Annotated in this window: 54 protein-coding genes, 1 other RNA gene and 3 pseudogenes (1 of these 58 only partly in view); 20 read left to right on the forward strand and 38 right to left on the reverse strand. The window is 75.1% G+C overall.

Going from position 1 to position 56,124, the window contains the following annotated elements; genetic code table 11:
• Window positions 1-18: 18 nt before the first annotated feature.
• The 7 genes and pseudogenes from ssrA to ACFUVW_RS01615 all read right to left on the reverse strand — a co-directional run bounded on the left by ssrA (window position 19) and on the right by ACFUVW_RS01615 (window position 6,392).
• Window positions 19-386, reverse strand: a transfer-messenger RNA (tmRNA) gene (gene ssrA, locus ACFUVW_RS01585).
• Window positions 387-623: 237 nt separating this feature from the next.
• Window positions 624-1,124, reverse strand: a complete 501-nt coding sequence (smpB, locus tag ACFUVW_RS01590; RefSeq protein WP_429728243.1) for an SsrA-binding protein SmpB — start codon at window positions 1,122-1,124, stop codon at window positions 624-626.
• A gap of 101 nt (window positions 1,125-1,225) precedes the next feature.
• Entirely contained in the window at window positions 1,226-2,689 is a 1,464-nt protein-coding gene (locus ACFUVW_RS01595; protein ID WP_430569595.1) for a peptidoglycan DD-metalloendopeptidase family protein, read from the reverse strand.
• A gap of 8 nt (window positions 2,690-2,697) precedes the next feature.
• Complete coding sequence (gene ftsX / locus ACFUVW_RS01600) at window positions 2,698-3,609, reverse strand: permease-like cell division protein FtsX (RefSeq protein WP_430569596.1); 912 nt, start codon at window positions 3,607-3,609, stop codon at window positions 2,698-2,700.
• Between the two features lie 305 nt (window positions 3,610-3,914).
• Window positions 3,915-4,592: pseudogene (gene ftsE, locus ACFUVW_RS01605) on the reverse strand (cell division ATP-binding protein FtsE); the annotation flags it as partial.
• A gap of 218 nt (window positions 4,593-4,810) precedes the next feature.
• On the reverse strand, window positions 4,811-5,926 hold the full coding sequence (gene prfB / locus ACFUVW_RS01610) for a peptide chain release factor 2 (RefSeq protein WP_430569597.1): 1,116 nt from the start codon (window positions 5,924-5,926) through the stop codon (window positions 4,811-4,813).
• Between the two features lie 82 nt (window positions 5,927-6,008).
• Entirely contained in the window at window positions 6,009-6,392 is a 384-nt protein-coding gene (locus tag ACFUVW_RS01615) for an ankyrin repeat domain-containing protein (protein WP_430569598.1), read from the reverse strand.
• A 72-nt stretch (window positions 6,393-6,464) separates the two neighbouring features.
• On the opposite strand from ACFUVW_RS01615, the gene ACFUVW_RS01620 reads away from it, so the two are divergent.
• Window positions 6,465-7,001 carry a putative glycolipid-binding domain-containing protein gene (locus ACFUVW_RS01620; RefSeq protein WP_430569599.1) on the forward strand — a complete coding sequence of 179 codons (537 nt, stop codon included), beginning with the start codon at window positions 6,465-6,467 and terminating at the stop codon, window positions 6,999-7,001.
• 22 nt (window positions 7,002-7,023) lie between these two features.
• Here the strand turns inward: ACFUVW_RS01620 and ACFUVW_RS01625 are convergent, their stop codons facing one another.
• From ACFUVW_RS01625 to ACFUVW_RS01680, 12 genes are all read right to left on the reverse strand, one after another.
• Window positions 7,024-8,238 (reverse strand): globin domain-containing protein, encoded by a 1,215-nt coding sequence (locus ACFUVW_RS01625; protein WP_430569600.1) that lies wholly within the window; start codon window positions 8,236-8,238, stop codon window positions 7,024-7,026.
• A 74-nt stretch (window positions 8,239-8,312) separates the two neighbouring features.
• Window positions 8,313-8,756, reverse strand: coding sequence for an RrF2 family transcriptional regulator (locus tag ACFUVW_RS01630; RefSeq protein ID WP_430569601.1), 444 nt, complete (start codon window positions 8,754-8,756; stop codon window positions 8,313-8,315).
• A gap of 107 nt (window positions 8,757-8,863) precedes the next feature.
• Window positions 8,864-9,286 (reverse strand): hypothetical protein, encoded by a 423-nt coding sequence (locus ACFUVW_RS01635; RefSeq protein WP_430569602.1) that lies wholly within the window; start codon window positions 9,284-9,286, stop codon window positions 8,864-8,866.
• Between the two features lie 71 nt (window positions 9,287-9,357).
• Window positions 9,358-9,855: a pilus assembly protein gene (locus ACFUVW_RS01640; RefSeq protein WP_430569603.1), complete on the reverse strand. Its 498-nt coding sequence runs from the start codon at window positions 9,853-9,855 to the stop codon at window positions 9,358-9,360.
• Window positions 9,852-10,292 carry a TadE/TadG family type IV pilus assembly protein gene (locus tag ACFUVW_RS01645; protein ID WP_430569604.1) on the reverse strand — a complete coding sequence of 147 codons (441 nt, stop codon included), beginning with the start codon at window positions 10,290-10,292 and terminating at the stop codon, window positions 9,852-9,854. Before ACFUVW_RS01645 ends, ACFUVW_RS01640 begins: the two co-directional genes overlap by 4 nt.
• Window positions 10,289-10,693 carry a VOC family protein gene (locus ACFUVW_RS01650; RefSeq protein WP_430569605.1) on the reverse strand — a complete coding sequence of 135 codons (405 nt, stop codon included), beginning with the start codon at window positions 10,691-10,693 and terminating at the stop codon, window positions 10,289-10,291. The genes ACFUVW_RS01645 and ACFUVW_RS01650 overlap by 4 nt, the downstream gene beginning before the upstream one ends.
• Before the next feature lies 1 nt (window position 10,694).
• A complete protein-coding gene (locus ACFUVW_RS01655) occupies window positions 10,695-10,913 on the reverse strand; it encodes a hypothetical protein (RefSeq protein ID WP_430569606.1) in 219 nt (72 codons plus the stop codon).
• Window positions 10,914-10,972: 59 nt separating this feature from the next.
• The gene (locus ACFUVW_RS01660; RefSeq protein ID WP_430569607.1) at window positions 10,973-11,914 is read right to left on the reverse strand and encodes a type II secretion system F family protein; all 942 of its coding nucleotides are present in this window, start codon (window positions 11,912-11,914) and stop codon (window positions 10,973-10,975) included.
• On the reverse strand, window positions 11,911-12,768 hold the full coding sequence (locus ACFUVW_RS01665; protein ID WP_430569608.1) for a type II secretion system F family protein: 858 nt from the start codon (window positions 12,766-12,768) through the stop codon (window positions 11,911-11,913). The genes ACFUVW_RS01660 and ACFUVW_RS01665 overlap by 4 nt, the downstream gene beginning before the upstream one ends.
• Complete coding sequence (locus ACFUVW_RS01670) at window positions 12,768-14,030, reverse strand: CpaF family protein (RefSeq protein ID WP_430569609.1); 1,263 nt, start codon at window positions 14,028-14,030, stop codon at window positions 12,768-12,770. Before ACFUVW_RS01670 ends, ACFUVW_RS01665 begins: the two co-directional genes overlap by 1 nt.
• A gap of 114 nt (window positions 14,031-14,144) precedes the next feature.
• Window positions 14,145-15,047 (reverse strand): alpha/beta fold hydrolase, encoded by a 903-nt coding sequence (locus ACFUVW_RS01675; RefSeq protein ID WP_430569610.1) that lies wholly within the window; start codon window positions 15,045-15,047, stop codon window positions 14,145-14,147.
• Complete coding sequence (locus tag ACFUVW_RS01680; protein ID WP_430569611.1) at window positions 15,044-15,730, reverse strand: TetR/AcrR family transcriptional regulator; 687 nt, start codon at window positions 15,728-15,730, stop codon at window positions 15,044-15,046. The genes ACFUVW_RS01675 and ACFUVW_RS01680 overlap by 4 nt, the downstream gene beginning before the upstream one ends.
• 92 nt (window positions 15,731-15,822) lie before the next feature.
• Between ACFUVW_RS01680 and ACFUVW_RS01685 the strand changes: the two are divergent.
• Window positions 15,823-17,045: pseudogene (locus tag ACFUVW_RS01685) on the forward strand (aminotransferase class I/II-fold pyridoxal phosphate-dependent enzyme).
• 92 nt (window positions 17,046-17,137) lie between these two features.
• On the opposite strand, the gene ACFUVW_RS01690 reads toward ACFUVW_RS01685, so the two are convergent.
• Complete coding sequence (locus ACFUVW_RS01690; protein ID WP_430569612.1) at window positions 17,138-17,767, reverse strand: LysE/ArgO family amino acid transporter; 630 nt, start codon at window positions 17,765-17,767, stop codon at window positions 17,138-17,140.
• Window positions 17,768-17,852: 85 nt separating this feature from the next.
• Here ACFUVW_RS01690 and ACFUVW_RS01695 point away from each other — a divergent pair, with 85 nt between their 5' ends.
• Window positions 17,853-18,803, forward strand: coding sequence for a LysR family transcriptional regulator ArgP (locus ACFUVW_RS01695; protein ID WP_430569613.1), 951 nt, complete (start codon window positions 17,853-17,855; stop codon window positions 18,801-18,803).
• Between the two features lie 93 nt (window positions 18,804-18,896).
• Here ACFUVW_RS01695 and ACFUVW_RS01700 read toward each other — a convergent pair whose 3' ends face one another.
• The 3 genes and pseudogenes from ACFUVW_RS01700 to ACFUVW_RS01710 all read right to left on the reverse strand — a co-directional run.
• On the reverse strand, window positions 18,897-20,219 hold the full coding sequence (locus ACFUVW_RS01700; protein WP_430569614.1) for an LCP family protein: 1,323 nt from the start codon (window positions 20,217-20,219) through the stop codon (window positions 18,897-18,899).
• A gap of 80 nt (window positions 20,220-20,299) precedes the next feature.
• Complete coding sequence (locus ACFUVW_RS01705) at window positions 20,300-21,337, reverse strand: glycerophosphodiester phosphodiesterase (protein WP_430569651.1); 1,038 nt, start codon at window positions 21,335-21,337, stop codon at window positions 20,300-20,302.
• A gap of 105 nt (window positions 21,338-21,442) precedes the next feature.
• A pseudogene (locus ACFUVW_RS01710) lies at window positions 21,443-22,695 on the reverse strand (esterase-like activity of phytase family protein); the annotation flags it as partial.
• Window positions 22,696-22,706: 11 nt separating this feature from the next.
• On the opposite strand from ACFUVW_RS01710, the gene ACFUVW_RS01715 reads away from it, so the two are divergent.
• From ACFUVW_RS01715 to ACFUVW_RS01725, 3 genes are all read left to right on the forward strand, one after another.
• A complete protein-coding gene (locus ACFUVW_RS01715) occupies window positions 22,707-23,087 on the forward strand; it encodes a PadR family transcriptional regulator (RefSeq protein WP_430569615.1) in 381 nt (126 codons plus the stop codon).
• On the forward strand, window positions 23,087-24,448 hold the full coding sequence (locus tag ACFUVW_RS01720; protein WP_430569616.1) for a permease prefix domain 1-containing protein: 1,362 nt from the start codon (window positions 23,087-23,089) through the stop codon (window positions 24,446-24,448). The genes ACFUVW_RS01715 and ACFUVW_RS01720 overlap by 1 nt, the downstream gene beginning before the upstream one ends.
• A 93-nt stretch (window positions 24,449-24,541) precedes the next feature.
• The gene (locus ACFUVW_RS01725) at window positions 24,542-25,432 is read left to right on the forward strand and encodes a phosphotransferase enzyme family protein (protein ID WP_430569617.1); all 891 of its coding nucleotides are present in this window, start codon (window positions 24,542-24,544) and stop codon (window positions 25,430-25,432) included.
• 7 nt (window positions 25,433-25,439) lie between these two features.
• Here ACFUVW_RS01725 and ACFUVW_RS01730 read toward each other — a convergent pair whose 3' ends face one another.
• Complete coding sequence (locus tag ACFUVW_RS01730) at window positions 25,440-26,669, reverse strand: multidrug effflux MFS transporter (RefSeq protein ID WP_430569618.1); 1,230 nt, start codon at window positions 26,667-26,669, stop codon at window positions 25,440-25,442.
• A gap of 92 nt (window positions 26,670-26,761) precedes the next feature.
• Here ACFUVW_RS01730 and ACFUVW_RS01735 point away from each other — a divergent pair, with 92 nt between their 5' ends.
• On the forward strand, window positions 26,762-27,550 hold the full coding sequence (locus ACFUVW_RS01735) for an SOS response-associated peptidase (RefSeq protein WP_430569619.1): 789 nt from the start codon (window positions 26,762-26,764) through the stop codon (window positions 27,548-27,550).
• A gap of 6 nt (window positions 27,551-27,556) precedes the next feature.
• On the opposite strand, the gene ACFUVW_RS01740 is transcribed toward ACFUVW_RS01735, so the two are convergent.
• Window positions 27,557-28,312, reverse strand: coding sequence for an SDR family NAD(P)-dependent oxidoreductase (locus tag ACFUVW_RS01740; RefSeq protein WP_430569620.1), 756 nt, complete (start codon window positions 28,310-28,312; stop codon window positions 27,557-27,559).
• A gap of 152 nt (window positions 28,313-28,464) precedes the next feature.
• On the opposite strand from ACFUVW_RS01740, the gene ACFUVW_RS01745 reads away from it, so the two are divergent.
• The gene (locus tag ACFUVW_RS01745) at window positions 28,465-29,322 is read left to right on the forward strand and encodes a helix-turn-helix transcriptional regulator (RefSeq protein WP_430569621.1); all 858 of its coding nucleotides are present in this window, start codon (window positions 28,465-28,467) and stop codon (window positions 29,320-29,322) included.
• Between the two features lie 13 nt (window positions 29,323-29,335).
• Here ACFUVW_RS01745 and ACFUVW_RS01750 read toward each other — a convergent pair whose 3' ends face one another.
• Together ACFUVW_RS01750 and ACFUVW_RS01755 are read right to left on the reverse strand one after the other, a co-directional pair.
• On the reverse strand, window positions 29,336-30,397 hold the full coding sequence (locus tag ACFUVW_RS01750; protein WP_430569622.1) for an adenylate/guanylate cyclase domain-containing protein: 1,062 nt from the start codon (window positions 30,395-30,397) through the stop codon (window positions 29,336-29,338).
• Between the two features lie 13 nt (window positions 30,398-30,410).
• Window positions 30,411-31,316 (reverse strand): biotin--[acetyl-CoA-carboxylase] ligase, encoded by a 906-nt coding sequence (locus tag ACFUVW_RS01755; RefSeq protein ID WP_430569623.1) that lies wholly within the window; start codon window positions 31,314-31,316, stop codon window positions 30,411-30,413.
• Between the two features lie 120 nt (window positions 31,317-31,436).
• Here ACFUVW_RS01755 and ACFUVW_RS01760 point away from each other — a divergent pair, with 120 nt between their 5' ends.
• From ACFUVW_RS01760 to ACFUVW_RS01775, 4 genes are read left to right on the forward strand one after another with little or no spacing between them, the layout of a single operon-like run.
• Window positions 31,437-33,047 carry an acyl-CoA carboxylase subunit beta gene (locus ACFUVW_RS01760; protein WP_430569624.1) on the forward strand — a complete coding sequence of 537 codons (1,611 nt, stop codon included), beginning with the start codon at window positions 31,437-31,439 and terminating at the stop codon, window positions 33,045-33,047.
• A gap of 45 nt (window positions 33,048-33,092) precedes the next feature.
• Entirely contained in the window at window positions 33,093-33,689 is a 597-nt protein-coding gene (locus tag ACFUVW_RS01765; RefSeq protein WP_430569625.1) for a hypothetical protein, read from the forward strand.
• Entirely contained in the window at window positions 33,686-33,928 is a 243-nt protein-coding gene (locus tag ACFUVW_RS01770; protein WP_430569626.1) for an acyl-CoA carboxylase epsilon subunit, read from the forward strand. The genes ACFUVW_RS01765 and ACFUVW_RS01770 overlap by 4 nt, the downstream gene beginning before the upstream one ends.
• The gene (locus ACFUVW_RS01775; protein WP_430569627.1) at window positions 33,925-34,497 is read left to right on the forward strand and encodes a hypothetical protein; all 573 of its coding nucleotides are present in this window, start codon (window positions 33,925-33,927) and stop codon (window positions 34,495-34,497) included. The genes ACFUVW_RS01770 and ACFUVW_RS01775 overlap by 4 nt, the downstream gene beginning before the upstream one ends.
• 4 nt (window positions 34,498-34,501) lie before the next feature.
• On the opposite strand, the gene ACFUVW_RS01780 is transcribed toward ACFUVW_RS01775, so the two are convergent.
• The gene (locus ACFUVW_RS01780) at window positions 34,502-35,689 is read right to left on the reverse strand and encodes a glycerate kinase (protein ID WP_430569628.1); all 1,188 of its coding nucleotides are present in this window, start codon (window positions 35,687-35,689) and stop codon (window positions 34,502-34,504) included.
• Between the two features lie 71 nt (window positions 35,690-35,760).
• On the opposite strand from ACFUVW_RS01780, the gene ACFUVW_RS01785 reads away from it, so the two are divergent.
• From ACFUVW_RS01785 to ACFUVW_RS01800, 4 genes are all read left to right on the forward strand, one after another.
• Window positions 35,761-37,503 carry a DUF885 domain-containing protein gene (locus ACFUVW_RS01785; RefSeq protein WP_430569629.1) on the forward strand — a complete coding sequence of 581 codons (1,743 nt, stop codon included), beginning with the start codon at window positions 35,761-35,763 and terminating at the stop codon, window positions 37,501-37,503.
• Window positions 37,504-37,533: 30 nt separating this feature from the next.
• Entirely contained in the window at window positions 37,534-38,460 is a 927-nt protein-coding gene (locus ACFUVW_RS01790; RefSeq protein ID WP_430569630.1) for an AEC family transporter, read from the forward strand.
• A gap of 17 nt (window positions 38,461-38,477) precedes the next feature.
• Window positions 38,478-39,155: a Maf family protein gene (locus ACFUVW_RS01795; protein WP_430569631.1), complete on the forward strand. Its 678-nt coding sequence runs from the start codon at window positions 38,478-38,480 to the stop codon at window positions 39,153-39,155.
• A gap of 186 nt (window positions 39,156-39,341) precedes the next feature.
• Window positions 39,342-41,138: a biotin carboxylase N-terminal domain-containing protein gene (locus tag ACFUVW_RS01800; RefSeq protein ID WP_430569632.1), complete on the forward strand. Its 1,797-nt coding sequence runs from the start codon at window positions 39,342-39,344 to the stop codon at window positions 41,136-41,138.
• Window positions 41,139-41,213: 75 nt separating this feature from the next.
• Here ACFUVW_RS01800 and ACFUVW_RS01805 read toward each other — a convergent pair whose 3' ends face one another.
• Entirely contained in the window at window positions 41,214-42,578 is a 1,365-nt protein-coding gene (locus tag ACFUVW_RS01805) for an MFS transporter (RefSeq protein WP_430569633.1), read from the reverse strand.
• Window positions 42,579-42,607: 29 nt separating this feature from the next.
• Between ACFUVW_RS01805 and ACFUVW_RS01810 the strand changes: the two genes are divergently transcribed.
• Both ACFUVW_RS01810 and ACFUVW_RS01815 read left to right on the forward strand, forming a co-directional pair.
• A complete protein-coding gene (locus ACFUVW_RS01810; RefSeq protein ID WP_430569634.1) occupies window positions 42,608-43,123 on the forward strand; it encodes an NUDIX domain-containing protein in 516 nt (171 codons plus the stop codon).
• 31 nt (window positions 43,124-43,154) lie between these two features.
• Complete coding sequence (locus ACFUVW_RS01815; RefSeq protein WP_430569635.1) at window positions 43,155-44,345, forward strand: epoxide hydrolase; 1,191 nt, start codon at window positions 43,155-43,157, stop codon at window positions 44,343-44,345.
• Between the two features lie 8 nt (window positions 44,346-44,353).
• Here ACFUVW_RS01815 and ACFUVW_RS01820 read toward each other — a convergent pair whose 3' ends face one another.
• Window positions 44,354-45,862, reverse strand: a complete 1,509-nt coding sequence (locus ACFUVW_RS01820; RefSeq protein ID WP_430569636.1) for an NAD(P)H-quinone dehydrogenase — start codon at window positions 45,860-45,862, stop codon at window positions 44,354-44,356.
• Window positions 45,863-45,930: 68 nt separating this feature from the next.
• On the opposite strand from ACFUVW_RS01820, the gene ACFUVW_RS01825 reads away from it, so the two are divergent.
• Window positions 45,931-46,782 (forward strand): purine-nucleoside phosphorylase, encoded by an 852-nt coding sequence (locus ACFUVW_RS01825; RefSeq protein ID WP_430569637.1) that lies wholly within the window; start codon window positions 45,931-45,933, stop codon window positions 46,780-46,782.
• Window positions 46,783-46,810: 28 nt separating this feature from the next.
• A complete protein-coding gene (locus ACFUVW_RS01830) occupies window positions 46,811-48,670 on the forward strand; it encodes a phospho-sugar mutase (protein WP_430569638.1) in 1,860 nt (619 codons plus the stop codon).
• Window positions 48,671-48,674: 4 nt separating this feature from the next.
• Here the strand turns inward: ACFUVW_RS01830 and ACFUVW_RS01835 are convergent, their stop codons facing one another.
• The 8 genes from ACFUVW_RS01835 to ACFUVW_RS01870 form a co-directional block, all read right to left on the reverse strand.
• The gene (locus ACFUVW_RS01835; protein WP_430569639.1) at window positions 48,675-49,526 is read right to left on the reverse strand and encodes a siderophore-interacting protein; all 852 of its coding nucleotides are present in this window, start codon (window positions 49,524-49,526) and stop codon (window positions 48,675-48,677) included.
• A 70-nt stretch (window positions 49,527-49,596) separates the two neighbouring features.
• Window positions 49,597-51,153: a hypothetical protein gene (locus ACFUVW_RS01840; RefSeq protein ID WP_430569640.1), complete on the reverse strand. Its 1,557-nt coding sequence runs from the start codon at window positions 51,151-51,153 to the stop codon at window positions 49,597-49,599.
• Window positions 51,154-51,169: 16 nt separating this feature from the next.
• Complete coding sequence (locus ACFUVW_RS01845; RefSeq protein WP_430569641.1) at window positions 51,170-51,820, reverse strand: ATP-binding cassette domain-containing protein; 651 nt, start codon at window positions 51,818-51,820, stop codon at window positions 51,170-51,172.
• An 11-nt stretch (window positions 51,821-51,831) separates the two neighbouring features.
• On the reverse strand, window positions 51,832-52,575 hold the full coding sequence (gene deoC / locus ACFUVW_RS01850) for a deoxyribose-phosphate aldolase (RefSeq protein WP_430569642.1): 744 nt from the start codon (window positions 52,573-52,575) through the stop codon (window positions 51,832-51,834).
• Window positions 52,572-53,687 carry an adenosine deaminase gene (locus tag ACFUVW_RS01855; RefSeq protein ID WP_430569643.1) on the reverse strand — a complete coding sequence of 372 codons (1,116 nt, stop codon included), beginning with the start codon at window positions 53,685-53,687 and terminating at the stop codon, window positions 52,572-52,574. The genes deoC and ACFUVW_RS01855 overlap by 4 nt, the downstream gene beginning before the upstream one ends.
• 19 nt (window positions 53,688-53,706) lie before the next feature.
• Complete coding sequence (locus ACFUVW_RS01860; RefSeq protein ID WP_430569644.1) at window positions 53,707-53,961, reverse strand: hypothetical protein; 255 nt, start codon at window positions 53,959-53,961, stop codon at window positions 53,707-53,709.
• Between the two features lie 74 nt (window positions 53,962-54,035).
• A complete protein-coding gene (locus ACFUVW_RS01865) occupies window positions 54,036-54,887 on the reverse strand; it encodes a hypothetical protein (protein WP_430569645.1) in 852 nt (283 codons plus the stop codon).
• 21 nt (window positions 54,888-54,908) lie between these two features.
• A protein-coding gene (locus ACFUVW_RS01870; protein WP_430569646.1) for a thymidine phosphorylase crosses the window boundary here: on the reverse strand, window positions 54,909-56,124 show its 3' portion. Its footprint extends 92 nt past the window's final position; only the last 1,216 of its 1,308 coding nucleotides appear in the window; its start codon lies beyond the right edge, outside the window; the stop codon is at window positions 54,909-54,911.

Consider the following 56,124-nt stretch of genomic DNA (forward strand, 5'->3'; position numbering starts at 1 on the left):
GTGGCCCGCCTGTCGCAGGGGTGGAGCTGCCGGGAATCGAACCCGGGTCCGGTGGCGCTTTTCGAGGACTTCTCCGGGCGCAGTCTGCTGTGATTTTCTCGGCCCCCGCACTCACGCAGACAAGGTGCGGACGGGCCCAGTCACCTAGGTGTCCCCGCCGCCCCGGTGACGAGGGCGACGAGCAGTGGCTCTCTAGATGACGTGAGCTACCGGGTCGAGAGCAATCCCGGGCTCACGGACTTCGGAGCTCGCTCAGGCGGCGAGGGCGAAGTCGGTGCGCTTGTTATCGGCACCTATAGGTTCGCAGGCAAGCGTTCACGAGATGAGCCTGCATCCTCGGCCCGCTTCTCCTCGAAGCACGACCACCGTCGAAACCGATCAGCCCCTATGCATTTTTCAAACCGGGTCTGCCGACCCCCGCCGGCCGCGATCGGCCGACGTCGTCCAGTCTAGTGGATCAACCACCGCCGGTGCGTCCTTATTTCCGCAGGCCGCGACACGACGGGCCGGAGCGGGGCAGGGCGGAGGCCCTGCTCAGCCGTGCCGTCTTTCGGCCGAGTCTGCGGTTCCGCTCCGGGCGAGTGCCTCGTCCCTCGGCCCTCACCCTCCGCTGCACCTCCGCCTCAGCCCAGCAGCTCCTGGTGCCGGATGGCGCGCTGCGCCTCGCGCATGTCCTGCTTCTCGCGCAGCGTCTGCCGCTTGTCGTACTCCTTCTTGCCGCGCGCCAGCGCAATCTCCACCTTGGCGCGACCGTCGAGGAAGTACAGGCTCAGCGGGACGAGGGTGTGCCCCTTCTCCCGGGACTTCACGCCCAGCCGGTCGATCTCCTCGCGGTGCAGCAGCAGCTTGCGCTTGCGCCGCGGTGCGTGGTTGTTCCAGGTGCCCTGGAAGTACTCGGGGATGTGCACGTTCTCGAGCCACGCCTCGCCGTTGTCGATCGCGGCGTACCCGTCGAGCAGCGACGCGCGCCCCATGCGCAACGCCTTGACCTCGGTGCCGGACAGCACGATCCCGGCCTCGACCACGTCCTCGATCACGTAGTCGTGGCGGGCCTTCTTGTTGTTCGCCACGATCGTGCGCGGATCGCCCTGCTTCTTCTTGGCGCCCTTGGCCTTGTTGGACACGGTCTCCTCCTCCCGGGTTCGCGGACCTGCGACGACCCAGGATACGGGAGCCTCGCGTCGCGGCCAGGGCTTTTCCGCGCCCTGCGAACGCCCACCGGGCGTCAGTTCAGCCAGCCGCCCATCGGGTCCGTGGTGCTGCCGTTGACGTACACCTCGAAGTGCAGGTGGCACGCCGCGGAGGTCCCCGTGGAGCCGGAGTAGCCGATGATCTCGCCCTTGCTGACCTTCTCCCCCACGCTCACGGTGTCGTAGCTGAGGTGCAGGTACCGGGACATCACGTTGTCGCCCCGGTGCGTGCCGTGGTTGATCAGCACGTTGTTCCCCGGCCCGTCGCCGTAGTAGGCCTGCTCGACGTAGCCGCTCTGCGCCGCGTAGATCGGCGTGCCGCAGTAGGTGCGGATGTCGGTGCCCGCGTGCAGCCGCCAGTAGTGCAGCGTCGGGTGGAACCGCATCCCGTACGAGCTGGTCACCACGTGATAGTTCGTCGGCCAGCCGAGGAACGGCCCGGAGGACGACGAACCACCGCCGCCGCCACCACCGCCGCCACCGCCGGAGCCGCCGCCGTTGTCGGAGCCACCACCGCCGCCGCCACCGCCGCTGCGGCGCTCGGCGGCCGCTCGCTTGCGCTCCGCCTCCTCGGCCTTGCGGCGCTCCTCGGCGAGCCGGGCGTCCCGCGCCTTCTGCTTGGCGATGATCTCCTTGAGCTGCGACTCGAGGTTCGCCTGCGCCTGCTCGTTGGCCTTGAGCTCCTCGAGCGCGTTGGCCTTCTGCGACTCGATCGACGCCTTGAGCGCGCGCTGCTGGGAGATGAGCCGCTCGACCTCGGCCTTGCGGTCCGCGGCCTGCCTCTGCGCCCTCTCGGCGGCGACGACGTTGGCGTCGGCCTCGCGCTTGAGCTCCGCGATCGCCGACCGGATGGCGTCGAGGCGCGCCTGCTGGTTGCGGGCCACCGCCTCGGCGTCCTGCAGGTCCGTCAGCGTGCGCGCCTGGCTGCGCGCCGCCGACGACGAGACGGCGAACTCCTCGAGGAAGTCCTCCGTGGACTGGGCGCCGGTGACGATGCCGAGCGTGCTCGTGTCGTCGCCGTTGCGGTACGCCTGGCGCGCCATCTGCACGACGTCGGCGCGCGCCGCCTCGACCTTGCCCTTGCCGGCCTCGATCTGGCCGGCGACGGCGGCCTCCTCGGCCTCGGCGTCCGACAGCCGCTGCGCGAGGATCGCAGCCTTGCGCCGCGCCTCCTCGAGCGCGGCCTCGGCGGCCGCGAGCTCGGCCTGCGCCACCGGGAGCCGGCCCTCGACCTCGTTGAGGTCCAGCACCGCCTGGCGGTACTTGGCGTTGGTGTCCTCGAGCTCCTCCTGCAGGCTGTCGCGCTCGCGCTCCTTCGCGCGCTGCTTCGCCTCCGCGGCGGCCCGCTGGTCGTCGATGTCGTCCGCCGCCGCGGTGCGTGCCGACACGCTCGCGGTCACGGTCGCCGACGTCGTCGCCCCGCCCAGCACCAGGACGGCGGCCACGAGCCCTCCCAGGGCGCGCCGGACCGTGCCTGGGGACGTCCTCAGGGTCGTCATCTGCGATCTCACACCCTCGTGTACCGGTTGAGCGTCACCACGGACGACACCACCGCCAGGAGCACGGCGATGCCGATGAGCAGCGGCGCGACGATCAGGACGTCGCCCACGTCCACGTAGGCCACCCAGTCGACGGAGTCCTGCAGCCAGTCCGTCACCAGGTACTGCACGGCGAGCCAGAGCCCGCCCACGGCGAGCAGCGCGCCCACCAGCGCGGCGATCGCGCCCTCCAGCATGAACGGCAGCTGCACGAACAGGTTCGACGCGCCGACCAGGCGCATGATGCCGGTCTCCCGGCGCCGGGAGACGGCGGAGAGCCGGATCGTCGTCGTGATGAGCAGCACGGCCGCGAGCAGCATCACGCCCGCGAGCCCCGCCGCCAGCAGCGACGCGCGCCCGAGCGCGAGGAACAACGGCTCGAAGACCTCGCGCTGGTCCTCCACGACCTCGACGCCCGCGCGGCCCTCGAGGACGTCGTCGACCACCTGGTACTGCTCGGGGTCGACGAGCTTGAGCCGGAACGACGCCTGCATGTCGTCCTCGGTGAGCTGGGTGCCCTGGTAGCCGTCCGGGTAGAGCTGCGTGAACGCCTCGAACGCGTCCGCCTTGCTCTCGAAGTAGGTGGTGGCGACGACGTCGGACAGCTCGGTGTCGATGACCTCCTCGAGCCCGGCGATCTGCTCCTCGGTGGCCTCGCCGTCGGCGCACGTCGGCGCGGTGGAGCCGTCCGGACAGAGGAACACGGAGACCTCGACGAGGTCGTACCAGTCCCCCTTGAGCTTGGTGACCTGCGTCTGCAGCAGCGCCGCCGCGCCGACGAAGGTCAGGGACACGAACGTCACGAGGACGACCGAGACCACCATCGACAGGTTGCGCCGCAGGCCCTGGAGGACCTCGGTGAGGACGAACTGGAGCCGCACCCTCAGGCCTCCCGTCCCGCGCGCACGCGCTCGTGCTCGCGCAGCACCTGCTGCACCACCTCGTCCGCGGACGCGACCGCCGGCTCCGCGACGACGGGCTCCTTGACGACGGGCTCCGCCGTCGGCGGCTCAGAGGTCGCAGGCTCCTGAGCCGCCGCCCGCGCGGCCGCCTCCTCGGCGGCCCGCTCGGCCTCGAGGTCCGCCGGCTCGGGCGAGACCTGGACCCGCTGCACCGCGCGCGTGCCGCGGCCGGGGGCGTCGAGCACCGGCGTCTGGCCCACCTGCGGCAGGATCGACTCCCGCTCGCCGTACACGGCGTCGACCTCGTCGCGCACCACCGAGCCCGTCGACAGCTCGACGACGCGCTTGCGCATCTCGTTGACGATCTCGTCGTCGTGCGTGGCCATGACCACCGTCGTGCCGGTGCGGTTGATCCGGTCGAGCAGCCGCATGATGCCGAGCGACGTGGTGGGGTCGAGGTTGCCCGTCGGCTCGTCGGCCAGCAGGATCTGCGGCCGGTTGACGAACGCCCGAGCGATCGCGACGCGCTGCTGCTCGCCACCGGACAGCTCGTGCGGCAGCCGCTTCTCCTTGCCGTCCAGGCCCACCATCTCCAGCACCTCGGGCACCGTGGTGCGGATCGTGTGCCGCGGCTTGCCGATCACCTGGAGGGCGAAGGCCACGTTCTCGTAGACCGTCTTGCCGGGCAGCAGCCGGAAGTCCTGGAAGACGACGCCGATGCTGCGACGCAGCGAGGGCACCTTCCAGCTCGACAGCCGGGACAGGTCGCGCCCCGCGACGTACACGGTGCCGCCCGTGGGCCGCTCCTCGCGCAGCACGAGCCGCAGGAACGTGCTCTTGCCCGAGCCGGACGCCCCCACGAGGAAGACGAACTCCCCGCGCGAGACGTCGACGGAGACGTCGTCGAGCGCGGGTCGCGCCCCCCGGGCGTAGACCTTCGAGACGTTCTCGAACCGGATCACGACGTGCCTCTCCCCTGCCAGTCGACCGTGCGGCACCGGGGCCGGGCGCGATGTCGCTTCGTGGTCACACCGCACCTGGGCCGGGGCCGCCCGATTCCCGAGAGTCGCACCCGGCGGGGAGGGTGACGCGAAGGACACGCCGGTGTGTCGCGGGTCAGGGAGGTCGCCCGAGGCACCCGTTCGGGCGCCCGGGGCGGTGACGGCCGGCGCGGAGCCCGTCAGGCGGCGTCGGCGCCGCCCGAGCGGCGCCAGCGGATCCCGGCCTCGATGAAGTCGTCGATGGCGCCGTCGAACACGGCCTGCGTGTTGCCCGACTCGTGCTCCGTGCGCAGGTCCTTGACCATCTGGTACGGCTGCAGCACGTAGGAGCGCATCTGGTCGCCCCAGCTCGCCTTGATGTCGCCGGCGAGCTCCTTCTTCTTCGCCGCCTCCTCCTGCTGCCGGATGAGCAGCAGGCGGGACTGCATGACACGCAGCGCCGCGGCGCGGTTCTGGATCTGCGACTTCTCGTTCTGCATCGACACGACCGTGCCGGTGGGGAGGTGCGTCATGCGGACGGCGGAGTCGGTGGTGTTCACGGACTGCCCGCCCGGGCCGGACGACCGGAAGACGTCGATCTTCAGGTCGGACTCGGGGATCTCGATGGAGTCGGTCTGCTCGATGAGCGGCACCACCTCGACCGCGGCGAACGACGTCTGGCGGCGGCCCTGGTTGTCGAACGGCGAGATGCGCACCAGGCGGTGCGTGCCGGCCTCGACGGACAGGTTGCCGAACGCGTAGGGCGCGTTCACCTCGAACGTGGCCGACTTCAGCCCGGCCTCCTCCGCGTAGGAGGTGTCCATGACCTTCGTGGGATAGCCGTGCCGCTCGGCCCAGCGCAGGTACATCCGCATGAGCATCTCGGCGAAGTCCGCGGCGTCGACGCCGCCGGCGCCCGCGCGGATCGTGACGACGGCCTCGCGGGCGTCGTACTCGCCGGACAGCAGGGTGCGCACCTCGAGCGCGTCGAGGTCCTTGCGGATCGCGGCGACCTCGCCCTCCGCCTCCGTGAGCGAGTCCTCGTCGTCCATCTCCTGGCCGAGCTCGACGAGCGTCTCGACGTCGTCGATGCGGGCGCCGAGGCGCTCGACGCGCTGCAGCTCGTTCTGCGCGGTGGACAGCGCGGAGGTGACCTGCTGGGCCTTCTCCGGGTCGTCCCAGAGGTCGGGGGCGGACGCCTGCTGCGTGAGGTCGTCGATCTTCGCCTGCAGCGCGGTGGGGTCGCTCACGGCCTCGATGGACTCGAGGGTGGCGCGCAGCGCCTTGATCTCTGCGGGGAAGTCGATGGTGGCCACGATCCTCAAGGTTACCCGCCATGCGAGGCTCCCCCGCCCGACGATGACCGTCGGCCGCCCGTCGGCACCCCGTCGGCCGGCGTCAGCCCCGCTCGGGCAGGGTGCGGCCGAACATCTGCGCGGTGTCGCGTGCGCTGGGCGTGCCGGCGTCGGGGTCGGCGCCCGCGGCGACGAGCGCCGCGACCACGTCGTCGGAGCCCTTGAAGACCGCGCCGGCCAGCGGCGACTGGCCGCGCGCGTTGACCCGGTCGACGTCGGCACCCCGCTCGGCGAGGCCGCGCACCAGGTCGGCGTGCCCGTGGTAGGCCGCGAGCATGAGCAGCGTGTTGCCCGCCGCGTCGGCGTGGTCGGCCGGGACGCCGGCGTCGACGAACTCCAGGAGCAGGTCGGCGCCCGCGCGGGCGAGGTCGAACATCTGGTCCAGGTCCACCGGCAGCTTGTCTCCGGCCGGGTTGTCGTCCCTCATGCCGGCGAATCTACCGGGCGGCGTCGACCGTCCGGGTCGATGCTGGGAGGAGGGCCGAGGAGGAGGTCGACCATGACGACGTACCGGTGGCGCGGGCTCGGGTCCGGCGGCGTCGAGCACCTCGACCTGCTCCCCCGCGACGGCCGCCTCCGCGCCCGGTCCGTCGTCGACCTCGGGCCCGTGCGGCTCGAGTACGCCATGGAGCTCGGCACCGACTGGACGTTCCGGGCGCTGCGGCTGCGGTCGTCGGACGGGCACCAGCTCGACCTGAGCCGGGACGACGACGGCGCCTGGTGGGTGGACGGCGCGGCCCGGCCCGACCTCGCCGACGCCGCGGACGTGGACCTGTCGTTCAGCCCGTTCACGAACACGCTGCCGATCCGCCGCCTCGACCTGGCGGTCGGGGCGGCGGCCGACATCGTCACGGCGTACGTCGACGGCGACACCTTCGAGGTCTCGCCCGACCCGCAGCGGTACACCCGGCTGGACACCGGCCGCTACGTCTACGAGTCCCGCGACGGCGACTTCCACCGCGAGATCTCGGTGGACGACGACGGGATGGTGGTGGACTACCCCGGGCTGTTCTCCCGCATCGTGGACGAGGGGTGAGGCGCCCGGGGCGCACGCACCGTCAGGCGGCGGCGATCTCCCGGCCGGGGCCGAACACCTCGTGGTGGATGCGGTCGGCGGTGACGCCGCGGCCGAGCAGCGCCGACTGCACCACGGTCATGAAGGGCGCGGGGCCGCAGAGGTAGGCGTCCGCGTCGTGCGGGACGTCCACGCCGTCCAGGTCGATGTACCCGCTGCGCAGCCGCTCCTGCACCGGGCGGGTGCCGAGGTCCTCGTACCAGCGGTGCAGCTCGGCCGTCGGGAGGGCGTCGACGAGCCCGCGGAGCTCCGCCCGGTGCGCGTGCCGCGCGGGCGACCGGTCGGCGTGCAGCACCACGACCCGGCGCGTGGTGCCGACGTCGCGCAGGTGGTGCAGGAAGCCGATCATCGGCGTGATGCCGATGCCCGCCGAGACCAGCACGAGCGGGTTCTCCCCCTCGACCAGGGTGAGCTCGCCGAAGGGGGACGAGACCTCGAGGGCGTCGCCCTCGAACACGTTGTCGTGCAGGTGGTTGGAGACCTCGCCCGCGGGGGCGACGCCGGCCGGGTCGAGGCCGGGGAGGATGGCCTTGACCGAGACGGCCCACGCGCCGGCCGCGCCGGCGCCCGTGAGGCTGTACTGCCGGATCTGCCGCGCGCCGTCGGGCAGGGTGACGGCCACCGAGACGTACTGCCCGGGCCGCGCGGCGGGGAGCGGGGTGCCGTCCCCCGAGACGAGCTCGAGCGAGATCGTGTCGGGGGACTCCTGCACGCGCCGGCGCACGTAGACGGTGCGCCACACGTCGCCGGGCGCCACGCCCGCCTCCGCGTACAGGCCGAGCTCGATCTCGACGAGCGCGTCGGCCATGTCCCAGTAGACCTCGTCCCACGCCGCCGCGACCTCGGGCGTGACCGCGTCGCCGAGCACCTCGACGATGGCGGCGAACAGGTGCTCGTGCACGATCGGGTACTGCTCCGGGAGGATCCCCAGCGACGCGTGCTTGTGCGCGATGCGGGCCAGGACGGCCCGCGGGTCCGGGCCGTCGTCGACGAGGAGGGTCGCGTAGGCGGCGATGGCCCCGGCGAGGGCCCGCTGCTGGTCGCCCCGGGCCTGGTTGCCCCGGTTGAACAGGTCGCGCTCGAGCTCGGGGTGCGCGGCGAACATGCGCCGGTAGAAGATCGGCGTGATGTCGCCGATCGCGCCGCCGATCACGGGCAGCGTGGCGCGGACGACGGCGGCGGACTCGGGGGTGAGCATGGATGACTCCTGTCTCTTCCTTCGGGGGACCCGCGCCCGGGCGGGTGCGCGCGGGCGCGGACGTCGGGCGGACGTCAGCCGGGCGGGCGCGTGCCGATGGTGAGCAGCAGGTCCCGGGTGGGTGCGGCGGAGACGTCGGCGATCGTCACCGGGTCCAGGGCGGCGAAGAACGCCTCGCGGGCGCGGGCCAGCGCGCCGCGCAACCGGCAGCCGCCGCGCAGCGGGCACGGGTTCGCCCCCTCGCACTCGACGACCTCGCCGTCGCCCTCGAGGGCGCGGGCCACGAACCCGACGGACAGGTCGCGGGCGCCGTCGGCGAGGCGCAGCCCGCCCGCGCGGCCGCGGCGGGCCTCGACGACGCCGAGGTGACCCAGCCTCGTGACCACCTTCGCCGCGTGCGAGGCCGGCACGTTCAGCTGCTCGGCGAGCGTGCGCGTCGTCGCGGTCTGCTCGGCGTCGAGGACGCCGAGACGCATGACGATCCGCAGGCCGAGGTCGGTGAACGCGGTGAGCTGCACACCCGCAGGCTAGCCAAATCGGCATCGTGGATGCGCCTTTAGCGATGTGGGAAGTTCCACACCCGCCCGGCGTGCGCCCGCGTGGCTTCCGTGCGCGCCCGTGACCCTCAGCCCGCGCGGGCGGACGACGTCGCGGCGACGGTGAACCCGCCGCCGAACGCGTCCGTGAACCACCGCAGCAGCGGCGGGCGCGACGTGGCCGCCAGCCCCACCTGCGCCGTCCGGCCGTCCGGGGAGGTCGCCTCCACGAGCCGCAGGTCCTCGAGCCCCTCCGCCTCCCCCGGGTGCGCGGCGAGGTAGTCGCGCACCGACTCCTCGACGTCGGCGTCCGTGAGCGTGAGCACGGCCTCCCCGTGCGAGGACGCGGTGCCGTCGTAGAACCGCTCCGGCGGCATCGCGTCCGCCGCGTCGGCCGCGACGGCGTCCGCGAGGTCGTACAGATGCTTGCGGTCGAGGTGCACGGCCGTCGCCGACGCCACCATGCCGACCAGCATCAGCGCCAGCGCCACCACGCCGGCCGTGAGCAGCATGATCCGCCCGTCCTCCGGTCCGGGCCTGTCCTCGGCTCCGGCCTCGACGCCGTCCTGCCTGTGCCGCCGCCTCACGACCGCGCCGTCCCGTACTCGTCCACCGTCGCGACGTGCGTCGCGGTGACCGGGACCTCCAGCGGCAGCCAGCCGCGCAGCGCCTCGGGCACGAACGGCAGCGGCACCTCCAGCCGGGTCCGCACCCCGACCGTCGCGCCGGGCGTGAGGCATGGGTCAGCCGAGCACTCCAGGGACACGGAGCCGTCGCCGACGGCGAACCCCTGGTCCTCGAACGCGATGCCGGCCGCCGCGCGGGCCCGCTGCGCGCCCGCCTCGGAGGAGTCGGCCGTCACCATCGCCCGGCCCGCCTCCCGCGCCGCGCCCTCGACGGCGAACGCCCCGGCCTGCACCTGCGCCACCGTGAGCACGAGGTACACCAGCGGCACCAGCAGCAGCACCGCCGTGCCGAGGAACTCCACCAGGGCGGCGCCGGCCTCGGGATCGGGTGTCTCGGGTGCCGGTCCCGGTTCCGCCCGTGGCCCGTGCGCCGGGTGGGGCGCCCGCGCGCTCACGCCTCCTCCAGCGCATGCCCCTGGAGCGTGAGCGCCCCGGACGGCCCGATCAGGCCGACCACCGGCAACGGCACCTGCACCGTCACCTCCACCACGTCGAGCCCGTCCTGCACGGTGCGGCGCACCGAGACGTCGTCGGCGTACCGGGAGCCGAGCGCGGCGGTCAGGAGCTCCTGCGTCCGGGTGGCACCGCTCGCCAGGTCCCGGTCGGCACGGGCGGCCACGCGGGCGCCCTCCGCGGCCGCGTCGATCGCGAGCGCGCGCACGTGCATCGCCAGCGCGACCTGCACCACCGCGAGGAACAGGGCGAGCACCAGCGCGGACACCATGACGAACTCCGCGACCGCGGACCCTCGCTCGCCGTCCCGCCGTGCGCTCGCGGTGGGCGGGACGGGCGTGACAGGTACGGCCGGGGCAGGCGCGGGCTGCGCCGTCACGTGCGGACCTCCTCGACCGGCGGCGCCCAGCCGGGCCGTGGGACCAGGCAGAACGGGTGGCCGGCGGGGTCGGCGTACACGTCGCCGTCTCCCGCACCCGGCGCGGCCGTGGTCAGCCGGTGCGCACCGAGCGCCAGCACGCGCGCGTGAGCGTCCGCCACGTCGTCGACCATGACGTCCAGGTGCATCTGCTGCGGCCGTGCCGGGTCGCCCCAGAGCGGCGCCTGAAGCCCGGGGGCGCGCTGGAACGCGAGACCGGAGTGCCGGTCGCTGCGGGCCACCACGACGAAGTCGTCGTCCGCGTACGTCACGTCCTGGCCGAGCACGGCCGACCAGAACTCCGCGAGGCCTCTGGGGTCCGGGCAGTCGATCACCAGGTGGTGCGGCCGGCCGATCACCACGTCAGGGACCCGTGACGCTCGTGATCGCCCGCGTGAACGTGTCCTCGAGCAGCGGGCCCGCGATCGCCCACAGCGCGACGACCAGGCCGGCCGTCATCAGCGTCACGAGCACCCAGCCCGGCACGTCCCCACGTTCCGGGTCGTCCACGTCGGGGCGCGCCGGCAGGTTCTCGGTCGCGTCGCGCGTCTCGTCGAGCGTCTCGTGCATCTCGTCGTGCATGGTCGGTCCTTTCGGTGGCACCGCGCGAGGGCGGCGGGTTCGGAGGCGGGAAGGCACGCTCACCACCCGATCTGCAGGGTGGCGAGGGACGGGAAGACGGCGAAGACGACGGTGATCGGCAGGATGAGGAAGACCACGGGCACGAGCATCGCGACCTCCTTCTTGCCGCCGGCCTCCATGAGGGCCCGGCGCCCCGACTCGCGCACGTCCTGCGCCTGCGCGCGCAGCACGTCGGCGAGCGGGGTGCCGCGCTCCAGCGCGACGGCGACGCCCTCGGCGAAGCGGGTCAGCGACGGCAGACCGGTCCGGTCGGCCATGGCCGTGAGGGCGGTCGCGATCGGCGCTCCGGCGCGGACGTCGGCGAGCATGACGGAGATCTCGCCCGACAGCTCGCCGCGGGCGGTGGCAGCGACCCGCTCCAGCGCGGGCACCGGCCCCTCCCCGGCCGTGACGGCGAGGGCGAGCAGCTCGGCGACGGTCGGGAACTCGGCGAGCATCCGCTCCTCGCGGCGGCGCACGGCGCGGCTCAGCCACTGGTCGCACAGGACGAACCCGCCGGCGCCGCACAGCAGCACGAGCGCCGCCAGCGGGACCGGCGCGGACCCGCGCGTCGCGGCGAGCAGCAGGGCGAGCAGGAGCCCGGCCGCCAGCCCCAGCGCCGTGGAGACGACCTGCCGTGCCCGGAAGGCCTCGACGGTCTCGTGCCAGCCCGCACGGCCGAGCCGCCGCCGCACGTCCGCGCGGGACGACCCGAGCCGATCGAACCAGTGCGCCGCGTCCGCGACCCAGGGGGCGAGCAGCCGCTCGATCACCGGGAACGGGGTGTGGGTGGGCTGCTCGCGCAGCAGGCCGGACGTGGCGTCGCGGGGGCGGAGCGCCGGCGCCAGCCGCTGGTCGAGCGTCGCACGGCGCGCCCGCACGCGGGAGATCACGAGCAGCAGACCGAGGCCGCCGAGCAGCCCCACCGCGGCGCCGACTCCGGAGACGCCGGGGATCGTCATCGCAGCACCCGGCCTTCCTCGGGCAGCCGCCCGATCCGACGCATCAGCCAGTACGCGAGCGCCGACGTCGCCGCCCCCGCCGCGAGGACCGCGACTCCGGCCGCCGAGTTGTACGCCTGCGCCGTCTCCGGCCGGGTCGCGAGGAACGCCAGGACCACCCACGGCCCGGCGGCCGCGAGCCGGGCGCCGTTCACGGTCCACGACTGCCGCGCCTCGAGCTCGCCCCGCGTGCGCGCGTCCTCGCGCAGGAACGACGACAGGGTGCGCAGCAGGCGCCCCAGGTCGGTGCCGCCGACCTCGCGCGTCAGCCGCAGGGCCTCGATGATCCGGTCGGCCACGGGGTCCGCGAGGCGCGCCTTGAGCAGGTCGAGACACTCCCCGAAGCGGCCGGTCGCGCGGTAGTCCGCCGCGAACCGGGCGAAGGGCTCGCGGAGCTCTGCCGGGCCCCGCTCGCTCAGCTGTGCCACCGCCTCCGGCAGCGAGAGCCCGGCCCGCACGCCCGACGCGAGGTGGTCGACCACCTCGGGCCAGACCTCGCGCAGGTCCCGCCGGCGCTTCCTGGCCCGCACCCGGACCAGCAGCTCGGGCGCGGCCGCCGCCATCAGCGCGAAGCACGCGGCGATGGCGGGCGAGCGGGTCAGCGCCAGGCCGGCGAGCAGCACGACGACCCCCGCCGTGGCGCTGAGCCACCACAGCGCCGCCGGGGTCACCGAGGGGGCACCGGCCTGGACGAGCAGGTCCTGGACGGCGGCGGACCGGGCCGCGCGACGGCGCGGGCGGGCGGGCGCCTCCCAGCACGACAGCCACACGCACACCAGGCCTGCGCCGAGGAGCAGCCCCAGGACGACCCCCATCAGCGGCCCCCGGCCAGCAGCGCGCGGACGTCGACACCGGCGCGCGCGAAGCGCTCCTCACCAGGCGGGAAGCCGTCGCCACGCACCAGGTCGCCGCCCTCCTCGGCGGGCAGTCGGTGGAAGAGCCCGGCGGTCTCGACCCGGTCCCCCTCGACGCGGCCCGTCACGGCCACGATCTCGCGGACCTGCCGGGCGCCGTCCGGGGCGACGTCGAGGTGCACCACGAGGTCAATCGCCGACGCGACGGTCGGCACGACGAACCGGTCGGAGACGTTCTCGCCGGCGAGCAGCGGCAGCGTGCACATCTTCGTGACGGCCTCGCGCGCCGAGTTCGCGTGCACCGTGCACATCCCGGGGATGCCGGCGTTGAGGGCCACGAGCATGTCGAAGCTCTCCGCCTCGCGGACCTCGCCGATGACGATGCGGTCGGGTCGCATCCGCAGCGCCTCCTTGACGAGGCGGCGCAGCGGGATCTCCCCGGTGCCCTCCAGGCTGGGCTGCCGGCACTGCATGGCCACGTGGTCGCGGGCCAGGAAGCGCACCTCGAACACCTCCTCGCAGGAGATCACCCGCTGCCCCGCGGGGATCGACCCGGCGAGGGCGTTGAGCATCGTCGTCTTGCCTGCCTGGGTCGCACCCGAGACGAGCACGTTCAGCCCGGCACGCACCGCGGCGTCGAGGAACGCAGCCGCGTGGGAGGTGAGGGAGCCCAGCCGCACCAGGTGGTCGAGATGGTCCGCGCGCACCAGGTGCTTGCGGATGTTGACGGCCATGTGGTGCCGGGTGACGTCGGGGATGACCACGTGCAGCCGCTCGCCGCCCGGGAGCGAGGCGTCGACGAACGGGCTGCTCAGGTCCAGGCGGCGGCCGGACGCCTTGAGCATCCGTTCCACGAGGTCGCGCACCTGCGCGGCGGTGAGGATCGTCGTCGTGAGCTCGGGGACCCCGCGGCGCGCCACGAACACCTTGGCGGGCGAGTTGATCCAGATCTCCTCGACCTCGGGGTCGTCGAGGTAGCGCTGCAGCGGGCCCAGGCCGCCGAGCGCGTCGACGACGGCGCGCGCGGCGCCCTGCGGGTCCGCGAGCGCCGGGACGACGCCGCGGGTGGCGCGCTCGGTGTAGTCGGCGGACGCCTCCGCGACGAGGCGCTCCAGCCCGGGCCGGTCGCGGACGGGGTCGAGGGCGCGGCGGCGCACGAGCTCGCGCACCTCGTGCTCGAGCAGAGCGGCGGCATCGGCGGGCGCCGTCGTGTCGATCGACACTGATCTGTCCTCTCGTCGGTGCCCTCATCGGCGGCGAAAGCGGCACCAGAGTAGGGGACCCGGGCAATCGCCCGGGTCCGCCCTGTGGACAACCCCGGCGAAGGGCACGTACCGCTACCCGGCAGCGTCCCCGCGGTACACCGCCAGCCACTCTCTGACCAGCGACGACGTCTCCTCGGGCTGGTCGTAGGTCACGATGTGGCCGGCGTCTCGGATGGTGGTCAGGCGGGCGCCCGGGGCCGCCGCGGCGGCCGCGGCGAGCTCCTCGTGGCCCACGAGCGGGTCGCGGTCTCCGCGCACCCACAGCGAGGGCACGCGCAGCCGCGGCAGCTCGGGCAAGCGGTCGAGCGCCATGGCGAGCGGCCCGTAGGCGCACACCATCCAGTCGTCGAGCGCGGGCTCCCCGTGGGCCGCCTTCGCCCGCGCCTCGTCCACGACGAGCGCGACGATCTCCTCGAAGCCCTCGGTGGCCTCGCCGGCCACGAGGTTGTCCGCCATCGAGCGGCGCACCGCCGCGGGCCGCCGCGCCAGCCAGCGGCTGGTGAGCCGCAGCAGGCCGGGCGTGCGCAGCGCGAGCCAGGTGAGCAGCTGGGCGCGGCGCCGCGCACCGATCCCGCCGGGCCCGATCGCCACGAGCGCGTCGACACGCTCCGGGTGGTCCAGCGCGAACCCCACCGAGATGCCGGCCCCCAGGGACAGGCCCACCAGCGCAGCGCTCTCCAGCCCGAGAGCGTCCAGCAGCTTGCCCAGGAAGGCGCGGTAGAACGCGTCGTCGAGCACGCCGTCCCAGGGGCGGCTGCCGCCGTGCCGCGGCAGGTCGACGACATGGACGCGATGGTCCGCGGCGAGGTCGCCCGCGACGTGGCGCCACACCCCGGCCGCCGCGTCGAGCATGCCGCCGTGCAGCAGCAGGACCGGCGGTCCGGTGTCACCGGCGCGGTAGTGGCGCACGGGGCCGCCGGCCACGGTGAGGTCGGTCCAGGTGGCGAAGACGCCCGCCACGGCGCGGTCGGTCACGGGTCCTCCAGGAGGTCGAGCTGGTGGTCGAGGCGGGCGAGGAGGCCGAGCTGCGCGGCGCGGCCGGCCTCCGGGTCGACGGGTCGGTCGGCGGCGAGACCGCGCCCGACGAGGTCGGCGAAGAGCGCGACGGCGTCGCGCAGCGCGTCGTCCGTCATCGCGCCGATCGTGCCCGGCGCGTGCACCAGGCCGACGCTGAAGACGCCGAGCACGCGCACCACCGTCTCGGTGGGCATGGCGGGGTCCACGACGCCCGCGTCCTGCAGCCGCGCGACGTAGTCGGCCAGCCACCCGAACCGCTCCGCGTACCGGTCGCCGCCGTCGGCGACCTGTCGGACGTGGTCGCCCAGCAGCGAGACGTCGCCGGCGTAGAGGGCCCGCATCAGGGGGTCACCGAGCAGCGCCTCCGTCCCGAAGCGGTAGACGGCGGGCAGGTCGAGCGGGCCGGTGGCCTCGACCACCCGCCGGCGCACCTCGGCCGTGAGGTCACGGGTGCTGCGCCGCAGGACGGCGTCGAGGATCGCGGCCTTGTCGGGCAGCTCGAGGTAGACGGCGCCCTTGCCGATGCCGGCCCGTGCCGCGACGTCGGCGACGGTCGTGCGTGGCCAGCCGTTCTCGAGGATCAGGTCCCGGGCGGCGTCGAGGATGCGTGCGCGGCGGTCGGGGACGAGCGGGCGGGGCACGGGACCTCCGTAGTGACCAAGGTTTGCAATCTGGTCACTACGGTAGCCGGACGCCTCCCGCGCCGGCCACCGGTCGGGGCTAGGGTCGGCGCATGCCGACCTCTCCCCCGCCCGGCCGCTGGAACGACGTCGCCCGCGCGACGGGACTGCTCGGGGCGGACGGCGCCGTCGCGCAGACGATCTTCGCGGAGATGACGGCCCTCGCCGCGCGCACCGGCGCGATCAACCGGGGCAGGGCTTCCCCGACGTCGACGGCCCCGCCTTCATCCGGGACGCCGCCAAGGACGCCATCGACGCGGGCCGCAACCAGTACGCGCCGGGCGACGGCGTCCCGGAGCTGCGGAGCGCGATCGCCGACCACCAGCGGCGCCGCTACGGGCTCGGCGTCGACCCGGACGGCGAGGTGCTCGTCACCACCGGCGCGACCGAGGCGCTGGCCGCGTCGATCCTCGCCCTGGCCGGTCCCGGCGACGAGGTGGTCACGCTCGAGCCGTACTACGACTCGCACGCCGCGAGCATCGCCCTCGCCGGGGCGACCCACGTGCCCGTGGCGCTCACCGCGGAGGACTTCCGGCTCGACGCCGCCGCCCTGCGCGCCGCGGTCACCCCGCGCACCCGGTTGGTCGTGCTGAACACGCCGCACAACCCCACGGGCACGGTGCTCACGCGGGCCGAGCTGGAGCAGGTCGCGGCGGTCGCGCGCGAGGCCGACGCCGTCGTCCTCACCGACGAGGTCTACGAGCACCTCACCTTCGACGACGCCGTGCACGTGCCGATCGCGACCCTGCCCGGCATGGCGGAGCGCACCCTCACCGTCTCCTCCAGCGGCAAGACGTTCAGCCTCACGGGCTGGAAGGTCGGCTGGGTGCACGGCCCCGCGGAGCTCGTCACGGCGGTGCGTACCGTGAAGCAGTTCCTCACCTACACCTCCGGCGCACCGTTCCAGCCCGCCATCGCGCGGGCGCTCGCCGACGACGACGCGCCGCGCGCGCTCGCGGCGTCGCTCGCCTCCCGCCGTGACCTGCTGTGCGACGGGCTGACCGCCGCCGGGTTCGACGTCGTCGTGCCGCAGGGCACCTACTTCGTCGTGGCGGACGGCGCCCACCTCGTCGAGCGGCTCGGCGTCGCCGACGGCCACGAGCTGTGCCGCCGCCTCCCCGAGCTCGGCGGCGTCGTCGGCGTGCCGGTCTCCGCGTTCTGCCGCGCCGGCTCGACGACGGCGCGGGCGCTCGCGTCCCGCGTGCGCTTCACGTTCGTCAAGCGCGAGGACGTGCTGCGCGACGCCGTCGACCGCCTGCACCGCCTCACCCGCTGACCCACCGGCGCAGCCCTGTTCTGTTCGGCACTTCGTCGATCTGTTCGGCACCGCCCCGTGCCGAACAGATCGACGGGATGCCGAACTGACGGCTACGCCAGGAGCGCCGGCAGCACCAGGCTCACCGCGACGACCAGCATGATCCCGGCGACGACGCCGTCCACGACGCGCCAGGCGCCGGGCCGGGCGAGCACGGGCGCGAGGAGCCGCGCACCATGTCCGAGGCCGACGAACCACAGGATGCTCGAGACGATCGCGCCGGCGGTGAACAGCCAGCGCCCGTCGCCGTACGACGCGGCGAGCGAGCCCTGCAGCACGACCGTGTCGAGGTACACGTGCGGGTTGAGCCACGTGAGTGCGAGGGCGGTGAGCAGCACCGGCCGTGCGCGCCTCCCGGCGTCGGCGACCGCCCCGTCGGACGCGGCCGCCAGCCCCGCCTCGTCCCCGCGCCAGGCCCGGCGCGCGGCGAGCGCGCCGTAGCCGAGCACGACGGCGGCGCCGGCCCACCGCGCGACCTCCACGACGGCGGGGTGGCTCACGACGAGCGCCCCGAGCCCGGCCGTGCCGGCGAGGTAGAGCACGACGTCGGACGCCGCGCACACCGCGACGACGAGGCCCACGTGCTCGCGGCGCACCCCCTGGCGCAGCACGAAGGCGTTCTGCGCGCCGATGGCGACGATGAGGGACAGGCCGAAGCCGAGGCCGGCAAGGAGGGTGAGCACCCCTCGACGCTAGGTCCGGCCAGAGATGAAGTCCATCTACGGTTTCTTCAGCCGATCAAGCACCGCTTCATCTAGGGTGGGTGCCATGCGATGGGACTCCCGCCAGCTCGAGGCGCTCGCCGCCGTCGTCACCGAGGGGTCCTTCGAGGCCGCGGCCCACACGCTGCATGTCACGCCGTCGGCGGTCAGCCAGCGCGTGCGCGCGCTCGAGAACGCCGCCGGCTCCGTCCTGGTGCGCCGCGCCCGCCCGGTCGCGCCCACCGCGCCGGGGCGCACGTTGCTGCGCCTGGCCCGACAGGTCGAGCTGCTCGGCGCGGAGGCGAGCAGCGAGCTCGGCCCCCGCGACGCCGACGACGACCGCACCGGAGCCCCGCCCCGCCCGGTCACGGTGCCGGTCGCCGTCAACGCCGACTCCCTCGCGACCTGGGTGATGCCGGCGCTCGCCCGCGTCGAGGGCGTCTGCTTCGACCTCCACCGGGACGACCAGGACCGCACCGTGGACCTCCTGCCGGCCGGCGTCGTCATGGCCGCGATCACCTCCCAGCGCGAGCCCGTGCAGGGCTGCACCTCGACGTTCCTCGGCGTCACCCGCTACCGCCCGGCCGCGACCCGGGACGTGATCGACCGCTGGTTCCCGGACGGCCCCACGGTCGAGGCGCTGGGCCGCGCCCCGATGCTGGTGTTCAACCGCGCCGACGACCTCCAGGACGCCTGGCTGCGCGAGCGCGCGGCCGCGGCGGGCACCGCCGTTCCCGACCCGCCCCGGCACCATGTGCCGAGCACCCCGGAGTACGTCGACGGCATCCGCCGCGGCCTGGGGTGGGGCATGTGGGGCCCGCTGCCCGGCCCCGGGGCCCGCTTCGGCATGCTCGACGGCGGGCCGGGCGACGCCGGCGGAGCCGTGGTGCTGCTCGACGACCACGCCGTCGTGGACGTCCCGATCTACCTGCAGCAGTGGAAGCTGCGCTCGACCGTGCTGGACCGGGTCGCCGAGGCCCTGCGGCAGGAGGCGCGCCGCGCCCTGCCCCAGAGGTGACCTGACCGGAGCCGACCTCCGACCATGCGACCTCCCGCGTCATTCACGCGCACGGCACGGGAGATCGCATGGTGGAAGGCCGGTCCGGGGCGGTCAGGCGCAGACGCCCGGCAGCACGGACGGGCTGGGCGCCGGGTCGGGCGAGGCACCTTCGCCGCCCTTGCCGCCCCGGGTGCCGCCGTCCTCACCGTCGACGCCGTCGGGCGACGCGACGTCGTCGTCGACCGCGGTCGCGTCGTCCGGCGACCGGTCCGGGGACGACGAGGCCGTGCCGTCGCCGTCCGCGGGCTCGCCCGTCGAGCCGTCCGAGCCCTCCGAGCCCTTGCTCGGCTGCGTCCCGGGTGGCGCCTCGTCGGCGCGGATCCGCTCCCAGATCGCGTCGGCCTCGGACGTCCACACGACGCGGTTGGGGTCGCCGGGCGCCGGCGCCACCGGCACCGACGTGAAGACGATGCGCGCCGGGTCGATGTCGCGGATGCTCCACGCGAGGCCCGCGAGCGCCGTCGGGCTGGCCAGGTCGGGGTCGGTGGAGATGGAGCCGAGGATCTCGCGGACCATGCGGTACAGCCGCGGCGAGTCGGTGATGAGGTTCTGCGACAGGATCTCGCGCATCGCGGCGTCGAAGAACGCCTGCTGCCGCTCGATGCGCTTGAGGTCGCTGCCGAGCTCCAGGCCCATGCCCTCGCCCTTGCGGGCGCGCAGGAAGTTGATGGCGGTGTACCCGTCGAGCTTCTGCTTCCCCTCCGGCAGGTCGAGGTCCACGCGCTCGCCGCGCACCGGCTCGGGCAGGCACATCGTGACCCCGCCGATCGCGTCGACGACGCCGATCACGCCGGTCATCTGCACCACGACGTGGTCGGAGACGCGCACCCCGGTGAGCTTCTCGACGGTGCGGATGGTGCAGGCGGCCGCGCCGGTGACGTCCTTGTCCGGCCCGCCGCCGAGGGAGAAGGCGGAGTTGAACATGGCGTTCGACTGCGGGGCGGTCTCGCCACCGCCGGGGAGCTTGCAGGCGGGGATGTCGACGAGGGAGTCGCGCGGGATGGAGACGACCTCGATGCGGCTGCGGTCCCCGGACAGGTGCACCAGCAGCGTGGTGTCGGAGTGGAACTCGTCGCCCGCCCCGGCGATCTCGGCGTTGGCCTCGTCGCGGAAGTCCGTGCCCATCACGAGGATGTTGAGGTCCTTGCCGGCGAACGGGTCGCTGGGGTCCTGCTCGGCCGGGACCGCGGGCGGGCGGTCGCCGCCGGCGAGGAGGTCGTCGACGTCGGAGACGCCGATCTGGGAGCGCAGGTCGACGAACGTCGCGGCCGCGGCCGCCGCCACGAACGCCACCACCGCGGTGACGACGAGGGCGATCGAGCGGACGACCCGGTGCGAGGCGAGGCTGGTCGCGTGCCGTGGCAGGGTCCGCACAGCGCGAGCCTAGGCCCTGAGCAGCGCGTTCGCGCGAGGGGCGGCCCCGCCGGCGGCGGGGTCACCCCTCGCGCGAGGGGTCAGCGCCGGGCCGCGACGGCGTCGGCGGCGAGGCCCGGCTGGTCCGAGAACACGCCGTCCAGCCCGGTGTCGAGGAACACGTCGAGCTCGCCGGCCAGGTCGCCGCGCTCGGCAGGGTCCGCCGAGGTGCGGAGCTCGGCCGGCAGGAACTGGTTCTCGGCACGGAACGTCCAGGCGTAGGCCTCCAGCCCTGCACGGTGCGCGTCGCGGACCACGGACGTCGGCTCGCCGAGCGTGCCGTCGGCGGTGCGCGGGACCACCACGTTCTTCTCCAGGCTCACGATGTCGGCGTACCGGGCCAGGTCGCGCAGGCCGCGCGGGGTGACGAGGTCGGCGTAGGTGCGCGGGTCGCCCGCGGCCACCAGGTCGTACGGCGCCCCGCTCGCGGAGACGTTGAGCGCGAGGCGCACGTCGGTGCGCCGGTCGAGCTCGCGCAGGTTGGTGGTCTCGAAGGACTGCACGACGACGGGGGCGCGCCGCGAGTCGAGGCCGTTCGCGGCGAGCTCCGCCACGAGCGGACCCGTCAGCGGCAGCCCGATCGACGCGGAGTACGTGGGGTGCTTGGTCTCCGGCGCCACGCCGACGGGCTGCCCGTCGCACGTCTCCGAGTGGCGGGCGAGGTCGAGGACCTCGTCGAGGGTGGGCACCTGGTAGAGCCCGTCGTAGGCCGTGTTGCCGGGTCGCAGCTCGGGCAGCCGCTCCGTGGCGCGCAGCGTCCGCAGCTCGGCGAGCGTGAAGTCCTCGGTGAACCAGCCCGTGACCGCCCTCCCGTCGATCGTCTTCGTGGTGCGGCGGTCGGCGAACTCGGGGTGGTCGGCCACGTCGGTCGTCCCGCCGATCTCGTTCTCGTGCCTCGCCACCAGGACGCCGTCCTTGGTCGGCACGACGTCCGGCTCGATGACGTCCGCGCACTGCAGGATCGCCTGCTCGTAGGCGGCGAGCGTGTGCTCGGGCCGGTCGCCGGAGGCACCGCGGTGCCCGACGACGGTGACGCCGTCGTCCCGGGTGCGCTGCTTCTCCAGGTCGATCACGACCATCTCGGTGTCGTCCGGGGTCCCGGGGTTGCGGGCCGCGTTGCCGGGGTAGTTGTTGTCGTTACCGATGAGGATGCGGCCGTCGCGCAGTCGCAGCACCGTCTCGAACGACTGCACGGGCAGCGCGTACGTCTCGCCCAGGCCGTAGCCCTCCCCCGCGTCGATGCCGTCAGGGTTCTCCACCCGCAGCGCGTCGAGGACGAGCTCCTTGCGCAGGTACCCCCTACCACCCGCGCCTTCCCGGTCCGTCTCGCTCAGGTCGATCTCGTAGACCCGCTTGGTCACCGAGGCGGGCCCTTCGAAGTCGTCGCGCTCCACGACCCAGAACGAGTCCTTGCCGACGGCGAACGCGTCGCCGAGCACGTTGGCCTCCTGATCGGCCTGGTAGTCCCAGGTGCGGCCGGTGTACGCGCCGCGGCGGGTGTCGAACTCGTGGATCACCCGACGGCGCTGGTCCGCGTCGCCGACGACCGCCCCCTCGAGCACGGGGTACAGGTAGCGCCCGCCCTTCACCCCGGCCATCGCCTGTTCTGCGGCGAGCGCAGCCCGCCCGGCAGCTCGTACGGCTCCTCCAGGAGCGTGCCGTCCGCGTCGAAGTGCAGCAGGAACGGGCCGAACTCCTCGCCCACCCACAGCGTGCCGTCGGCGGCGCGCACCACGGACTCGACGTCGAAGTCGGCGCCGGTGAGCAGCCGCTCCTCGGTGTCGCCGTGGACGATGTCGAAGTCCAGCACGCGGTTCTCGTCGTTGTAGGAGATGTGGTCGAGCACCTCGATGGCGCCCGAGCCGGAGCCCTTGCGCCCCGTGTCCCAGTCCGGCTTCACGAGGTAGCTGCGCAGCAGGAAGTCCGCGGAGTTGCCCTGGCTGCCGAAGCCGTTGTCCGGCTGCGCCCAGAACGTGCCGTCGCCGTTGTCGACCATCGCCGAGAAGCCCGGGATCACCTGGCCGTCCCAGGGGCCCTGCCGGCCGTTGGCGGCGGAGGCCTGCGCCCCGGACGCCGGCCCCTCGGCGAGGAAGTCCGCGGACAGCGTCGCGCGGCCCTCGAGGGTCGGCACGAGGTGGGTCGTGACCCGGCCGTGCCGGTCGGGCCCGTGCGGCCGGTCGTCGTGGCGGCCGCCCGCGACGGCGGCGGCACCCGCGGTGGTGAGCGCGACGGCGGCGGCGGTCCCGACCGCGGCGGCGCGGAGCAGCAGTGATCGACTCATGGCCCGATCCCAGCGACGCTCCGCGACGCCCCGCCCAACCCCGGATGAACCCTGACCGTCCGCTGGATGACGTTCCCGTGCCGGCCCGGGGCCGCACCGGCCTCCCGAGCGATGCCTAGATCTGCTAGGTTCGGCATCCCTAGCAGATCTAGACATAGGAGCCCTCGGTGCGCTTCGACAAGGACCTGGTGGCGGCGTCCGCCACCCCGCTCGTGCTCGGCATCCTGGCCGAGGGCGAGTCGTACGGGTACGCCATCCTCAAGCGGGTCACGGAGCTCTCCGGCGGCCGCATGCAGTGGACCGACGGGATGCTCTACCCCCTGCTGCACCGGCTCGAGCGCGTGGGCCTCGTCGTCGCGACCTGGGGCACCTCCGAGGCCGGCCGGCGCCGCAAGCACTACGCCCTCACCCCCGCCGGGCGGGACGCGCTGGCCGAGCGGCAGGAGCAGTGGTCCGTCGTCGCCGACGTGCTGCAGCAGGTCTGGCGGTCGGCCCAGCAGGCGGCCCAGACCCCCGCCCGCCCCGCCGTCGCGGAGGGGTGGGCCTGATGGCCGAGCGCGAGCACGATCACGAGCGGCTCGAGGCGCAGATCGACCAGTGGCGCTGGTACGTGCAGCGTCACCGCGCCATCTCGCCCGCCGACGTGGACGAGATGGAGGACCACCTGCGCGGCCGGGTCGACGACCTCACCGCGACCGGCCTCGACGACGACGAGGCGTTCCTCGTCGCGGTGCGCCGGATGGGCAACCTGGACGCCGTCTCGCGCGAGTTCGCCCGGGAGCACTCGGAGCGGCTGTGGAAGCAGCTCGTCCTCGTGCCGGACGGTCCTCCGCGGGAGTCGGCGCCCGCCTGGCGCGAGCTCGCCGTCGTCCTCGCGCTCGCCGTCGGCGCGGGGATCGCCATGAAGGTCGCGCTCGCCGCGTTCGACACGGACTCGGCGCTGCTGCGCAACGTCCCCCTCATGACGGCGCCGTTCCTGGCCGCCTACTTCGTCTGGAAGCGCCGCGTGACCTGGCGCGTGGTCGCCGCCCTGCTGGTCCCGTACGCGCTGCTCGCCGTGGTGCTCAACGTCTATCCGTACGTCGACACCGGCTCGACCGTGGTGCTCGCGGCGATCCATGCCCCCGTGGTGCTGTGGGCGCTGGTCGGCGTCGTCTACGTGGGCGGCCGGTGGCGGGACCAGGACCCGCGGATGGACTTCGCGCGCTTCACCGGCGAGCTCGTCGTGTACGTCACGCTGCTCGCGATCGGCGGCGCGGTGCTGCTGGGCCTCACGGCCGCGACCCTGAGCCTCGTCGGCGTGGACATCGAGCCCGCGATGGAGGACTGGATCATGCCCTTCGCGGTGCCGGGCGCCGTCGTCGTGGGCGCGTGGCTCGTCGAGGCGAAGCAGGACGTGGTGGAGAACATCGCGCCCGTGCTCACCCGCGTCTTCACGCCGCTGACGACGGTGATGCTGCTGGTGACGCTCGTCGTGCTGCTCGGCGCCGGCGGGCTGGCCGACGTCGAGCGCGAGCTGCTCATCCTCATGGACGCGATCCTCGTGCTGGTGCTGTGCCTGCTGCTGTACTCCGTCTCGGCGCGCGACTCGCTCGCCCGACCGGGCTGGTTCGACGGGCTGCAGCTGGTGCTCGTCGCGGCCGCGCTCGCGGTGGACGCCGTCGCGCTGACCGCGATGCTCACCCGCATCGCCGAGTTCGGCTTCAGCCCCAACAAGGTGGCCGCGCTGGGGCTCAACCTGCTGCTCCTGGTGCACCTGGCCCGGTCCGGGCTGCTCCTGCTCGGCTTCCTGCGCGAGCGGCAGCCGTTCGGCGCACTCGTCCGGTGGCAGACCCGCTTCCTGCCCGTCTACGCGGTGTGGGCGGCGCTCGTGGTGGTGGCCTTCGGGCCGGTCTTCGGCTTCGCCTGAGTCGCCAGCCGAGCGGTCGGCCTCACCGAGCCAGCGACATCGGCGGCCGGAAATCGGTCGCGACGCGCCCGCGCATCATGGTCGGATCGAGCGGTGAACCCCGACTTCTTGCGGGCCAGGCTGCCGGACCTGTTGGCCCAGGTGTGGGACACGGAGGTGCGCGCCTCCTGGCCCGTCACCGACGGGATGAACTCCGTGACCACGGGACTCGACCTCCCCGGCGGCCGGTACATCGCGAAGTGGGTGCCCAGAGCGCAGGCCAGTGCGCTCGCCCGGGGCGCGCGCACTGCGTGGGAACTGGCCGAGCGCGGGGTGCGTTCCGGCCGCCCCTTGCTGCGGCCCGATGGCGCGCTCACCGCCCCTGCCTGGGGCGGCGAGCTCGTGGTCCTCGAGGAGGTGCCCGGGGTCCCGCTGACAGCGTCGGCGCAAGACCAGCGCGCTTGGGGCCGGGCGCTCGGCCGCGTCCACGCGCTGGCCACACGCCCGGCGCGACCATCCTTCGCGAGCTGGCTCGAGGACGCTGCGCGCGACGTCGCGCCGGACGACTGGGTACGCCGGGCCCTGGACGTGGTGCTTCGCGAGCACGAGCGCCTCCCTACTCTGACGTGGGTGCAGCTGCACACCGATCCAGCTCCAGAGGCGTTTCTGCGCGACAAGGACGGCGACGTCGGCGTCGTCGACTGGACGGGTTCGACGCCCGGCCCCGCCCTGTACGACGTTGCATCGGCGCTCATGTACGCAGGGCCGACCTCGGGCGCGGCCCTGGTCGAGGGCTACCGCGAGGAGTCGGCGGTGCCCGCGGCAGAACTGCGCCACCACCTCGGCGCGTTCAGCCGGTTCCGGGCGGCGGTCCAGGCCGCCTACTTCGCTCGCCGGGTGGCGGAGCGAGACCTCACAGGAATCGCGTCGCAGGACGACAACGCCCGCGGCCTGGCCGACGCGCGAGGAATGCTCCGCCTGCTCGGCGTGCCCGTCGAGGCATGACCCCGACTCAGGCCAGCTTGACCCAGCCGTCGCGGCGGTAGGCCGGCGTCGCGAAGCCGAGCACGGCGAGCGCGCAGGCCAGCGCGGCGAGCATCACCCAGGACATCGCGACGGCGTCGCCGCCGAGCACGCCGACCAGCGGGGAGACGAGGCCGGCGACGCCGGACTGCACGGCGCCGATGACGGCGGCGGCGGTGCCGGCGCGCTCGCCGTGCCGGGACAGCGCGATGGCCGAGGCGTTGGCGGGGATGAGCCCCTGGAAGGCGAGCACGACCCACAGCACGGCGAGGAGGCCGATCAGCCCGCCGGCCCCGGTGAGGGCCACGACCAGCAGCCCGACCGCGACCACGCCCTGGATCGCGAGAGCGGCGCGCAGCAGCCGGATGGGCGCGACGCGACGCACGAGGGCCGCGTTCACCTGGGCGGACAGCACCAGGCCCAGCCCGTTGACGGCGAACAGCACGGAGAACTGGCTGTGGCTGAGGCCGTAGCCCTCCTGGAAGATGAACGGCGAGCCGACGACATAGCTCATCAGCACGGCCTGCCCGAGCCCCGGGATGACGGCGAGCGCCATGAACTGCTTGTCCCGGATCAGCGTGCGGTAGCCGGCGAAGACGCCGCGCGCGCCGCCGGTCTGCCGGCGCGCGGCGGGCAGCGTCTCCGGCATGAACCGCCACACGACCAGGCCCATCGCCACGCCCGCGAGCGCGAGGAACCCGAACACCCAGCGCCAGCCGGCCGCGGCGGCGACGGCGGAGCCGAAGGTCGGCGCCAGCATCGGCGCGACACCGATGACGAGCATCAGGCGGGACAGGATGCGCGCGGCCTCGGCGCCGACGAACCGGTCGCGCACGACCGCCATCGCCGCGACGCCGCAGGCGGCGTTGAAGAAGCCCTGCAGGAGGCGCAGGCCCACGAGGACCGTCATGTTCGGCGCGAACGCGCACAGGACCGACGTGACCACGTGCAGCGCCAGCCCCCACATGAGGGGCGCGCGCCGCCCGAAGCGGTCCGACAGCGGCCCGATGGTGAGCTGCCCCAGCGCGCCGCCGATGAGCATCACGGAGACGGACAGCTGCGCGAACGAGGCGGAGGAGCCCAGGTCGGCCGCCACCTCGGGCAGCGACGGCAGGTACATGTCGACGGTGAACGCCGGCAGCGCCGCGAGCGCCCCGAGCATGATGACCCAACGGTACGGAGAGCGGGCGCGCGGGAGTCTCGCGGAGTCGTCGGGCATGGCCCCGATCCTATCGAATCGTTACGACCGCGCCCAGGGGGAATCCGCCGGCCACGCGGACGGGTGTCGGTGGGATGCGTCACGATGGACCCATGTGCGGCCGCTACGCGTCCTTCCGTGACGCCCAGGACATCGCCGACGACCTCGCCGTCGCCGAGATCGCGGAGGACGCGCGCCTCCTGCCCCCGTCGTGGAACGTCGCGCCCACCGACCCCGTGCGCATCGTCGTCGAGCGCCCGCAGCGGCTCGAGGGCGGGCAGACCGGGGAGATCACCCGATCGCTGCGGCTGGCGCGCTGGGGGCTCGTGCCGTCGTGGGCCAAGGACCCGTCGATCGGCGCGCGCATGATCAACGCCCGCACCGAGACCCTGCTGGACAAGTCCGCGTTCGCGAAGCCCCTCGGCGTCCGACGCTGCCTGCTGCCGGCCGACGGCTACTACGAGTGGCGCAAGCTCGAGCTGCCGCCCGGCGCGCCCGCGAGGTCCAAGGTGCCCAAGCAGCCCTACTGGATACACCCGGACGACGGCGGCGTCGCGGCGCTCGCGGGTCTGTACGAGTTCTGGCGGGACCGCACCAAGGCGGACGACGACCCGGACCGCTGGCTGGTCTCCGCGACCGTGATCACCACGGCGGCGTCGCAGGACCTGGAGCGCATCCACGACCGCATGCCCGTGGTGCTGCCGCGCGCGTCGTGGGACGCCTGGCTCGACCCCGCCGTCGGTGCCGAGCAGGCGATGGGCATCGTCACGGGCCCGCAGGTCGGCATGGCCACGCGCCCCGTCGGCGACGCCGTGGGGTCGGTGCAGAACAACCGGCCCTCGCTCCTGGACGTCGACCCCGACCCGCGGGACCCGGACGTGGTCACCGCGGGCCGGGGATGACCACGCTCAGGCCCCGCCGGTCACCGCGACCTCCTGCCCGGTGATGCCGGTGTTCGCGGCCGACCCGAGATAGACGATCGCGTTCGCCACCTCGCGGGCCTCCAGGAGGCGGCCGAGGGCCGAGCGCCCGGCGTAGCCGTCGCCGAAGGCGTCGGTGATCATCCCGTTGCGCACGGTCCGGGTCAGCGCCGGCAGCACGACGTTCGAGAGGATGTCGCCGTCCTGGCCGAGCGCGAAGGCGACGGTGCGGCTGAAGCCGTGCAGCGCGGCCTTCGCCGTCGCGTAGTACTCCGTCCCCGCCTCCCCGTCGCGCACGAGGGTGGACGACAGGTGCACCAGCCTGCCCCAGCGCTGCTCGCGCATGGCCGGTGCCACCGCGCGCGTCAGCCGCACGGCGCCCTCGACGTTGCTGCGGACGACGTCCAGCCAGGCGGCGTCCGGCTGGTTCTCGAAGCCGCGCGGGCCGTCGGGGTCCGGAGGGCCCCACGTGACCGCGTTGTTGACGAGCACGTCGATGCGCCCGGTCCACGCGAGCACGGCGTCCCGCAGGCCGTCGGCGGCGCCGTCCTCGGTCTGGTCGTAGCGGACGACCAGCGCCCTCCCGCCGATCTCCTCGGCGACGCGGGCGGCGTCGTCCTTCGACTCGCGGTAGGTGACGACGACGTCGGCGCCCTCCGCGCCGAACTGGGCGGCGACGTGCCGCCCGATCCCACCGGACGCGCCCGTGACGACGACGGTGCGCCCCTGCAGTCCCAGGTCCATGCTGTGCTCCTCGATGCCGGTCGGTGCGTCGGTCACCGGGCGGTGCCCGACGCCCACCACCGTCGCCCGCCCGCCACGACGCGGGGAGGCCGCCGTGAGACTGGCCGCGCCAGGGCCACCCTGAGGTGACCGCGCGCACCTACGCTGGCCGCATGACCGACCGCGACCTCGGCTCGTTGCTGCGCGCGTACCGCGAGGACGTCCGCCCGCGGGACGTCGGCATGCCCGACGGCGGGCGCCGCCGGACCCCCGGCCTGCGCCGCGCGGAGCTCGCGGTGCTCGCCGGCGTGAGCGTCGAGTACCTGACCCGCCTGGAGCAGGGCCGCGACCGCCACCCGTCGCCCGCCGTGGTGGGCTCGCTCGCCGACGCGCTGCGGCTGGGCTACGACGAGCGGCGGGTGCTGCTGCTCGCCTCGAAGGACGCGCAGGGCACGGGCGTCTGCCTCGCCACGGTGCCCGACGAGGCCGTCCCGGCGGCGACGCGCGCCACCCTGGCCCGGCTCGCCCCGACCCCCGCCGTCCTGCTCGACCGCCTGGGCACCGTGATGGACAGCACGCCCGCCTACCGGGCGCTCCTCGCCCCGACCGGGCTCTTCGACCACGACCGGCCCCGCCTCGCGCCCGTGGTCCTCGGGGACCCGCGCGCCCGCGACGTCTTCCCCGACTGGGACGCCGTCGCCGACCGCGTGGTGGCCGACCTGCAGCGCGAGTCCGTGCCGTCCGACCCCGCGCTCGCGGAGCTGGCGGACGCCCTCACCGTGCTGGCCGGTGCCGCGTTCACGGAGCGGTGGGTGCGCCCCGTCGCGGACCGCGGGCGGGCAGCCGTCCTGCGCATGGTGCACCCGACCGCCGGCGCGCTCCGGGTCGAGCCGCAGGTGCTCGCGCCGCGCGGTGGCGACCATCTGCGCATCGAGCTGCTGCTCCCGGCGGACCCGGCGACCGACCGGGCGCTCGACGACCTGGCCGCGGGCGACCGGACGTTGCGCGTGGTGCGCGGCGACGCCTCCTGACGGGAGGGACGGGTCAGGCGCCGGTGTACGCGCGCTGCAGCCGCACCGGCGTGATCTCGCCGATGCCCTGCACCTCCTGCGGCGGCTGCGCGGTCAGGGCGTAGCGGGACGACGACGCGAGCAGGGACGCCGTGTGCGGGTCCACCAGCACGGTGGCCGGCTCGGCGAGCTCGGTGATGCGGGAGGCGAGGTTGACGTCGGAGCCGAACACGTCGCCGAACCGCGACAGCACCCGCCCCCACACGAACCCGACGCGCACGGGGATCTCCGGGTCGGTGGCGTGCGGGGCCGCAAGGCCGAGCGCCACCTCGGCGCCCGTGGTCACGTCGTCGGCCACGAACAGCACCGCGTCGCCGATCGTCTTGACCACGCGGCCGCCCGCCTCGGTGATCACGTCGCGCGCCCGGGACTCGAAGAGCTGCACGAACTCCGACAGCTCCTGCGACCCGAGGCCGGCGGTGCGCTTGGTGAACGACACGATGTCCGCGAAGCCGACGGCGCGCGGCAGCGGCAGCTCGTCGTCGTGCGCCTCCTGCGTGCCGCGGCGCGCTCCCCCGAACTCGGTGGCCAGCCGCCCCGTGAGCGCGGCGAGCTGGCGGCGCCAGGCGTGCTCGAGCTGCCGGGAGAGCTGGGAGGTGAGGTCCGGCATGCGGTCGATGGCGGCGAGCCGCGCGCTCACGTCGTCCAGGTCGTCGCGGCGGCTGAGGTGCTCGACGAACGCCTCCACCTGCCACAGCGCCAGCCGGTCCGTGGTGTGCCCGAGGGAGCGGATGAGCGTCATCTGGGCCTGCTCGTCCAGCCGCTCGGCGTGCACCAGCTCGCCGATCTCGCGCAGCGCCTGCATGTCCGCGTCCGTGAACCCCACCTCGGTGGGGTGCGTGACGGGCAGCCCCAGCCAGCGCCAGTAGTTCTCGATGAACTCCTGCGACAGCCCGGTGCCCTCCACGAGGTCCGACAGCGTGTACCGGCGCGGGCCGCCGAGGATCGCCTCGTCCAGCCTGGCCGCGGTGTTCCCCGCCCGCCGGGCGTCGTCGTCCGTCGGCAGACCTGGTCCCGTCGTGGTGTCGCTCGTCACGCCCCCACTGTAGTCAGCGCGGGCTGTGCCCCGGCTGGGAGCGGCGCAGGTGGTGCACGTCGCCGGCGGTGACGACCCGCTCTCCCGCGTCGGTCCCCAGCACCAGGCCGCCGTCGGCGTCGATCCGCAGCGCCTCGCCCGCCACGACGTCGGCGCCGCCGGCCAGCTCGGCCCGCACCGGGTGACCGAGCGTGGCCGACCGGGCCGTGTACTCGGCCGCGAGCCCCGCCCCGGCGGCGTCGCCCCCCGCGGCCTCCAGCCGGGCGACGGCGTCCGCGAGCTCGCGCAGGAGCGTCCCGAGCAGGGCGCCGCGGTCGGCCCGCACCCCCGCGAGCGCCAGCGACGTCGCGGTCGGCACGGGCAGCTCGGCGGCGGACTGGTCCACGTTCAGCCCGACGCCGACGACGACCCCCGGTGCGTCGGCGCCCGGCGGGCCGGCGGCCGGCACCACCTCGGCCAGCACGCCCGCCACCTTGCGGAACGGCCCGAGCCCGGCCGCGTCGGCGGCGGCCGGCAGCAGCACGTCGTTGGGCCACTTCACCGCGGCGCCTGGTACCCCGGCGGCGTCGACCGCGCGCGCGACGGCGAGGCCGGCGAGCAGCGGCAGCCAGCCCAGCCGGTCGGGCGCGAGCCGCGGGCGGAGCAGCACGGAGACGGTGAGCGCGGCGCGCGGCGGCGTCTCCCAGGCCCGGCCCGCACGTCCTCGTCCGGCGACCTGGTGCTCGGCGACCAGGGCCGCGGGCGCGGGCCACTCCTCCGGTGCCCGCCGCACCGCGTCGACCAGGTCGGCGTTCGTGGACCCGGAGACGTCGACGACGTCGAGGCGGGCGAGAGGGCCGGCCGGCGCGAGCAGGCCCCGGCGCAGGGTGGGGAGGTCGAGGGCGGCCCGGCGAGGCGCGGGGGGAGGGTCGTGGCTCACGCCCCGATCGTGCCGCATCCATTCCCCGCCGGCCCTTTGTGGGGTCCCTCCAAAGAATCCGGGCGGGCCGCAGCCTGTCGCGCATCGATGCGTGGCAACCCACCAACTAGGGTCGGTCGGGTGAACGACGCCACCACCGCAGCCGTCCCGGCGACCACCGGCACCGCCGCCAAGCTCGCCGACCTCGAGCGCCGCCGGGCCGAGGCCGTGACCGACGCCGAGGAGAAGGCGAAGGCGCGCCAGCACCCGCGCGGCAAGAAGACGGCCCGCGAGCGCATCGAGGCGCTGCTGGACGAGGGCAGCTTCGTCGAGCTCGACGCCCTGGCCATGCACCGCAGCCGCAACTTCGGGCTGGACAAGCGGCGCGTCGCGGGCGACGGCGTCGTGACCGGGCACGGGACGATCGACGGTCGCCAGGTGTGCGTGTTCAGCCAGGACTTCACCGTCTTCGGCGGCTCCCTCGGCGAGGTGCACGGCGAGAAGATCGCCAAGGTCCAGGACCTCGCGCTGCGCACGGGCGTGCCGATCATCGGCATCTCGGACGGCGGCGGCGCGCGCATCCAGGAGGGCGTGGCCGCGCTCACCCAGTTCGCGGAGATGTTCCGGCGCAACGTCGCGGCCTCCGGCGTGATCCCGCAGATCTCGCTCATCCTCGGCCCCAGCGCGGGCGGCGCCGTCTACTCCCCCGCCCTGACCGACTTCATCGTCATGGCGGACGGCACGTCCAACATGTTCATCACCGGCCCGGACGTGATCCGCACCGTGACCGGCGAGGACGTCGACTTCGAGACCCTGGGCGGCGGGCGCACGCACAACGCGACGTCGGGCGTGGCGCACTACCTGGGCGCGGACGAGGACGACGCCATCGACTACGTGCGACACCTGGTGGGCTACCTGCCGCAGAACAACCTCGGCGACGCGCCGTCGTTCCCGCCCGAGGACGAGACGCCGCTGGAGGTCACCGAGGACGACGAGGCCCTCGACGTCATCGTCCCCGACAGCGACAACCAGCCCTACGACATGCGGGCCGTCGTGGAGGCCGTCCTCGACCCGGAGTCCTTCCTCGAGGTGCAGCCGCTGTTCGCGCAGAACGTGCTGATCGGCTTCGGCCACGTGGAGGGGCAGTCGGTGGGCATCATCGCCAACCAGCCGCTGTCCATGGCGGGCACCCTCGACATCGACGCCGCGGAGAAGGCGGCGCGGTTCGTGCGCACGTGCGACGCGTTCAACCTGCCCGTGCTGACCTTCGTCGACGTGCCCGGCTTCCTGCCCGGCGTCGGGCAGGAGCACCAGGGCATCATCCGCCGCGGCGCCAAGCTCATCTACGCGTACGCCGAGGCCACCGTGCCGCTGGTCACCGTCATCACGCGCAAGGCGTACGGCGGCGCGTACATCGTCATGGGTTCCAAGCAGCTCGGCGCGGACGTCAACCTCGCGTGGCCGACGGCGCAGGTCGCGGTCATGGGCGCGTCGGGGGCGGTGAACATCCTGCAGCGCTCGGCGCTCAAGGAGGTCGCGGAGTCCGGCGGCGACGTCGAGGCGGAGCGCCAGCGCCTCACCGACGAGTACACCGAGGCGATCGTCAACCCGTGGGACGCGGCCGAGCGCGGCTACGTGGACGCGGTCATCCGCCCGTCGGAGACGCGCGTCCAGGTCGTGCGCGCGCTGCGCGCCCTGCGCACCAAGCGCGCCAGCCTGCCGCCCAAGAAGCACGGCAACATCCCCCTGTGACACCGTCGGTGGTTGAGCACCGTCGAAACCGGGAAGAATGAGCAGATGAGCCACGAGGACGCCACGCACGGACCCGCCCCGCTGGGGTCGGTCGACCCCGAGCCGATGCACCGCGCCGTCGACGCGCTGGCGGCCGCGCTGCACGAGTACGTCCAGACCGCGGTCGGCGTCCGCGCCGAGTTCGGCGCCTCCGAGGCGGACGAGGACCCGCGGGTGCTCGCGCTGGAGAGCCGGGTGGGCACCCTCAACGCCGCCGTCTTCGACGCGCTGCACGACGGCCTGGGCATGCACCCCGACCTCACGAGCTCGGTGTGGGAGGGCGACGACGAGGAGCCCGAGGACGCGCACGACGCCCCGGAGGGCGCCGTGCCGGCCGAGGTGTTCTACCTCGGCTTCGTCGTGGCCGACCCGGCGCCCGGCTCGCCCGGCACCCTGGACGGCGTCGTCGAGCTGCTGGACGAGGCCGGCGGCGACGTCGCGCAGCGCCTGTTCGACGGCGGCTACGAGGTCGCGGAGTGGGCGACGTCGCGCGGTGCGGCGGTGGAGTTCGGCGACGACGACCTCGACGACGAGCTGGACGACGATCTCGACGACGATCTCGACGGCGGCGACGGCGACGACCCGCTCGGGGGTGCGCGATGAGCGACGAGGTGCGCGTGGTGCGCGGGCGGCCCGACGACGTCGAGGTCGCCGCGCTGGTCGCCGGGCTCGCGGCGGTCGCGTCGGCGAGCGGCCTGCCCGACGACGAGGCCCCCGTCGAGGAGTGGACCAACCGCGCCCGCACGGTGCGCGGCAACGGCGCCGGGGTGACCGCGAAGAGCTTCGGCGGTCGCTGGGGCCGCCACAACGCCGACGCGTGGCGCTGGAGCCTGCACTCGTGAGCGTCGTCTGGCAGCAGGTCGAGGGCCCCGACGACGTCGACGCGCCGCTGGCGGAGCTGCCCGCTCCCCCGCGCCCGGGCTGGCTGCGGCGGTGGCTGTGGGCGCCCGCCCTGGTGGTGACCGCGGGCCTCTACGTGCTGCGACGCACGATCGAGGACCCGTCGGGCGAGCTCGAGCTCTGGCTGTTCATGGGCATGCTCGCCGGCCTCATGGTCACCGCCGTCGCCGCCCTGGTCCGCTACCGGGACGACCAGCGCCGGGCCACGGAGGGCCGCGACGCCGCCGCGTTCGGCACCGACGCGCGGTCGGCCACGGGGTCGGTGTCGGTGAACGAGCGCCGCACGGCCTCCGGCCTCCTGCTCAGCGGCGTGGTGTCCTACCCCACGGACGACGGCACCGCCGACCGAGCCTTCTCGCACCTGGTACGCCGCGACGAGGAGGAGCAGCACCCGCCGCCGCGCGACGGCGATCCGGTCGCCGTCTGGTGGTCCCCGGGCACCGAGACGGTCGTGGTGCGGTACCACCGCGACTGGGCCGACGCGGTCCGGCGCCGCACCCGCAGGAGCTGACGCCTCAGCGCGACGCGCGGCCCGCCGCGAACAGCCGGCACGCGTGCGCGGCGGTGCGCTCCAGCTCCATCACGGCGTCGCGGGAGAGCTCCGCGAGCGTGCGCGGCCCCGGCGCGAGGGAGAACGCTGCGGCAATCCCGGCGTCCGCGACCTGGGCCGGCGCGAGCTCCACGCCGCCCGCCACCACGACGACCGCCGCGCGCCCCGCCACCAGCCGCACCACGGTGTCCACGACCTTGCCGTGCAGCGACTGCTCGTCCAGGCGGCCCTCCCCGGTGAGCACGAGGTCGGCGCCCTCGAGCGCCGCGGCCAGGCCCACCGCCTCGGCGACCAGCTCCCCGCCGGGCAGCAGCTCGGCGCCGAGCGCGGCGGACAGGCCCACCGGCAGCCCGCCGGACGCCCCCGCGCCGGGGACGTCGCGGGCGTCGTGACCGGTCGCGACGGCGAGCGCGTCGGCGAGGTGCGCGAGCCCGTCGTCGAGCACCGCCACGTCCTGCGGCGTCGCACCCTTCTGCGGCCCGAAGACGGCGGCCGCGCCGCGCGGCCCGAGCAGCGGGTTGTCGACGTCGCACGCGATGCGCCACCGCAGGGCGCGGGCGCGAGGGTCGAGACCGTCCAGGTCGATCCGGGCGAGCGAGCGCAGACCACCGCCGCCGGGCGCCACCGCCGCCCCGTCCGCGTCGAGCAGGGCCGCGCCGAGCGCCTCGAGCACGCCCGCGCCGCCGTCGGTCGTGGCGGACCCGCCGACGAACAGCACGACCTCCTCGGCCCGCGGGGCGGCCTCGAGGGCGGCGAGCACCACGGTGCCGACGCCGTGGCTCGTCGCGTCCAACGGGCGCAGCGCGACGTCCGACACCTTGGGCAGGCCGTACGCCTCCGCGGCCTCGACCGCGAGGGTGCGGCCGTCGGGCGAGACTCCGTAGCGTGCCGTGGTCGGGCGGCCCAGCGCGTCGGTCGTGGCGCACGACCGTGGCTCCTCGCCCCACGCCCCGAGGATCGCGTCGAGCGTGCCCTCGCCGCCGTCCGCGAACGGCACGGCGCGCACGTCGGCGTCGGGGCCCAGCGCTGCGCGGGCGCCGGCCGCGAGCGCCCCGGCCACCTGCGTCGCGGTGGCGCTGCCCTTGAACGAGTCGGGAGCGACCACGACGCGGAGCGGCGGGTGGGCGGTGGCGGCATTCACGTCTTCGTGCACGGGCACAGACCGTACCCGGCCGGCCGGAAAGACGGCGCGGCGTCTCGGGGCGGGTCGATAGGGTGCGTGCTGTGACCTCGAGCACCCTCACCCCGCCCCGCACCCCTTCCGCGGTCGACGCCGTCGCCGACGCCTACGTCGCCCGGTCCGCCGGGCTCGACCCGCTGCTCGCCACCGCGATCGGCCTGCCGGGTCACGACCACCGCATGACCGACCTGTCCCCCGCCGGGCACGAGGCGCGGGCCGAGTCCGACCGCGCCGTGCTGCGCGAGCTGGACGCGGCGGAGCGCGACGGCGGACCGCTCGACGACGTCGACCGCGTCACCCTGGCCGCGATGCGCGAGCGCGTGGGGCTGGCGCTCGAGCTGCACGACGCGGGCGAGCCGCTGGCGAGCCTCAACAACATCGAGTCGCCGGTGCAGCAGCTGCGCGACGTCTTCGACGTCATGCCCGCGGGCACCGTCGAGGCGTGGGAGAACGTCGCGGCGCGCCTCAACGCCGTGCCCGACGCGATCGAGGGGTACGTCGCGTCGCTCACCGAGGCGGCGCGGCGCGGCCAGGTCGCCGCGATCCGGCAGGTGCGCGAGGGCGTGTCCCAGTCGCGTGAGCTGGCCGGCCTCGACGGGCACGAGTCGTTCTTCGACGGCCTCGTGCGCAGCGACGACGCCGCGGCCGTCCTGGACGAGTCGTCCGCGTGCAGCCTGGTGCGCGCCGAGCTGGAGCGCGGCGCGGCCGCCGCCCGCGGGGCCTACGCCCGCCTCGCCGAGTTCCTCGAGCGCGACCTCGCGCCGCAGGCGCCGGAGCGCGACGCGGTGGGCCGCGACCGCTACGCGCTCTTCTCCCGCGAGTTCCTCGGCGCCGAGGTCGACCTCGACGAGACGTACGAGTGGGGCCTGGACGAGCTCGCCCGCATCGTGGCCGAGCAGGAGGCCGTGGCCCGGCAGATCGCCGGCCCAGGCGCGAGCGTCGAGGACGCCGTCGCGGCCCTGGACGCCGACCCGGCGCGCACCCTGCACGGCACGGACGCGCTGCGGCGCTGGATGCAGGAGACCGCGGACGCGGCGATCGAGGACCTCGCCGGCACGCACTTCGACATCGAGGGCCCGGTGCGCACCATCGAGTGCCGCATCGCGCCGACCCAGACGGGCGGGATCTACTACACGCCCCCGAGCGACGACTTCTCCCGGCCCGGCCGCATGTGGTGGTCCGTGCCCGCCGACGTCACCGAGTTCAACACCTGGCGCGAGAAGACGACCGTCTATCACGAGGGCGTGCCGGGCCACCACCTGCAGTGCGCGGCCGCCGTCGTCGCGCGCGACACCCTCAACTCGTGGCGCCGCCTGATGTGCTGGGTCTCCGGGCACGGCGAGGGCTGGGCCCTGTACGCCGAGCGACTCATGGCCGACCTGGGCCACCTCGACGACCCGGGCGACCGGTTCGGCATGCTCGATGCGCAGCGCATGCGCGCCGCCCGCGTGGTGCTCGACATCGGCGTGCACCTCGGCAAGCCCGCGCCCGAGCAGTGGGGCGGCGGGGTGTGGGACGCGGAGAAGGCGTGGCCGTTCCTCAAGGCGAACGTCAACATGCCGGAGTCGTTCGTGCGCTTCGAGCTCAACCGCTACCTGGGCTGGCCCGGGCAGGCGCCGTCGTACAAGGTGGGCCAGCGGCTGTGGGAGCAGGCGCGCGACGACGCCCGGACGGCGGCGCAGGCGCGGGGCGAGGAGTTCGACCTGCGGGCGTTCCACGCCCGCGCGCTGAGCCTCGGCTCGGTCGGCCTGGACGTGCTGACCGGCGCCCTGCAAGACGCCCGCTGACGCGGCGCACCGGCTCGCTCCCCGCCCCGCATGGAAGGCATCCTCACCGGCTTCGCGATCATCGGCGTGGTCATCGCCGTCGGGTACGTCGCGGCGCGCCTGCGCCTCGGCGGGCCCGACGCCCGGACGGCGCTCAACCGCATCGGGTTCTTCGTCGCCAGCCCCGCGCTGCTGTTCACGGTCATCGCGGGCGCCGACGTCGGCGAGCTCTTCCAGGCGCCGCTCCTGGTGCAGGCGATCGCCGCGGTGTCCGTGGCGGCGGTGTTCGTCGTCGTCAACCTGCTGTGGCTGAGGCGGCCCGCCGCCGAGGCGACGATCGGCGCCGTCTCGGCCGGCTACGTGAACGCGAACAACATCGGCCTGCCCGTGGCCGTGTACGTGCTGGGCGACCCGGCCGCCGTCGTGCCGGTGATCCTGCTGCAGCTGCTGATCCTCGCGCCCGTGACGCTGCTGGTGCTGGACGCCCAGACGTCCGGGCGGGTGTCGGTGCGGTTCGTGCTCGCCCAGCCGGTGCGCAACCCGATCATCCTGGGCTCGCTCGCGGGCGCCGTCGTCTCGCTGACCGGGTGGAGCGTCCCGGCCCCGGTGCTCGCGCCGCTGGAGATCCTCGGCGGCGCGGCCGTGCCGATGATCCTGCTCGCGTTCGGGATGTCGCTGCACGGGTCGCGCCCGTTCCAGCAGCCCGGCGGGCGGACGGCGGTCGTCGTGGCCTCGGTGCTCAAGGCGGCGGTCATGCCCGCGGTCGCGTTCGTCCTCGCCCGGTACGCGTTCGGGCTGGACGCCGCGCAGGTCGCCACGGCGGTGACGCTCGCCGCGCTGCCCGTGGCGCAGAACGTGTACAACTACGCGGCGCGCTTCCGTGCGGGCGAGCTGCTCGCGCGCGACACGATCCTGGTCACGACGGTCGCGTCCCCGGTCGTCCTGCTGGTGTCGTCGTTGCTGCTGCACACCGGCTGACTGGTTAGGGTGCGCACGTGCCTGCCTCCACCGCGCCCGTGCGCCTCGTCCTCGCCTCCCGGTCCCCCGCCCGCCTGGCCACCCTGGCGGCAGCCGGCGTCACGCCGCGGGTCGTCGTCTCCGACGTCGACGAGCCCGCCGTGCTCGACGCGGCGCGCGCCGGGTTCGGCGGCGACCTCGACCCCGCCGACGCCGTCCTCGTGCTGGCCCAGGCCAAGGCGGAGGAGGTCAGCTCCCGCCTCGCGGACGACGACGAGGACGGGGCGTCCGCGCTCGTGCTCGGCTGCGACTCGATGCTCGAGCTGGACGGCACGATCGTCGGCAAGCCCGCCGACGCCGACGAGGCCCGCAGCCGCTGGCGCGCGATGCGCGGCCGGTCCGGGGTGCTGCACACGGGCCACTGGCTCGTGGACGCCCGCGACCCCGAGGACGGCGGCACGGGCGGCACGCTCGGCGCGTCGTCGTCGACCACCGTGCACTTCGCGGACATCGACGACGACGAGATCGACGCGTACGTCGCGTCCGACGAGCCGCTGCACGTCGCGGGCGCGTTCACGATCGACGGCCTCGGCGGCCCGTACGTGGACCGGATCGAGGGCGACCACCACGGCGTCGTCGGCCTGAGCCTGCCGCTGCTGCGGGAGCTGCTCGGCGAGCTGGAGATCCCCTGGCGCTCGCTGCGCGACCCTCGCTGAGCGACGCCCTCGTCGCCGGACGCACTGTCGAAACCACCAACGGCGAGCGCGCCGGACACCCCCTCACCGCCGGGTCCATGTGGGATCCCTCCAAACGGCCCGGATCGTCGTTGGCACCCGGCACAGACTTCGGCGCGGGGGTCCCACGGGTGCCGGAGGACGGCGGCGCACGCGTTACCGTGAGCCGTGCCCACCATCAGCAAGGTCCTCGTCGCGAACCGCGGCGAGATCGCCGTCCGCATCGCCCGTGCCTGCACCGACGCCGGGATCGCCTCGGTCGCCGTCTACGCCGACCCCGACCGGGACGCGCTGCACGTGCGGCTCGCCGACGAGGCGTTCGCGCTGCAGGGCCAGCGCGCCGCCGACACCTACCTCGACATCGAGAAGCTGCTCGACGTCGCGCGCCGCTCCGGCGCTGACGCGGTGCACCCCGGCTACGGCTTCCTGTCGGAGAACGCGCAGTTCGCGCAGGCCGTGCTCGACGCCGGCCTCGTGTGGATCGGCCCGCCGCCCGCGGCCATCGAGTCCCTCGGCGACAAGGTCAGCGCGCGGCACATCGCGCAGGCCGCGGGCGCCCCGCTGGTGCCGGGCACCGCCGACCCGGTGCAGGGCGCGGACGAGGTGCACGCCTTCGCCGCCGAGCACGGCCTGCCCATCGCCATCAAGGCGGCGTTCGGCGGCGGCGGCCGCGGCCTCAAGGTCGCCCGCACCACCGACGAGATCGACGAGCTGTACGAGTCCGCGGTGCGCGAGGCGGTCGCCGCGTTCGGGCGCGGCGAGTGCTTCGTCGAGCGCTACCTCGACCGGCCGCGGCACGTCGAGACGCAGTGCCTGGCCGACACGCACGGGAACGTCGTGGTGGTCTCCACCCGCGACTGCTCGCTGCAGCGCCGCCACCAGAAGCTGGTCGAGGAGGCGCCCGCGCCGTTCCTCACCCCGGAGCAGGAGGCCGAGCTCGACCGCGCGTCGCGGGCCATCCTCGCCGAGGCCGGCTACGTGGGTGCCGGCACCTGCGAGTTCCTCGTCGGCACCGACGGCACGCTGTCGTTCCTCGAGGTCAACACGCGCCTGCAGGTGGAGCACCCGGTCACCGAGGAGGTCACCGGCATCGACCTGGTGCGCGAGCAGCTGCGCATCGCCGCCGGCGAGCCGCTGGGCTACGCCTCCACCACGCCGCGCGGCCACTCCTTCGAGTTCCGCATCAACGGCGAGGACCCGGCCGCGGGCTTCCTGCCCTCCCCCGGCACCGTCTCCACGCTGCGCTGGCCGTCGGGCCCGGGCGTGCGCGTCGACACCGGCGTCGTCGAGGGCGACACCGTCTCGGGCGCCTTCGACTCGATGATCGCCAAGCTCATCGTCACCGGCGCCACCCGCGAGCAGGCGGCCCAGCGCGCCCGCCGCGCGCTGCGCGAGCTCGAGGTCGGCGGCATCCCCACCGTGGTGCCGTTCCACCGCGCCGTGATGGAGGCGGAGGACTTCGTCCCCACCTCGGAGGACGCCTCGGCGTTCCGCGTGCACACCCGCTGGATCGAGACGGACTTCGCGGACGAGCTCGGCAAGCTCGCTCCGGCCGCGCCGGCGCCGGTGCCCGACGCCGAGGAGTCCCCCGAGGAGCTCGCGGAGCGCGTCGTCGTCGAGGTCGGCGGACGCCGCCTCGAGGTCGTGCTGCCCGCCGGGCTCGGCGTGGCCGCCGGCCGCGCGCGTCGCGCGAACGCCGCCCGCCGTCCCGCCCGCCGCGGCAACGGCCGCTCGTCCTCCGCGGCGAGCGGCGCGACCCTCGCGTCGCCCATGCAGGGCACCATCGTCAAGGTCGCGGTCGAGGACGGCGCCCAGGTGGCCGAGGGCGACCTCGTCGTCGTGCTCGAGGCCATGAAGATGGAGCAGCCGCTGCTGGCGCACAAGGCCGGCACCGTGCGGTCGCTGTCCGCCGCCCCCGGCGACGGCGTCACCGCCGGCGCCGCCATCTGCGAGATCGTCGACTGACCCCGTCATGCATCGAGCGTGCTGAATTGATCCTCAAACCCGTGGTTTGAGGATCAGTTCAGCACGCTCGATTCCTCAGGCGTCGACGGGCGCGTCGTCGAGTTCGGGTGCCACCGGCCGGGCGATGGCACCGAGCGAGCGTCGGGCTGACGGGACGGACAGGACGGCCGCCACGAAGGCGACGAGCAGCGCGCCGGCGACGACGAGCAGCACCTGCACGGAGAACCGGTCGGCGAGCGGGCCGAACACGACCATGCTCAGCGGCATCGCGACGGTCATGACGATGCCGACGAAGCCGAACACGCGGCCCTGCACCTCGGGCTCCACCGTCTCCTGGAGGATGGCCATGCTGGGGGCGGACATCAACGTGAACGTGACGCCGACGAACAGGCCGAGCACGTAGAACACCCACAGGTTGGTCGACAGGCCCAGCCCGAGCGTGAACACCCCCGCCCCGAGGGTGGCGAGCACGATCAGCGCGACGCGGTTCTTCACCCGGGTGCCGAGCACCGCCATCGCGAGGCCGCCCGCGAGCATCCCCACGGCCCAGAACACCTCGTTGGTCGTGAGCTTCCAGACCTCGTCGCCGAAGGTGCGGGTCACCATGAGCGGCGTGAGGTAGGACGGCGCCCCGATGAGCACCATGGTCGTGGCGAAGATCGTCATCAGCCACTTCACGGCGCCGTGCCCGCGGATGTACCGCACGCCCGCGGCCAGGTCGCCGAAGTAGCTGGGCTTGCCCGGGGCCGCGCCGCCCGCGGGGGCGGCGTCGTCGTGCCGGACCAGGCGCGGCACGGCGACCAGCAGCAGCATCCCGATCCCGAGCACCGCCGTGACGACGTCCACGAAGAACACCGCGACGATGTCGAAGCTCGCGTAGATCGCGGCGGCGACCACGGGGGCCAGCAGCATCATCCCGGACTGGATGGACTGGTTGATCCCGTTGATGCGGATGAGCTGGGTCGCTGGCACGATCTGCGGGACCATCGCGTTGACCGCGGGCGTCTGGATCCCGGCGAACGTGGAGCGGACGGCGAGCGCCACGTAGATCAGCCACAGGTCGTCGACGCCGGACAGCATGAGGAGCGCCAGGGCGAGCGTGATCGTCGCGATGGCGCTGTCCGCACCGATGATCAGCAGCTTGCGGGAGTGCCGGTCGGCCCACACCCCGCCGAAGATCGACATGAAGGCCTGCGGCAGCATGCCGAACACGATGCTGAGCATCAGCACCGATCCGGACTGCGTGACGATCGTCAGGTGCCACATCACCGCGAACTGCACGAGCATCGACCCGAGCAGCGAGATGGTCTGGCCCGTGAGGAAGATCGCGACGTTCCGCTTCCAGCCGGGCATCTCGTCGTGGGTGTCAGGTGTCTCGGCGTCCATGGTGGTGGAGGACGGTGCGGGGTCGGGGAACTCATCGGTGCCGTGCGCGCTCACGGTGGCATCGTCGCCTGTAGCCTGACCGCGTGCCCAGCCCATTTCCCCCGCGCGAGACCCTCCACCGGCACCCCGGGGACGGCTGGGTGGCCTGTGGCGACCACCGGCACTGGGGCCTCTACGGCGCGGCGGGGCTGCTGCTCGCCCGCCGCGGCCCGGGCGCCCCGGGCGCGCTCGGCCCGGTGACCGACGTCGTGCTGCAGCACCGCGCGGTGTGGTCGGACCAGGGCGGCACCTGGGGCGTGCCCGGCGGTGCGCTCGCCCCCGGCGAGTCGCCGGTCGACGGCGCGCTGCGCGAGACCCTCGAGGAGGCGGCCGTCGAGCCGCGCGCGGTGCACGTGCTCGGCACGCACGTCCTCGACCACGGCCCGTGGGCCTACACCACCGTCCTCGCCGACGTCGCCCCGGGCGCCCGCGTGATGCCCGAGGCGGCCGACCCGGAGAGCCTCGAGGTGCGGTGGGTCGCCGTCGACGACGTGCCCTCCCTGCCCCTGCTGCCCGCGTTCGCCGCGGCCTGGCCCACGCTGCGGGCGCGCCTCGGCTAGCGTGGCGGGTCCCCGACGACGAGGAGGACCCGTGTCCCGCCCCACGAGCGACGTCACCCCGGACGACGTCGAGCCGTTCGAGGCCCGCGCGACGGACGCCGAGCTCGACGACCTGCGGGCCCGTCTGGCCGCCGCGCGGCTGCCGGAGCCTGAGACCGTCGACCGCGCCGCGCGCGGGGCGCGGCGCTGGGACCAGGGTGTCCCGCTCGCCGACCTCGTCGACCTGGTGGACCACTGGCGCACCGCGTACGACTGGCGGCGCTTCGAGGAGCGCCTCGACGAGATCGGCCAGTTCCGCGCGACGATCGACGGGCTGGGCATCCACTTCCTGCACCGCCGGTCCCCGCGCGCCGACGCCGTCCCGCTCGTGATGACGCACGGCTGGCCGGGCAGCGTGGCGGAGTTCGTCGACGTCGTCGACGAGCTGGCCGACCCCCCGAGCCCGGACGCGCCGGCGTTCCACGTCGTGGCCCCGTCGCTCCCGGGCTTCGGCCACAGCGACCGGCCGGCCACCACCGGGTGGGGCACGGAGCGGATCGCGGCCGCCTGGGTGGAGCTGATGGGCAGGCTCGGGTACCGCCGGTTCCTGGCCCACGGCGGCGACTGGGGAGGCAACGTCACCACCGTGCTGGCCGGACGCTTCCCCGAGCACGTGCTCGGCATCCACACGACGTTCGCGGACGCCCCGCCGGGCCTGCCCACGGACGCGCTCACGGAGACCGAGCGCCGCTGGGCCGCCCAGACCCGCGACTTCTACGCGGGCCCGCGCGGGGCGTACGCGAAGCAGCAGGCGGCCCGTCCGCAGACCATCGGGTACGCGCTCGTGGACTCGCCCGTGGCGCTGCTGGCGTGGATCCTCGACAAGTTCGCCGAGTGGTCGGACACCGACGACAGCCCCTTCGAGACCCTCTCGCGCGACCGCGTGCTCGACGACGTCACGCTGTACTGGCTGACGCGGACCGGAGCGTCGGCGGCCCGCATCTACCACGAGAGCCACGCCGCCATGGATCCCGACCTGCGCGTCGACGTGCCCGCCGCGATCACCATGTACCCCCGCGACATCGAGAAGTGTCCGCGCCCCTGGGCGCAGGAGCGCTACCGCCGGATCGTCCGCTGGCACGAGCCCGACCGCGGCGGGCACTTCCCCTCGCTGGAGGTCCCCGACGTCTACGTCGCCGACCTGCGGGCGGGCCTCGCCACGGTGCTCGCCGCCGGCGGGTGAGCGCGCCGTCAGCCGGCCAGGTCCTCCCCCGACTGCCCGTGCAGCACGCGGGCCGCCTCCGCGACGGACCCGGACAGCGACGGGTAGACCGTGAAGGAGTCCGCGACGTCGTCGACGGTGAGCCGGTGCGCGACGGCGAGCGTGATCGGGAAGATCAGCTCGCTGGCGCGCGGGGCCACGACGACGCCGCCGAGCACGACGCCGGCGTCCGGGTGGGCGAAGAGCTTGACGAAGCCGTCGCGCATGCCGAGCATCTTGGCGCGCGGGTTGCGGGCCAGCGGCAGCGTCGTCGTGACGTACCGGTAGCCGCGCTCGCGGAGCGTCGACTCGCTGAGGCCGACAGTCGCGATCTCGGGGGCGGTGAAGATGTTCGCGGCGACGCGGCCCGGCTTGAGCGGTGCGACGGCGTCGCCCAGGGCGTGCGACATCGCGATGCGGCCCTGCATGGCGGCGACGGACGCGAGCGGCAGCACGCCGGTGCAGTCGCCCGCGGCGTAGACCCCGGGCACGGAGGTGCGCGAGACGCGGTCCACCTCGACGTGCCCGCTCGCCGACAGGCGCACGCCCGCCTCCTCGAGGCCGATGCCCGCGGTGGACGGCACCCCGCCCACGGCGATGAGCACGTGGGAGCCCTCGACGACGCGGCCGTCGACCAGGGTCACGGCGACCCCGTCCGCGGTGCGCACGGCGGACGCGGCACGCGAGCGCGACATGACGGTCATGCCGCGGGCGCGGAAGACGCCCTCGAGCAGCTCGGCGGCGTCCATGTCCTCGCCGGGCAGCACCCGGTCGCGGGAGGAGACGAGCACGACCTGCGAGCCGAGGGCCTGGTACGCGCCCGCGAACTCGGCACCGGTGACGCCGGACCCGACCACGATGAGCTTCTCGGGCATCTCCTTGAGGCCGTAGAGCTGGGTCCAGGTGAGGATGCGCTCCCCGTCGGGGACGGCGGTGGGCAGGGTGCGCGGGGTGGCGCCGACCGCGAGCAGCACGGTGTCGGCGTCGAGCTCGGTGGTGCCCGAGCCGGTGCCTACGACGACGCGCGACGGGCCGTCGAGCCGGCCCTCGCCGACGACGATCTCGACGCCCTCGCGCTCGAGGCGGGAGTGGATGTCGCGCGACTGCGCGTCGGCGAGGGCGAGCACCCGCGCGTTCACGGCCTCGAGGTCGACCAGGTCGCGGCGCTCGCCCGCCGGGGCCTCCCCGCGGACGCCGAGCTCGGGGCCCTGCTCGGCCGTGGTGAACCACTCCGCGGTGGCGATGAGGGTCTTGGAGGGCACGACGTCGGTGAGCACGGCGGCGCCGCCGAGGCCGTGGCGCTCGACGACGGTGACGCGGGCGCCGAGGCGGCGAGCGACGAGGGCGGCCTCGTAGCCGCCCGGGCCGCCGCCGACGACGACGACGTGCGGAGTGCGGGGGTCGGTCTCCGGCACGCCCGGGGTGGGGGCGACCGACGAGGCCGGGACGGCGGGGGCAGTGTCCGGGGAAGGGGTGTTCACGGTGGGCACGGGGGCCATTGTGTCAGCCCGCCGGCGCGCCTGTGCCGGCGCGGCGACGGGCCCCGGCCCGGACTACCCTCAGGACCATGAGCACCACGAGCCGCACCGTCGGGGACCTCGACGACCCGACCACCGACCCGTTCGACGTCGCCCGCGCCGCGGCCGACCACATCGCCGAGGCGACCGGGGTCCCCGGGCACGACGTCGCCCTCGTGCTGGGGTCCGGGTGGGGCGGGGCCGCGGAGCTCGTCGGCGACGTCGTCGCGGAGATCCCGACGCACGAGATCCCCGGGTTCGCCAAGCCGTCCGTCGCCGGCCACGCGGCGACGACCCGCTCGATCCGGGTGGAGCGGCCCGACGGCGCGGTGCGGCACGCGCTCGTCATCGGCGGCCGCACGCACCTGTACGAGGGCAAGGGGGTGCGGCGGGTCGCGCACGGCGTGCGCACCGCGGCGGCCACCGGCTGCGAGACCGTCGTGCTGACCAACGGCTGCGGCGGCCTGCACATCGCGTGGCGGCCGGGCCAGCCGGTGCTCATCCGCGACCACCTCAACCTCACGGCGGCGTCCCCCCTCGAGGGCGCCACGTTCGTCGACCTCACCGACCTGTACTCGGCCCGCCTCCGCAAGATCGCCCAGGGCGTGGACCCGGAGCTGCCCGAGGGCGTGTACGCGCAGTTCCACGGGCCGCACTACGAGACGCCGGCCGAGGTCAAGATGGCCGGGATCATGGGCGCGGACCTGGTCGGCATGTCGACCACGCTCGAGGCCATCGCCGCCCGGCACGCCGGCATGGAGGTGCTCGGCATCTCCCTGGTGACCAACCTTGCCGCGGGCATCAGCCCGCAGCCCCTGTCGCACGAGGAGGTGCTGGAGGCCGGCCAGGCCGCCGGCCCGCGCATCAGCGAGCTCCTCGCCCGTATCGTCACCGCCCTGTGAGCCGAGCACCGCAACGAGGAGGTCAGCGATGAGCTCAGGAACGAGCCTGGACACGGACGACCCGGCGTACGAGCCGTCCGCGACGGCGACCGCCCTGCCCATGCTGCTCGACGCGGTGGAGCGCTGGATCCGCTACGACGTCGACGACGACGACAAGGCCGAGCTGGCCCGCCTCGCCCAGCAGACGTCGTCCGAGCGCCCGAGCACCCGCGAGCACGCCGTCGCGCTGCTGCGCGACCGGTTCGCGGGCTCGCTCCAGTTCGGCACCGCGGGGCTGCGCGGCGCGATGGCGCCAGGCCCGAACCGGATGAACCGCGCGGTCGTCACGACGGCGGCGTCCGGCCTCGGCACGTACCTCACGTCGGTGCTGGGCCGGGGCGTGGCGGCGCGGGTGGTGGTCGGGTACGACGCCCGCGACCGGTCGTCGACGTTCGCCACCGACACGGCCGCGGTGCTCACCGCCGCCGGCCACGAGGTGCTGCTCCTGCCCTCGGCCCTGCCCACGCCGGTGCTGGCGTTCGCGGTGCGACACCTCGACGCCGACGCGGGCGTCATGGTCACCGCGAGCCACAACCCGGCGCAGGACAACGGCTACAAGGTGTACCTGGGCGGCCGCGTCGTCACCGACGCCGGCCAGGGTGCGCAGATCGTGCCGCCCCACGACGCCCGCATCGCCGAGGCCATCGCCGCCGCGGGGCCGCCGTCGGGCGTCCCGCGGGTGGGGACCGGCTGGCGGGTCCTCGGGCGCGAGGTGGTCGACGCGTACGTCGCGTCGGTGCACGACCTGGCCGAGCGGGCCGGCACGTCCACCGGACCGGCGGAGCGGGCGGCGCTGCGCGTCGTCACGACGTCGCTGCACGGCGTCGGCGGCCGCGTGCTCGCCCGGGTGCTGGCCGACGCGGGCTTCACGCGCGTGATGCCGGTCGAGGAGCAGCTCGACCCCGACCCCGCGTTCCCGACGGTCCGCTTCCCCAACCCGGAGGAGCCCGGCGCGATCGACATGGCGGTCGCCCTCGCGGAGGCCCACGCGGACGTGGTGATCGCCAACGACCCCGACGCCGACCGGTGCGCGGTCGCCGTCTACGACCCGAGCCACGGCACGCACCAGGGCGCGGAGACCGCCCGCTCGCACGGCTGGCGGATGCTGCACGGCGACGAGGTCGGCGCCCTGCTCGGGCGGGAGGCGGTGCGCCGCATCGCGCGCGGCGAGGTCCCCGCGCCGGACGGCTCCGGCGTGGGCCCGGTCGTGGCGTCCTCGGTGGTGTCGTCGCGGGTGCTGTCCTCGATCGCGGTCCGCTACGGCGTGGGGCACTCGACCACCCTCACGGGCTTCAAGTGGATCTCCCGCACGCCCGGGCTCGTGTTCGGGTACGAGGAGGCGCTGGGCTACTGCGTGGACCCGGCGCACGTGCGCGACAAGGACGGGCTCAGCACCGCGGTGCTCGTGGCCCTGCTCGCCGCGCGGGAGAAGGCCGCCGGGCGCACGCTCGTGGACGCGCTCGACGACGTCGCGCGCGAGAACGGCCTGTTCGTCACCGACCAGCTCTCCGTCCGGTTCGACGACCTGGACCGCATCTCCGACACGATGGCGAGGCTGCGCACGGCGCCGCCGCGCACGCTCGCGGGGGCCGGGGTCGCCCAGATGCTCGACCTGTCCGACGGCGTCGACGGCCTGCCGCCCACGGACGGCGTCGTGCTGCTCGGCGCCGAAGACACGCGCGTCGTCGTGCGGCCCAGCGGCACCGAGCCGAAGGTGAAGTGCTACCTGGAGGTCGTGGAGCCCGTCGCCCCGGACGCGTCGGCGATCGACATCGGGAGGCTGCGCGTCGCGGCGCACAAGAAGCTCGACCGGATCAAGGCGGACCTCCGGACGGCCCTGGGGCTCTGAGCCGTCAGCCGACCGCTCCACCGACCATGGCGGCGTCGTCCCGCTCGACGGCGGCCTTCCACTCGCCCTTGCGAGCGCGCCAGTCCTCGTCGTCGCTGCCGCGGCGCCAGTAGCCCGACGCCGACAGCAGCTCGCGCGGCACGCCGAGCTCGGTGCGGACCCAGCGGCGCAGGTCGCGCACCATGCCCGCCTCGCCGTGCAGGAAGACGTGCGGCGCGCCCGCCGGGAGGTCCCCGGCGGCGTGCGCGGCGCGCACGGTGCCGGCGAGGCCGGCCACGTCGCCGGCGCCGCGGTGCACCCAGGTGAGGGTGAGGTCGGCGGCGCTCTCCAGCGGCTGCTCGTCCTCCGGGCCGGGCACCTCGATCACGGCGTGCGCGACGGCGCCCGACGGGAGCGCCTCGAGGGCCGCCGCGATCGCGGGCAGCGCGGCGTCGTCGCCGACGAGCAGGTGCCACGGCGCCTCCGGGTCGGGCGCGTAGCCGGCGCCCGGGCCGAGGAACGTCACCTGCTCCCCCGGCTGCACCCGCACCGCCCACGGCCCGCCGACGCCCTCGTCCCCGTGCACGACGATGTCGAGGTCCCACTCTGCCTCTCCCGAGGCCGCGACGGCGGCGTCGCGCCGCGCGCGCACCGTGTAGGCGCGCAGCAGGGGGCGCCCGTCCGCCAGCTCGCCGAGCACCAGCTTCACGTAGGTGTCCGTGTGACCCGTGGGGTCGATCGCCGCGAGCTCGGGACCGGCGATCGTGACCCGCACCAGGTGCGGGGTGACCCGTCGGACGGCCGTGACGGTCGCGTGCCGAGGGGTGCGCTTGCGGGCGGGCGGGCCGGCGGGGGCCTGGGGCTGCGTGTCAGACATGGTGAGGCGAGCCTAACTTCCCGGTGCGCCGTCGCCGCCTGTGAGGTCGGTCACCCCACCCTCGAGGGCCTCACGCCCGTGCGAACCGGCGCACCCCGGCGCCGGCGAGCGCGACCGCGAGCCCGAGCAGCAGGGCTGCGGACCCCGCACCCGGTCCCGCGCGGTGCAGGAGCCACGTCGCCCCGGCCACCACGAGCCACCCCCGCAGGTACCACGCGCCCAGCACGAGCATCGACATGTCGCCGTTCGGCGTCATCATCGGCGTGAAGAGGCCCGGGGGTGCCGCTGTCGCACCCGCCACCCAGACCCGCGCGGCGAGCGCCAGCACCACGACGAGGACGACGGCCACCGCGGTCCCGGCAGGGGCACCGGCGACACCCGCGGCCGCGGCGAGCAGACCGGCCACGGCGGGCACGACCGCGTGGCCGGCGACGGCACGCCCGGCCGTGCCGGGCAGGAGCGTGCCCGGCTGCGGCTGGGCGGCGAAGGCGTGCAGGCCGTCGGACCAGGTGCGCGCCGCCGCGTACAGCGCCAGCGCCCCGGCGACGGTCAGGACGGCGGGCCCGCCGTCGGTCCCCCACCGCACGACGAACGCGCCGAGGGCTCCCGTCCCGAGCGTGGCGGCGGCCGCGGCGGGCCGGCGCCGCAGGCCCAGCAGGTCCCGTGCGACCAGGGGCGCCGGGCGCAGCAGCGGCCGCGGGAGACTCGCCCGGCGCCCGCGGTAGGTGCGGGGCCCGAGCACGTCGGCCGTCGCCCCGGAGTCGCCGCCCACCAGGCCGCGCCCGGCCGTCACCGTGCGGGACTGGCCGGCGGAGGCCGCGTCCACGTCGAGCTCGTCCGGCAGCACCCGCACGACCAGCCACGCCGACGCCAACCCGACCGCGGCGACCAGCGCGACTCCCGCCACGACACCGACCCGTGCCCCCGGTGACGACGCCGGGGCGAGGACGGGCAGCGCCGCGGGCGTCAGCGCGCCCAGGGCCGCGACCGCCCCGAGGGTCAGCAGGAGCAGGGTGACGCCGACCGCGGCGCGCCGTCGTCCCGGCGCCTGCGCCGCGGCCCCGACGGCCAGGGGCACCTGGGCCAGCAGCGCGGCGGCGCCGCCGGCGCCGAGCAGCACCGCGGGGCGCGCGCCGGCCGTCGCCCCGCCCGCCAGCCCTGCCGCGGCCCCCGTGGCGACGAAGACGCCGAGCCCCGCAGCGCCGAGGGTGAGCAGCAGCGCGCGGCGCCGGAGCACGTCGCGGGGGCGGAACTGGCCGGACAGGGCGAAGGCCGTCTCCGCGGGGCTCGTCCACAGCGGGCCTCCCGCCCGGGCCGCGGCCAGCCCGGCCAGGCAGGCGACGCCGAGCGCCAGCGCCGTCCCGGCGACCAGCGTCGCCGCCCGCCCCTGCGCCGCGTCGGGCACCGGCACCGCGCTCACCGCCTGGGCGAGGGCGCTCCACAGGATCGGGCCGTACACGAGCCCGAGGAGCACCACCCCGTACCCGAGGTACACGCGGTCGTGCGGGTCCCCGCCGGTCTCCGCGGCGCGCACGAGGAGCGTCCGGCGCCGCAGCGACGCGACCCATCGCCGCCAGCGCGGGTAGGGCACGCGGGCGCCGTCGTCGACGTGCGTCGTCACGCTCACGACGCGCTTGCCCCGCTCATCGAGGACCCGGCGCCGCGAGCTCGACCTCCCGACCCCGCCGGGCGAGGTCGGCGCGCAGCTCGGGGTCGTGCGTCGCCACGAGCAGCGCCCGGCCGGCGTCCAGCGCGCCGGCGACGAGGCGCCGCGCCACCGCCCGCCAGCGCGCGTCGAGCCGCTGCTCCGGCTCGTCGAGCAGCACGAGCCGGGCGGGCCGGTAGAGCGTCGTCGCGAGGGCGAACATCTGACCCTCCCCGGACGACAGCTCGCCGGGGAGCTGGTCGCGCACCCGGTCGAGCTCGGCCGCCGCGAGCGCCGTCTCGACGTCCGGCCCGGGATGGCGCCCCGCCCACGCCGACGCCACGAGGCGGAGGTGCTCGGCGACGGTGAGGTCGGGGTACGCGGACAGGCCGCCCAGCAGCAGCGCGACGTCCTCCCGCCGCCGCAGACGCGCCTGCCCGGCGGGCAGGCCGAGCACCCGCACGTCGCCGAAGGTCGGTTCGTCCTTGCCCGCCACCAGGCGCAGCAACGTCGACTTGCCGCTGCCGTTCGGCCCCACGACGGCGGCCGCCTCGCCCGGTCCCAGCGTCAGCGTCGTCGGCGCGAGGACCTGGACCGTGCCGTGCGTGCGGGTGGCCGCGCGGACGTCGACGAGCGGCTCGCCGGCCACCCCGGCGGCCCTCAGTAGCCGCTGCCGCCGGCGGGAGCGGCCTGCCCGGAGAAGCCCGCGAGCACGCCCGCGGTCCCGGACAGCCCCAGCCGCGTGGCGCCGGCGCGGATCATGGCGAGCGCGTCGTCGAGCGTGCGGACCCCGCCGGAGGCCTTGACGCCCAGCGCGCCCCCGACGGTCTCCGCCATGAGCGACACCGCGTGCACGGACGCGCCCCCGGCCGGGTGGAACCCCGTCGACGTCTTCACGAAGTCGGCGCCGGCGTCCTGCGCGGCCCGGCAGACGGCGACGATCTCGTCGTCGGTGAGCGCGGCCGCCTCGATGATGACCTTGAGCAGGTGCTCGGCGGGCACGGCCGCGCGCACCGCGGCGATGTCCGCCCGGACCGCGTCGAACGCGCCCTCCTTGGCCGCGCCGACGTCGATCACCATGTCGACCTCGTCGGCGCCGTCGGCCACGGACCGTGCGGCCTCGGCCGCCTTCACCGCGCTGACGTGCTTGCCCGACGGGAACCCGCACACGGTCGCCACCGCGAGCCGGCCGGACGCGACCCGCGCGGCGTGCGCGACGAAGGTCGAGGAGATGCAGACCGAGAACACGCCCAGGCGGACGCCCTCCTCGACCAGCGCGGTGACGTCGGCGGTCGTCGCCTCCGGCTTGAGCAGCGTGTGGTCGACGAACCGCGCGAGCGCGAGCGCGTCGGCGGGCACGTCGGCCCGCCCGGGCCGGGCGGCAGACGGCGTCGAACGGTTCATCGCTGCGCTCCCTCGACCTGCTGGTACCCCGGCAGGATGACGTCGTCGACCAGCGCGCGGCGCTCATCGTGGTGCATGAACGTGCTCCAGGCGGCCGTCAGGGTGACGTCGGCCAGGTCGTCGATGGTCCAGCCCGCCTCGGTGACGAGCCGCGTCATCTCGTGGCTCATGGACGTGCGGGACATGAGGCGGTTGTCCGTGTTGAGCGTGACGGCGAAGTCCAGCTCCTTGAGCCGCGTGATCGGGTGGTCGGCCACCGACGCCGCCGACGTGGCGCCCGTCTGCAGGTTCGAGACGGGGCACACCTCCAGCGCGATCTGGTGGTCGCGCACCCAGTGCGCCAGGCGGCCCAGGTCGGCGCGCCGCTCGCCGTCGTCGTCGAACCCCTCGTGGAAGGTGATGTCCTCGACGATCCGCACCCCGTGCCCGATCCGGTCGGCCTGACCGAGGTGCACGGCCTCGGCGATCGACGCCGGCCCCGCCGCCTCGCCCGCGTGGATCGTGGTGGGGAAGTCCTGCTCGGCCAGGTAGCGCCAGATCTCCGCGTGCCGCGAGGGCGGGAACCCGTCCTCCGGGCCGGCGATGTCGAAGCCCACCACGCCACGGTCCCGGTGGGCGACGGCGAGCTCGGCGATCTCCTGCCAGCGGTCGGTGTGCCGCATCGCGGTGACGAGCTGACCGACGCGGATGATCTGCCCGCGCGACGCGGCCTCGCGGATGCCCTCGTCGATGCCTGCCTGCACGGCCTCGACCGTCTGCGGCAGCGTCAGCCCGCGGGCGAGGTGCTGCTCCGGCGCCCAGCGCTGCTCGGCGTACACGACGCCGTCCGCGGCGAGGTCCAGCACGGCCTCGCGCGCCACGCGGGCCAGGGCGTCGGCCGTCTGCATGACGGCGATGGTGTGGTCGAACGTCTCCAGGTACCGCACCAGCGAGCCCGAGTCGGCGGCCTCGACGAACCAGGTGCCGAGCGACTCGGCGTCGTGCGCGGGCAGCACGTGGCCGACCTCCGCGGCGAGCTCGAGGACGGTCTGCGGTCGCAGGCCCCCGTCGAGATGGTCGTGCAGCAGCACCTTGGGCAGGGCAGGGATCAGGTCGACGAGGGCTTGCGTCATGGGGCCAACCTACCGGCGATCACGCGTCGCCGGCGGCCTCGGGATCGTCGAGCCCGGGGACCTCCTGGCTCTGCTCGACGACGTCGGCCTCCGCGGCCTCGCCGTCCAGGTCGGGCCGGGCGTGCCGCGGCTTGTACTCCTCCGCGCGGGCGCCGGCCGGCGCGTCGCCACCCTCCTGCGCGTCGTCCGTCAGGGCGTCCTCGACCAGGCTCGTGGTGTCGTCGGGGCTCTCCAGCCCGGCGTCTCGCCAGGCGTCGTCCGGGACGGTGCTCATGGGACTCTCCCTTCGCTCGACGGCGGTGCGCTCCCATCGTGGACCCGGCCCCCGCGGCGCGCCAGGGGAACCCGTCAGCCGCGGGCGTCCCGCGGCAGCAGCGCCCACACCACGTGCGGCCAGCCGCCCAGGGCGGGGGCGAGCGGCTCCCGGTCCGCGCTCGCCGGCCCGCCCCCGCTCCCCCGCCCGGCCACGAGCGCGGCGACCGGCACCGCATGCAGCCGGGCCGCCGAGGGCTCGTAGAGCGTCGCCACGTCGCCCCGCACGGCCGTCAGGAGGACGACGTGCCGCGGCACCGCCGTCGCCGCGCCGCCCGCGAGGTCGCCGCCCGAGTACAGCGGGACGGGCACGCCGGCGGCCGCCGCGTCCACGGCCGCGCCCAGCACGGTGCGCGCCGTGCGGCCGCCGACCACCCGGTGGGTGTAGCGCACGCGGCCGTACCGGGCGACGCGGGCCGCTCCCCACGGCGGGGTGCCCAGCGCGGTCGGCCACAGCGGCAGCCCGCCCGGCCCTCGGGTGGTGCGCGCGTGCAGGTCGCGCTGCTGGGCGGCGAACGCCGTGGCCGCACCGGCGGGCCACCGGCTCAGCTCCAGCGCGCGGCGCGGGTCCCCCGCGAGGCCCAGCATCGCGAGCACGGCCGCGCCGCACGTCCGCTCGTCGACCTGGCGGGCGGGTGCCGGGTCGCCGTCGGCCGCGGGGAGCGCGAGCGTCCGCGGTCGGCCCGGGGCCGGCGGCGGCCCGTCCCGGCCGAGTGGGTCGAGCACCCGCGCCCGCACCGCGGGGGCGAGCGCCTCGAGCGCGGGGACGAGATCGACGGGCACGTCCGGGCGGGCGAACCTCCCGGCGGGCGGCGGGGCCGGCGCCGGCCCGCCGCACGCGCCCACGAGGGCGAGGACGTCCGTCGCGCGCAGCGCCCGCGCCGCCATCGCCCCGGCCGCCCGGCCCGGTCAGCCGATCCGGTCGAGCACGAGCGGCCGGGCCGCGTCGCCGCCCGCGGCGTCGTCGACCGCCCACCGGCCCTCCAGCGCCGCCCGGGCGCGGTCGAACCGCTCGGGAGTGTCGGTGTGCAGCGTGAGCAGCGGCTGGCCCGCGGTGACCTGGTCCCCCGGCCTGGCGTGCAGCTCGACACCCGCCCCGGCCTGCACCGGGTCCTCGCGGCGCGAGCGCCCCGCGCCGAGCCGCCAGGCCGCGATCCCCACGGCGTAGGCGTCGAGCCGGGTGAGGACCCCGGACCGGTCCGCGACCACGTCCTGCCGCTCCCGCGCCCGGGGCAGCGCCGCGTCGGGATCGCCGCCCTGCGCCGCGATCATCCGGCGCCAGACCTCCTTGGCGCGGCCGTCGGCCAGCGCCGCGCGCACCTCGGCCTCGGGGACCGGCCGGCCCGCGCCCGCGAGCATCTCCACGGCCAGCGCCACGGTGAGGTCGACGACGTCGGCCGGGCCGGCGCCGTCCAGCACCTCCACCGACTCGCGCACCTCGAGCGCGTTGCCCGCGGTGCGGCCCAGCGGCACGGCCATGTCGGTGAGCAGCGCGACCGTGCGCACGCCCGCGTCGGTGCCGAGGTCGACCATCGTGCGGGCGAGCTCGCGGGCGGAGCCCAAGTCCTTCATGAAGGCGCCGGAGCCCACCTTGACGTCGAGGACCAGCGCGCCGGTGCCCTCCGCGATCTTCTTGCTCATGATCGAGCTCGCGATGAGGGGCACGGACTCGACCGTGCCCGTGACGTCCCGCAGCGCGTAGAGCTTCTTGTCCGCTGGGGCCAGGCCGGCGCCGGCGGCGCAGACCACCGCGCCCACGTCCTCGAGCTGGTCCATCAGCTCGTCGTTGCTCAGCGCTGCCCGCCAGCCCGGGATCGCCTCGAGCTTGTCGAGCGTGCCGCCCGTGTGCCCGAGGCCGCGGCCCGAGAGCTGCGGCACCGCCACCCCGAACGACGCGACGAGCGGCGCGAGCGGCAGCGTGATCTTGTCCCCCACGCCGCCGGTCGAGTGCTTGTCCGCCGTGGGGCGGGACAGGCCGGAGAAGTCCATCCGCTCGCCGGAGGCGATCATCGCGCCCGTCCACCGCGCGACCTCCGGCCGCGTCATGCCGCGGAGCAGGATCGCCATCGCGAGGGCCGACATCTGCTCCTCGGCGACGACGCCACGCGTGTACGCGTCGACCACC

Origin of the sequence: Isoptericola sp. NPDC057391, assembly GCF_042668085.1 — a bacterium.
Lineage (GTDB): Bacteria > Actinomycetota > Actinomycetes > Actinomycetales > Cellulomonadaceae > Isoptericola.

Bases quoted from the DNA above. Each gene is read 5' to 3' on its own strand.
- ACFUVW_RS01595 (WP_430569595.1), bottom strand. From the start codon at position 2,689: ATGACGACCCTGAGGACGTCCCCAGGCACGGTCCGGCGCGCCCTGGGA.
- ACFUVW_RS01615 (WP_430569598.1), bottom strand. From the start codon at position 6,392: ATGAGGGACGACAACCCGGCCGGAGACAAGCTGCCGGTGGACCTGGAC.
- ACFUVW_RS01620 (WP_430569599.1), top strand. From the start codon at position 6,465: ATGACGACGTACCGGTGGCGCGGGCTCGGGTCCGGCGGCGTCGAGCAC.
- ACFUVW_RS01625 (WP_430569600.1), bottom strand. From the start codon at position 8,238: ATGCTCACCCCCGAGTCCGCCGCCGTCGTCCGCGCCACGCTGCCCGTG.
- ACFUVW_RS01635 (WP_430569602.1), bottom strand. From the start codon at position 9,286: ATGCTGCTCACGGCCGGCGTGGTGGCGCTGGCGCTGATGCTGGTCGGC.
- ACFUVW_RS01655 (WP_430569606.1), bottom strand. From the start codon at position 10,913: ATGCACGACGAGATGCACGAGACGCTCGACGAGACGCGCGACGCGACC.
- ACFUVW_RS01660 (WP_430569607.1), bottom strand. From the start codon at position 11,914: ATGACGATCCCCGGCGTCTCCGGAGTCGGCGCCGCGGTGGGGCTGCTC.
- ACFUVW_RS01665 (WP_430569608.1), bottom strand. From the start codon at position 12,768: ATGGGGGTCGTCCTGGGGCTGCTCCTCGGCGCAGGCCTGGTGTGCGTG.
- ACFUVW_RS01695 (WP_430569613.1), top strand. From the start codon at position 17,853: ATGCGATGGGACTCCCGCCAGCTCGAGGCGCTCGCCGCCGTCGTCACC.
- ACFUVW_RS01705 (WP_430569651.1), bottom strand. From the start codon at position 21,337: ATGGTCGTGATCGACCTGGAGAAGCAGCGCACCCGGGACGACGGCGTC.
- ACFUVW_RS01720 (WP_430569616.1), top strand. From the start codon at position 23,087: ATGGCCGAGCGCGAGCACGATCACGAGCGGCTCGAGGCGCAGATCGAC.
- ACFUVW_RS01730 (WP_430569618.1), bottom strand. From the start codon at position 26,669: ATGCCCGACGACTCCGCGAGACTCCCGCGCGCCCGCTCTCCGTACCGT.
- ACFUVW_RS01735 (WP_430569619.1), top strand. From the start codon at position 26,762: ATGTGCGGCCGCTACGCGTCCTTCCGTGACGCCCAGGACATCGCCGAC.
- ACFUVW_RS01740 (WP_430569620.1), bottom strand. From the start codon at position 28,312: ATGGACCTGGGACTGCAGGGGCGCACCGTCGTCGTCACGGGCGCGTCC.
- ACFUVW_RS01745 (WP_430569621.1), top strand. From the start codon at position 28,465: ATGACCGACCGCGACCTCGGCTCGTTGCTGCGCGCGTACCGCGAGGAC.
- ACFUVW_RS01765 (WP_430569625.1), top strand. From the start codon at position 33,093: ATGAGCCACGAGGACGCCACGCACGGACCCGCCCCGCTGGGGTCGGTC.
- ACFUVW_RS01770 (WP_430569626.1), top strand. From the start codon at position 33,686: ATGAGCGACGAGGTGCGCGTGGTGCGCGGGCGGCCCGACGACGTCGAG.
- ACFUVW_RS01790 (WP_430569630.1), top strand. From the start codon at position 37,534: ATGGAAGGCATCCTCACCGGCTTCGCGATCATCGGCGTGGTCATCGCC.
- ACFUVW_RS01820 (WP_430569636.1), bottom strand. From the start codon at position 45,862: ATGGCCCCCGTGCCCACCGTGAACACCCCTTCCCCGGACACTGCCCCC.
- ACFUVW_RS01825 (WP_430569637.1), top strand. From the start codon at position 45,931: ATGAGCACCACGAGCCGCACCGTCGGGGACCTCGACGACCCGACCACC.
- ACFUVW_RS01830 (WP_430569638.1), top strand. From the start codon at position 46,811: ATGAGCTCAGGAACGAGCCTGGACACGGACGACCCGGCGTACGAGCCG.
- ACFUVW_RS01835 (WP_430569639.1), bottom strand. From the start codon at position 49,526: ATGTCTGACACGCAGCCCCAGGCCCCCGCCGGCCCGCCCGCCCGCAAG.
- deoC (WP_430569642.1), bottom strand. From the start codon at position 52,575: ATGAACCGTTCGACGCCGTCTGCCGCCCGGCCCGGGCGGGCCGACGTG.
- ACFUVW_RS01855 (WP_430569643.1), bottom strand. From the start codon at position 53,687: ATGACGCAAGCCCTCGTCGACCTGATCCCTGCCCTGCCCAAGGTGCTG.
- ACFUVW_RS01860 (WP_430569644.1), bottom strand. From the start codon at position 53,961: ATGAGCACCGTCCCGGACGACGCCTGGCGAGACGCCGGGCTGGAGAGC.
- ACFUVW_RS01865 (WP_430569645.1), bottom strand. From the start codon at position 54,887: ATGGCGGCGCGGGCGCTGCGCGCGACGGACGTCCTCGCCCTCGTGGGC.